Here is a 57,671-nt window from a genome sequence, read left to right as displayed (position 1 = left end):
CGTGCTGGACGTGGGCAGCGTCAAGGTGAAGCCCGTGCACGCCATGGCCGAGGTGCTCGGCGCCCGGGTGCCCTGGGTGGGGACGCATCCACTCTTCGGCCCCCTCAGCCTCGCCATGGCCGAGCGGCCCCTGCGCGTGGTGGTGTGCCCCAACCCGCTCCACCCCGCCGCCGCGCCCGAGGCCGTGCGCTTCTTCGCGCGCCTGGGCTGCGAGATCATCGAGCAGAGCCCCGAGGGGCATGATCGGGTGATGGCGCACACCCACGCGCTCACCTTCTTCGTGGCCAAGGGCATGGTGGACGCGGGCTCGGGGCTGGACGTGCCCTTCGCGCCCGCCAGCTTCCAGGCGCTCTCGCGCACCATCCAGCTCGTGCGCTCGGACGCCGGACACCTCTTCAGCGCCATCCAGCACGACAACCCCTTCGCGCGCGAGGCCCGGGGACACCTGCTCGAGGCGCTCGGCAACGTCCACCGGGAGCTGGACGCGCTGCCCGCCGAGGCGCCCCCCTCGGACGCGCCGCCGCTCACCCTGCCCACGCTCGACTCGGGCCTGCCGGAGCTGCGCGAGACGCGGGAGCTGATCGATCAAATCGATCAGGAGCTGGTGGAGCTGCTCGCGCGGCGGGCGGAGCTGTCCCGGCGGGCGCTGCGCACCAAGGCCGAGGCGGGGCAGCCCGTGCCCGACCCGGCCCGCGAGGACGCGATGATCGCCTCGCGCCGCGCGTGGGCCTCCGAGCGGGGCCTGGAGCCGGATGGGGTGGAGGCCATCTTCCGCGCCATCCTGCGCTTCTCACGGCGGGACCAACATCGCGGCGGGTGAGCTAGGGTGGCTCCCATGCGTTCCTGGTTGCTGCTCGCCGCGCTCCTGCCCCACGCCGCCCTGGCGTCCGAGCACGGGCTGTCCCTCGGTGCCACGGCCGTGATTCTCACCAATGGAGCCAACAACAAGCTCAGCCCCCGGCTCGGTCTGGAGGCCGCCTATACCTATGGACGCGAGGCATGGCGCCTGGGAGGCGGTGTGCGCTGGGTTCCCGGGGGAGGCGGCTCGCTGCCCGCCGAGGTCTACGCCCGCGTGCTGCTCACCCCCCCGTCGGGCACCTGGCGGCCCGCGGTGGGTCCCGAAGTGGGGCTCAGCGGGCTGCCCATCAACCTCCCATCCCGAGGGGGCCTGCCCAATGAACTCAAGGACGAAGAGGCCCGCCGGAGCAGGCCCTTCTACGTCGCCGTGCACGCCCAGCCCCTGCGCTTCGTCTTCCGCTCCTTCACCGTGAGCGCGCTGGAGGTGCAGTGGGGCACGCCCATCCACCAGCCGGGCTCGGCCCTGCGCCTGCAACTCGGCCTGCTGCACCTCGGAGTGGTTCTATGAAGTCCTGGTCCACCGCCCTCCTGGCCCTCGCCCTGGGCTCCTGTGTCTCGCGTCCCGCGCTGGACGAAGCCGCGCTCGCGCGCGTGCGCGGCTTCGGCGAGGGGGTGGAGCAGGCGCGCCTCATGGCCGACGTGAACGCCCTCGCCGCCGCGCACCTGGAGGACACGCCGCTGTCGTGCGACCTCTTCGAGCCCGGGACGGACTCCAAATACATGCCCGTGTGCCACCTCACCCGGGAGCGCAGCTTCCAGTGGATGCGCGAGCGCCTGGAGTCGCTCGGCCTGCGCGTCACCACGCAGACCACGGACGACCCCCGCTTTCCCACCACCAACCTCATCGCCGAGCTGCCGGGCACCGAGCACCCCGAGGAGATCATCCTGGTGGGTGCCCACTACGACGCGTACTACCAGGGAGCGGATGACAACAGCTCGGGTGTGGCCGCCCTGTTGGAGATCGCGCGGCTGGCCTCGGGTCAGCGCTTCAAGCGCACCGTGCGCTTCATCGGCTTCGATCTGGAGGAGCTCGGCCTGGTGGGCAGCACGCGCTATGTCCAGTCGTCCCCGGGCGAGCGCATCGTCGCGTCGATCGTCTTCGACTGCATTGGCTACCGGAGCACGGAGCCGGGCTCGCAGCACGGGCTGCCGGGCTTTCCCCTGCCCCCCAAGGGAGACTTCATCGCCGTCATCGCCAACGAGGCCTCGCGCTCGCGGATGGAGGAGATGCACGCGCTGAGTGGCCGGCTCGGGCTCGTGCCAGTGATTGGCATCTCCACCCCCGGCAATGGCTCCGGTGCGGCCTCGGGCAACCTCATGCGCAGCGATCACGCCCCCTTCTGGCTCGCCGGACAGAACGCCCTGTTCCTCACCGACACCGCCAACTTCCGCAACCCGAACTACCACCAGGACACCGACGTGCCCGCCACCCTCGACGCGGACTTCCTCACCGGCGTCACCCGGCTGTCCGCCGCCGGGCTCGCCTACTGGGCCGAGGGCCCCCTGCCATGACGCCCACCACCCTCCTCGTCCTCGCCGCGCTCGCCGAAGCCCCGGGCGGCCCCCTCCCCGCGCACCAGCTCTCCTTCTACGCCCGCTCGGGCCTCACGGCGTACCTCTCCTCCGCGCGCACCCAGGGAGGCCTGGGCGGCGGCGTGGGCGTGCGCGACACGCTGCGGGGGCTGTGGTTGCTCCAGGCGGACGTGAACGGACTCACCGGCCTGGGCTCGGTGCTCGAGGTGCGTCTGGGCGCGGGGCTCCAACGCCCGAGCGGCGGGTGGCGGCCCGCGGCCCTGGTGTCCCTCACCGGGCTCTTCGGCGATCAGCTCGGCTTCGTCATGCCCGGCGAGTCCGTGTACGCGCGAGGCCCCGCGCTGGGCGTGGGCCTGACGCTGGCGCCCGCGCGCTTCTCGCTCGGGAGCGCCCAGGTGTCCCTGGTGGAGCTGGGGGTGGGCCTGGGCGGCGATGGCGTCGGCCGAGGCCCCGTCTACAGCCTCACGCTGCTCGAGGTGGGCGTGGCGCTGTAGGAAGCGCCCCACCCGGCATCCCGAGCCTCAGGCGCCCGCGAAGCGGACCTGGGCCTTGCTCATGACGTACTCGACCGCCATCAGGTGCCAGGCCGCCTGCTCGATGCGGGCGAACTGGTGCGGCTCCTCGCGCAGGGAGGCGGCGGCCTGCTCCAGCGGAATCCCGAGGGCGGCGGCCTCGGCCTTGAGGACCTCCTGCACCTTGGCCTGGGTGAGGGTGAGGCCGTCGCGCGCGCAGATGGCGCTCAGCGCCAGGCCGATGCGCAGTCGGTGACGGACCGCGGCCCGGGTGGGCTCGTCCTTCAGCCACGTCTGCAGCGACTCCTCCTGCTGCTTCTCGGTGAACTTGAGCTCGGTCACGGCCCGGCCCTCGCTCGAGCCCCAGCGGCGGCGGATCTCCTCGTCCACGAGCGCCTCGGGGATGTCCACCTGCGTGCGGGCAGCCACCTCGTTGAGCACCATCTCCTGGGCCTGGAGCCGCAGCAACGCCACCGTCTCCCGCTCCAGCTCCTTCAACACGCTGTTCGTGGCCGCCTCCACCGTGTCCCCCCGGCCAAAGGCCTTGAGGAACTCCGGGCTCGCCGGATCCGGAAACTTCACCTCGCGCGCGGCCTGGATCTGCACGGCGAAGCGCGCGGGCTGACCGCGCAGCGCCTCGACGGGGTAGTCCTGGCTCAGCAGGATGTCCGCCAGCACGGTCTCTCCCGGCAGGTGGCCCACCAGCTGCTCGTACAAACCGGGCAGCAGGGGCGCGGGCGCCAGGGGAACCCAGACATCGGCGCGCACGCTGAAGGGGATGAGCTTGCCGTTGGAGTAGCCCACGAGGTTGAGCAGCACCTCGTCGCCCCAGGCGATGCGCTCGGTGCGCAGACGCATGCGCTCGGTGGCGTGTGCGCGCGCCAGATCCTGGAAGCGCTCCTGGATCTGCTGGGCGGTGATGCGCTCGGGGGCGGGCACGGTGATGGACAGACCCTCCAGTGACGGCGCGGTCACTGGAGGCAGTTGCACCGGACTGCCCTGTGCGGCCTTGCGGGCCAGCGGGAGGGAGAGCGGAACCTCGAAAGGCTTCTTGGCGGGAGGAGAAGGTTTCTGGGTGGAGTCCATGAAGGATCCTTTCGAGGCCGCAGACTAGCTCAACCGCCGAGGAGCTGCTTGAAGCCCTGGGTCGCGTTCTTGAGCGGGCCCGCGAGGCCCTCGATGGCGGGACCCGCCAGGCTGGCGACCGTGGAGACGGCCGCGCCCGCCTGCGACAGGACGGGGATGTTGGTGGCGGCGAGCACGGAGCCCCCGGCGGTGATGCCCGCGGTGACCTTCTGGCCCATGGTCGCCTTGGGATCACTGAAGGTCTTCGCGGCATTGGCGACGTCCATGCCCGCCACGGCGATGTTGAGGCCCGGAGCGAAACGCCCGGCCGCCTTCGCCAGGGCACCGGTGCCGCCCTTGAGCATGTCCGCCATACCGGCCGCGCCGGAGAGGACGCCCTGACCCGCCGACATGGCGGAGGACGCCGAGCCGGCCATGGCCGACGGGCTGGACTGGCCCGCGGCCTGGGTCGACGCGTGACCCACCGGGCTGCCTTGTCCGAACCCCGGCGCCTGGTGCGCGCCACCCAGCCCGCCCATGAGCTTCTGCGCGCCGCCCATCAGGGTCGAGGCAATCTGGCCCACGCCCCCCATCAGGGCCGAGGCCATCTGGGTCGCGCCGCCCCCGCTGATCCCACCCGAGGCGGCCGCCTGATTGATGCCGCCCAGCATGCTGGTGGCCATCTGGTTCAGGCTCGCCAGCGCGCCCGTGGCGGCCTGATGCGCGCCAGCCGCTCCACCCTGGCCTCCCGTCAGGCCCCCCAGGAGCTGCTGGAACGCGGCCATGGGCTGCTGGGCCATCGCGAGGGCCTGCTGGAAGCCGCCCGGAACGGTCCCGGGCTGCGCCGCCCCGCCCGCGCCACCAGCCCCGCCCGCGCCGCCGGCCCCGCCCGCGCCGCCACTGGGCGACAAGCTCTGGGCCAGACCCACGCCACCCTGGGCCAGACCGACCGTGTTGTTGGCCAGACCCATGGCGTTGTTGGCCTTATCCATCCGACTCGTCTTGTTGCCGGCCGTGAAACCATCGGCGGGCTTGGTGCCGGCCGGGGTGGTGGTGCCTGCCGTCGGGTTCGCCGCGGCCGGGGTGGTGGGGCTTGTCGTCGGCTTCGACGCGGAAGCGGGGGCGGGAGCGGGAGGCGGAGAGCGAACGCGCATGGGATCACCTGAGAGCAGAAGCGATTTCGATAGAATAACCAGAAAAGGACTGCTTCCTGGTAGTGGGCACAAGGGATTATCGCGCCGCGCCCCGGGAAGTTGCGCCTTCTTATCTGCAAGGCGTTTGCCAATTCTTGAGAAAGGGAGACACCGCCTCGCCTGGCCGCCTTGCTAGCGGCCCGGAGACGAGGGGGGCGGAGGATCATCCAGGGTGAGCTCGAACAGGGGCGCGACGACGGAGGAGTCATCCGCGTCCGAGACGAGCCACAGGTGCAGACGGCCCTGCTCCACCCGCGCCGTCACGCCCTCCAGCTTCACCTTGCCCTCCACGTGCTCGAGCCACAGGGGCGTGCCGTCCGGGGCCAGCATGCCCACGGCCGAGCCCACCACGGCGCCATCGGCATAGGGACCATGGGTGTCCTCGGCGGCGGCGGTGAAGACGACGCGACCGTCCGGCAGCGGCGCCGCGTCCGAGAAGGACAGCCGCACCGAGCGGGTCCGGCCCAGCTTCCAGCGCTTCACGTCGCGCACCAGCTCCGGGCCGGGAGGCACACCGGCCTCGAGGGCGCGCGCGAGGCCCTCGCCCGCGATCATCACCACGGCGTCCGAGCCCTCGTCGCTGTTGCCCCGGTTGAGCAACCACAGGTGTTTGCCCGTCCAGGCGGCCCCCTCCACGTTGAGGGGGCCCAGCTCCCGGGCGAGCCGGGCGTACAGGCCCGAGAAGTCCACCTCGCGCACGGCGCCGCCCAGCCGCCCATCCGCCTGGAGGGGGATCAGCGCCCCACGCCTCCGCGCCGGGGCGCTCCCGGAGGGAACCGCCAGCAGGGCTCCCTGGGGCGCCGAGGCGAGGCCCTCCACGAGACAGAGCGCCTCCAGGTCCGGCTTCACGGCCTTGCGGTCCGCCGCGTCCCGGGGCAGCTCGCCCGGAAAGAGTCTCACCCAGAGTCCAGGCCCCTCGCCCTGGAGTGGAAAGGAGGCGAGTGACAGGGAGTCGTCCGCGACGACATGCAGCCAGTCACCCACCCGCACGAGGCCGCTCGCGGCGGAGACATAGGCCGCGCCCCCGGCCACCTCGGGCGCCGGGAGGGTCAACATCCGCGAGCGCGTGAGTTGCAGCGGCGGCGCACGCCGGGGCCTTGGCGCCTTCGTGGCGCGCGCTCTCTCCTGGCAGCCCGAGGACAGGCACAGCAGGAAGGCGGCGAGGAGACGGAAACGGGGAGCGGAGATGGGCATGGGGACGGAGAACCTGGGGGCTTTCTATACCGGTGCGCGCCCACCCGGCTGCCCGGCGTGGCTCCGCGAGCGCCCGAGGCCCTCGGTCCCCCGGGCTCAGGACTCCTGGCCGAGGATGACGCGCAGCTCCTCGATCAGCTCCTTCTCCTCGGCCCGAAGCTCGCCGTCGCTCGCGATGAGGGCGCGCACCGCCTCGAAGACCTCGTCCGGACGGTCGCGCAGCAGCGCCAGATCGGGCGCGGGGGGCGTGCCCCCGTGCGCCAGGAGCTTCTTGAGGGCGGCGAACTCCGACTCCGGAACGTTCCAGCTGCGCGCCACGCCCTGGATGAGGCCCGACTCCCGCGCGTCGAGCCGCCCATCACTCCAGGCCAGTTGGATCATCAACTTGAGCACTTCGATGTTGAAGCGATCGTCCGCCGTGGTTTGGCTCATGGGGTTCTCCTGGGCCCCGAGCCTCGCCCGTCCCGCCGCGGACCGCCATGACGTTCTTCCCGGTCGCGCCGCCGACAGTCCTTCCGTCGTCTGGTCCACATCCGCCGTCCGGCGGTGTCCACCTTCCGCCGGTCCCCTCGGGCGCCGCCTCTCCCCGGGTCCACGTAAACCCTCCATTCCCAGCAATCCCTCTCAGCAGGGGGACGCTCGTGCACATCTCCGGCCCATAACTGCGGCGACGCTGCAGATCCGTCAGTCCGGCAAACTCCTGACAACCTTCGCCGCGCGCCCCTCAAGTCTTCGTTTACCCGTCTCCAGGCAGGGTCCGTTCTCTCGGAGAGACAGCGGGCTTCTGGAGTCCTGGCCGGGCGGGGCGGACTTTTCCATTGGCATCGCGATACCCGCGCGCGGTGAGCAATGAATGGCGAGACCCGGCTTGACGAACGGGGGCGGGGAGCGCTCTCTTTTCGTGCAAGGGATTGAGAGCCGCCCGGGACCCCCCTCCCGCTGGCGGCCAGGCGCGAGCAACCCGCGCCATCCCCATGCGGGAGAAAGCGCCATGCGTGAACATCTGGAGACTTCGACGGGACTGGCCCTCACCGCCGGCACCTACTCGGGCTATTCGCTGCACGCGCACGAGCCCGATCAAGGCATCAACCTCATCCTCTCGCAGCCCGGCATCAGCAGCAGCCGGGTGACGCGGCTGAGCCCCACGGCGGTGTGGGCCCTGGCGGAGCCGGGCACGGAGCTGCCCCCCCGCGAGCGCCCCGTGCAACTGCTCCTGGACGACAATGGCCGCACCATCGGGCCGTTGCGCGGGGAGATCTTCTGGAGTGATCCGCGCCGCGCCGACGCGCCCTTCGGCATCCAGTTCGTCGACGTGACGCTGGAGCAGGGCCGGCAGATCCTCTCCGCGCTGGACTCGGCGGCGCGCGAGGGACGCGCCCTGCCCGCCGTGTCGCCGCGGCCCATCGAGGAGGCGCTCGTCGATACCGAGCGCATCCGCTCCATCCTCAAGTCCGTGTGTGTCATGCAGCACCAGGGGCTCTTGCGCCAGCCGGGCCGGACGCTGCGCGTGTCGCTCGAGTACTTCGACGTCGAGACCTCGCGGCTGCACTGGCGCCTGGAGGAGCCGTCGGCCCGGTGGGGGCAGGCGCCCCATGACATCGAGGTGGTGGGCTACAACTCCGCCTTCCGCATGCGCGTGCCGGAGCTCGAGGTGCGCGGCGACCGGTTGGTGACGCCCATTCCCCGGCGGCTGTGGCGGGTGCGCCACCGCGCGCGCCGGCGCGTGCCCGCTCCCGCCGGCCTGCTGGCCCGCTTCCACCACCCCCTGTGGAACGAGCTGGGCGCGCGCGAGCGTGAAATCCAGGACGTGTCCTCCACCGGCCTGTCCCTGTTGGGCTCCGCGGACGATCTCGCCTTCCCGGGCCTGCTCCTGCAGCCGCTCGAGGTCCTCTCCGAGAACGGCGAGCCCTTCCTGTTGCGCGGAGAAGTGCGCTACGTGGGCAAGCCGCGTCCGGACGGCCAGCGGGTGCTGGGCCTCCAGGTGACGCCCCAGACGCCCGAGGACGAGGCGCGCTGGATGCAGCTCGTCTCCCAGGCGCTCTGCCCCGACACGCGCGAGGGCGAGGAGTGGCTCGAGCCGCTGTGGCAACTGCTCGCCGACACGGACTACCACCAGCTCGCGGGCGACACGCCCGAGGACTTCGAGCAGCAGCGCGCCAGCTTCGTCGACACGAGCCTGCGCGCGGCGCGCGAGCCCCAGCTCTTCTGCCAGGCGGTGTGGCCATCGGAGCGGGGCGTGGAGGGCACGCTGTCCTCGGTGCGCGCCTGGCATCATGGCTGGCTCGTGCACCAGCTCGCCAAGCGCCCGGGTGCCCCCGTCCCGGAGGTGGCCCCGGGGCGGATCCTCCGCGAGCTGCACCTGCGCGCGCTGGAGCACGCGCAGAGCGCTCCCGACTTCCGCTGGCTGCTCGGCTACGTCGACGCGAGCGTGCCCTTCTTCGAGCGCGTCTACCTGTCCTACGCGCGCCAGCACGCCGACACGGGCGAGGCCCTGGTGCTGCCCGTGCACCTGTGGCGCGCGCGGTGCGACGAGCCGAGTGGACTGCCCGCGGACGGCTTCGACATCGGCCCGGCCACCGCCGAGGAGACGGCGTTCCTGGCGAGCGAGATCGCCCGCACCCGGCCCGCCTGCTACGTGGAGGCGATGGACCTCTCGCGCGAGCATCTGGCGCTGACGGAGGCCACGGAGGCCTGGCACGCGGCGGGGTTGGAGCGCGAGCGGCAGGTGCTGGTGGCGCGCCGCGAGGGCATGGCGGTGGCCGCCATCGTGCTCGAGCGGGGACCGGAGGGAATGAACCTGCTGCGCATGCTGGACACGGCGCGGCTGTTCCCGCTCGCGCCCGGAGGACAGGAGACCTACGTCGCGCTGCTGGACGCGGCGCGCGTCTGGTACGCCGCGCGCAACCTGCCCTCCTTCGTCCTCGTGTCCGAGGAGGACGACGACGGCCCGCTCGCGGCCGCCCGGTTGCGCGAGGGGCCCGGCACCAGCCCCTGTCTGTGGCTGATCTCCGCCCACCTGCTGCCCGAGTTCCTGGAACACGTGAGCGAGGCGACGGTGGGCCGACTCCCCTCTCCGGCTCCCATGGCCTGAACCCACACCCCGATTGCACACAGCGAAGGAGCCGACATGAGTCTGGTCAAAGAGCTGTACGAGCCCTACGTCCTGGCCGCGCGCGCCCGCGTCGCCACGGAGCCGGTGATGCGCAGGGTGGTGGATCCCGCCATCTCCCCGGAGCTGCTCGAGCGCTTCCTCCTGCAGTACCACGCCCTCGGCGTCTACATCGCCGAGCCCCTGGAGGGATGGAACCGCCGCGCCGGCCACCGCAGCCTCCTGCTGAGCCTGGACACACTGGGCAAGAGCCTGCTCGCGCATGCCAAACAGGCCTCGGGCCTCGCCCAGACGATGACCGAGGACGTGCAGGTGCTCGTGCGCCGGTGGAACCAGCGCTTCCAGCCGGTGCTCCACACCGAGCGGTTGCTCTCGCAATACCCCACCGACGCGATGCGCTCCTACCGCCGGCTCGTCGAGGAGACGCTCACCGGGGAGTTCCCCTCGGCGCAGATCGCCATCGAGTTCGAGAGCACCCTGCTCACGCAGATGATGGGGCCCCACCTGCTGGCCAACGTGACGCGGGTGCTCGGCCGCGAGGCGCTCGAGGGGCTGTGCGCGCTCAAGGCCCAGTCCCAGCCGGATGCGCCGCGCGCGGTGAACCAGACGCGGCTGATGGAGGAACTGGTGCGCGCGATGCCGGAGAACGCCCGGACGTTCGCGGAGCTGAGCGCCGAGGCGCTCGAGCTCCAGCTGCGCTTCATCGAGGACTGCCTGGAGTCCGCCGAGGCCTCGCTGGGCACGCCCGTGTCGGCCTCCGTGGCCTGACGCCGCGCGCCGCTAGCGCCCGAGCAGGGCCTCGGGGTGCTCGAGCCCCCGGGCCTTGGCGATCGTCTGGAGGATGTCCTGGGGGGGCTCGTCCGCGGTGAGCAGCAGCGCCCGCACCGCCGTCTCCACCACGTCCTCGGAGCTGGGACGCACCAGGCCCCGGCGCGCGTCCTCCACGCGGCGCTGGCGGTAGGCGTCGAAGCGCTCCTTCACCCGCGCGGCGATGGCGGCGATGGCCTTGTCCCCCGCCTCCACGCGCAGCTCCGCCTCGCTGCGCAGTTGCACGGGGTCCGCCAGCACGCCCACCTTGTCATAGGCCTTGTTCGACGAGTCCTCGTGCAGCGCCGCGTAGTCCTCGGTGTGGGGCGAGGCGCCCGCGGAGTCCTTGGCCAGGTCCACCAGGCGCTCGGTGACGGTCGCCGTGAGGGTCAGCTTGTGCAGCTCCACGTCATAGGGGTAGTCCGCGTAGACGGGCTCCTCCACCGTGAGCGGCTCGCGGTACCAGGCGTCCCGGCCGCGCTGCACCTCGCGCCGCTGGGCCTCGGCGCTCTCCTGCGCGCCCTCCAGCCGCTGCTCCAGCTCCCCGGCCGTCGCGGCGCGTTGGGCGTAGGCGCGCTCCTCCTGCTCACACTGCGGATTGCACAGCGAGGGGTCGCACTCGCGGGGCACATGCCCGGGCTTCACGCGGGTGATGGCCTCGGTGCACTCGGCCAGGGCCTTGCTGCACGCCTTGCGCTCGCGGTCGCGGCAGCGCCCGGCCACCTCGCGCGCCTGCACCAGCTCGTCCTGCCGGCGCAGGTACTCGCGCAGCACGCCTCCCATCTTGCGCTCCACCTCCTCCAGCTTGCGCTCCTCGGTGAGCAGGGCCGTCTCCAGCTCGAAGCGGCGCGGATTGGGCACGGCCTTGTTCGTGAGCAGGTAGCGCGTCGAGCGCTGGCCCTGCTCCACCGACTTCACCGGCAACACCCGCTCCAGCGCCATGCCCAGGCGCACGCCCTCGTGATTCTTGGGCGCCTCGGTGGTGATGACGCGGATGGGCACCTCCTGCGGCAGCATCGCCGCGAGCCGTCCGGGCGACAGCCGCTGCGCCACGTCCGGCGCGCTGGCCTTGTCATCCGCCGGCGCGGTCACCACCATGAAGGCCACCTCGTCCTGGAGCAGACGGCGCACCGCCTCGGCGCGCTCGCGCGCCTGCGTGGCCCCCGCGAGCTCCTGGTCCGCGCGCACGTACGCCAGGAGCGCGTTGCCCAGCTTGCCCTCGTCCTCCAGCCGCTTCGCCGTGGAGAACCACCGGCGCGCCCATGCCGTGCGCACCGCCGTCACGCCCTTGCGCGCCGCCGCGTGCTCGGCGTCCACCGCCAGCACCGCGTCGAACTCCGCCCGGGCCTCCTGCAGCTTCTCGGCCTGGAGCGCCTTCTGGGCGCCCTCCACCCGCGTATCCAGCGTCTGGGCGAGCAGCGCGCCCACCTCGGCGTTGCCCTCGTCCAGCTCGAGCGCGCGCACCAGCAGCGGCGTGGCCGCGGCCAGGTCTCCCTCGGCGTGTCTGGCCTTGGCGGCCTGGAACACCTCGGCGCTCCACAGCCGGCGCATGTCGCGCAGCTTCACCTTCGCCTCCGAGTTGCCGGGCTCCGCGGCGAGCGCCCGCTGGTAGGCGGCCTCCGCCTGGCTCCACTGGCGCTGGGTGGTGAGCGTGTCGCCCTCCTTCACGGCGCGGGCGAAAGTCGAACATCCCACCGCGGCGAGCAGGGCGAACAGCGACAGGGCGAGCAGCCCCAGCCGACGGGTGGGGGGACACGGCGAGCGGGTAGACAGGGAACGCACGGGCGCATCTTCGGGGAAAGCCCACGCGGGATGAAGCACGGAGTCTCGGCCCGCCTGCTCCTCGGGCGGCCCCTCGGGCCTTGATTCCCGTGTCGAGAGCGGCCCCGCCCCGGGCCCCGCGTCGGGAATGAGGAGATGTACCGGAGGGTAGGACCTTTTGCAGAGGGGGGACTCATCCCAACATCAGGAGTTTTCGCCATATGGCCTGCTTGCCACCCAAGCCCAATCCCACCGAGCTCCGCTTGCCTATCTGGGCGGAGCAGTACCGCATCGAGGACTACCGCAACGTGCACTGCCGCCTCTACGCCCGGTGCATCGACGCCGCCGTGCGCGAGGACTGGGAGGGCTTCACCTGCCGGAAGTGCGCCCTCTTCCGCCGGGACGAGGCGCCCCACGCGGCGAGCCACGCCTTCGACCAACCGGCCGACAATGGCCGGCCGTAGTTCCGTTTCCTCCGGGGCCCGGCCCCGGGATGTGCTCCAGCACACGGGCCCGCGCCCGCCTCCGTGTACTGGCGCACGTACCGTCTTCTCCGGCCCCTCCGCTTTTCCGGTCTCGTACTGAAGGCCCTGGTTTTTTCCGGGAGCACGACTGCAACTTTCCAGACCTTCAAGGGGGGAGCCAGACAGGCTCGAGGGAGGGCGGCGGTGAGGGTGCGACGACCAAGCGGAAGGAGGCCCCGCCATGTGGCCTCCCGATGAATCCCAGCAACAGGAGCCGCGGGAGGGCGAGGACGGCGTGGCCGGAGTGCTCGGAGCGCTGCTGCCGGCCCAGGCCCTGCGGGGCTCCACGCTCTTCGTGACGGCTCATCCGGACGACACGGTGCGAGGGGCGTCCTGGCTGTTGCGCCGCAGCCCCCACGCGCACGTCGTCCACATCACCCCCAGCACACCCGAGTCCCACGCCCCTCTCCCCGAGCAAGCCTCCTTCGAGGCCCTGTCGCTCGCCGGACTGGGCCCGGAACGGCTGTTGTTCCTGGGAACGATGGATCGCACGGCGAGCCAGGAGCTCGTCACCCTCACCGAATGCCTGGTGGCCCTGCTCAAGGCCCTGCGCCCGACCCTCCTCGTCGTCCACCCCTACGAGGGAGGACACCCCGACCATGACGCCGCCGCCTTCATCTCACATGCGGCCGTGGCCCTGCTCGTGCGGGGCGGGCGCACGCCGCCCTCGCTCCTGGAGATGGCCGTCCCCACCTGCGGACACCTGGGGCCCCACCCCATCGGCTTCCAGTCCACGCGGGACGACCGGCCCGTGGCCACCGTGGCCCTGTCCGCGGGGGATCGCGCCCTCAAGCAGCGGATGCTCGCCTGCCATGCCTCGCCCGGGTGGGATTCGGGCTCCGCGTCGAGCGCGCCGGAGCACTACCGGCTCGCGCCCCGCTACGACTTCACCCGGCCTCCGCACGCGGGGAGGCTGCTGTATGAAGTGCCCACACCGGGGATGACGGCGGTGCGCTGGCGACAGTTGGCGCGCCGGGCGCTGGAGCAGCTCAAGCTCACGGAAGCTTCTGCTCACTGAGGAGCGTGGTAGGACAAAGACCAACCGGCGGGGACTCGCGTGCTCGAACATCGGGTGAAGAGCTGGATGGAGTTGCAGGAGCTACTCTTCGAGGGCTCGTGGAACGAAGCACTTCATCGCTTCCGCCCCACGCTGGCCTTTCGGGGCATGCCGGATGCCAGCATGGACCTGGCCACGGGACTCAACCGGCGGGGCGGGGACTACTCGCGCCAGGAGCACGTCATGCTGCGCGCCTTCCGCAAGTACGCGCGCGGCACCGCCTACCCCTGCGGCAGTGTCTGGGATTGGTTGGCGCTCGCCCAGCACCATGGCCTGCCCACGCGGCTGCTGGACTGGACGTTCAGCCCCTACGTGGCGCTGCACTTCCTGTCGGAGAACCTGGAGCTGTACGGCACGGACGGCGTGGTGTGGAGCGTGGACTACCGTGAGACGAACCGGCTGCTGCCGCGGCCTCTCAAGGAACAACTGCGGCAGGAAGGCGCGGATGTCTTCAGCGCGGAGATGCTCGAGGAGGTGGCCCCGAGACTCAAGGCGTTCGATCAACTCACCCGCCGCTCCTTCGTGCTCTTCTTCGAGCCGCCCTCGCTCGACGAGCGCATCGTCAACCAGTTCGCCCTCTTCTCGGTGATGAACGCGCCCTCGAGCCGGCTGGACACGTTCCTCGAGAATCAGGAGCGGGGCGTGCGCCGCATCATCGTCCCCGCGCAACTCAAGCGCGAGGTGCGCGACAAGCTCGACCAAGCCAACATCACCGAGCGGGTGTTGTTTCCGGGCCTGGACGGGCTGTCGCGCTGGCTGCGGCGCTACTACAACCCCAAGCCCCCCGGTCCTCCCGAGGGGCTCTAGGCGCGTGGACTAACACTACCCAGGGGCGCTGCGGCTCTCCGAAGGGAAATCTTCCTCGGAGGGGGGTTCGAAGTGACCGAGTCGTATTAGGGCACCGAATGCGGCGGTTTCCTAACTCATCCAGCACGCGAGGTCATTGCGGTGCATCCGGTGAAGCGGGAGTTGCCGCAAGTGAAGCATCAGCAGTGGACGCTGTCCCTTCTGCACCAGGGGTGTTGGATACTAGTGCTGTCTGCTGTTCAGTCGCGCTCTGCAGAGCACTCCTGTTAGCCGATTCAACCTTGGTCACGCCGCGCGTAACAAAGGTAGCGTGAACGGCATCATTGAAGTTGGAGATGCTCTGAACGTTTTTCATCGGCAGGAGAAGCCGAATGTCCGGAAGACGGTCAGCCTGGAAATAGTCTGTGTTGAAGGTGACAAGCTGATTATCGTCACTGCGGAAGCCGCTCATGACCGGTTGAATGATGATTGACCGCTCCGACTCGTTGGGATCGCCGCTTGCCTGTAGGAAGATGCCCATATACACCTTCCCGGAAGTCAGAGAGACGATGACCTTCTTCCCCAAGAGTTCGTTTCCCATCTTGTAGAAAACGTCTGTGAACTCAAGATCGCGTTCTGTACCCGAGAGCCAGCGCAGTAGCCCAAAAGCCTGCCTCTTGAAAACGCGGGACACCATGAGGCCGCTCAAAGGGGACAGCACTAAGCCCAGGATCAGTACCCCAGATCCTGGGCTCGGAAACAGCGCCGCACGCCAGCTCGCAAGCTGTGATGCCAAGGGCAGGTACGCCCAGCGCAGACCTCCTAGGATCAGACTCGCAGCGAAGAAGTTACCGAGGGCACAGATAGCCGTCAGTGCCACGAAGTCCCAGCCGCTCCGGTTTTTGCTGGGGCGAGCAGTCTGAATGATGAAGAGGGTTATGTACCCAGCAACACCCCAGAGAATGAACTCTGGAGTCATTTCCTGGTTTTAGCCTCTTGAGGCGAACTGGTTTGGGGCGAACTGGACCTCGGAGGTGGCACGTTTCCGGGCCGGATCATCGTCCTCAAGGATTCCATGTTTTGCTGAACGGCCTTGTCGCGGTCGATGTAAAGCAGGCCGTCTTGCCTCACTTCGCCAGTCTGCTTGCTCATCGCTCTTCTCCCTAGGCTCGGGTGATAAGACGCAATCTGCGCATCCCCTCTGCCTGCTGCCCAAGCTCCTCGCTAGGTAGCTGGGGTATCGATCTTTTTAAGCCGAAAATGCCCTCATTACAATGACCCACCCCAACATATTTGTGACGGGTACGGGTGGTCAAATAATCCCGTCATTTCAATAAGTTAGCTGCCGCCTGGACTGCTCTCTTCCAAGGGATGTTTCTCGTCCCTTCGCATCTTTCGTAATTCCGGGTACTTACGAGTATCGGCTAGCAGCCAAGCGGGCTTGTAAACCCTTGATTTTACTGTAGCTGCCCAGTGCGAGAGCCCTCGATCAAGCGGCGGCAGAGGGGGCGAGCTTGCCGGCTGCGGCATCGGCGGGAGAGAAATCGGTCGGTGAAGGAGCGGACGCCGCAGCTTGACTGGGCCAGGCTTCTGCCCCATGGCAGGCCCGTTAAGAGCCGCGTGCTCCCCGGCATAAGGACCTTGGCGGTCATCCCCGCTGACGTCCTGGCTGGTCGGCCAGTGCGTCCTCATCCAATCAACCCGAGGAGGAACGCAGATGGAACACATCAGCCTCTCTGCTGAACTGGGGGGGGAATCCATTATGCCATCGAGGTCGCCTACTGGATCGCGGACAGCGTCGCCATGGGGGCGGTGCCCGACCCGGAGCGGACGCACAGCGCGCCCGTCATCATCAGCGCCATCCTGCTGCTGGTGGAGACCAAGCTGCATCAGCTCGGCTGTATGCTCCGGGGCGAGGAGAACCCGGCGCACCTGTTGACGCCGCACAACGTCACCGCTGGGCAGTACGCGGTCGGCTGCACAAGAGACGCTTGCCTGCCCGCCGCTGGTGAAGCGTATAAAGTGCGGGAGAGCCACTAAACTGGGGCAGGCTCACCAGCCCGGCTACCGCCCATTCGGACTGGAGCCATCTGCGCGCCACCGCATCCTCCTCCGGAGTTCCTCCGTCGTAACCGTTCACCGACTCAGGCCGCGTTGGAGAGCTGAACCGACGCCGGAGTGGGCAGCAGCGAGGGTGTTGAAAAGCCACGTCGATGTGCATGGAGGGTGTCGGTCAGGAAGTCCAACACGCCACGCCGTTGCAGCTTGAGCGTGGTGACGGTGGTGAGGATTCGCTCCACGAAGCGGCTGCCCTCGGGGCCTTGCGTTCCGAAGGATGTCTTCCTGTACATGATGGCGTGCCGCAAGCACCGCTCGCCGAAGTTGTTCGTCGGCGCCAGGTCCGGTACGTCGACAAACGTCCACAGACACTTCTCCCAGCGCAACATTTCCCGCGCCATGCCGGCCGTCTTCTTCTCCGCGCACACCGCGGCCTGGCGCAGCAATCGGCCCACTTCGCGCTCCACCTCGGGCATCCTCTTCTCGAAGTCCTCGCGTGTCAGGCTGCCCTCGTGCACCTGGTGGTACCACGTGAAGAAGCGATTGCGCTGGTGCATCAACTCCTCGCCGAGCTGCCCTCCCTCGCCGCCCCGGTCGATGAAGCCCTGGAAGTCTCGGGTGAGGTGAGCCCAGCACACCTGGCGCAGGCCCGCGTCGTACCACTCGTACCCGCTCCACCTGTCACTGACGAGAATGCCCGCGAAGTCCTCTCCCAGCAGGGCTCGTGCCACCTTGCCTCCGCGACTTCGAGCGATGTGGAAGACAGCCACCAGCGCCGTGGCCACCAGCCACAGCCAGGCTCGTTGGCCCCGGCCCTCTTCGCGCCCCTCCACCCACCCCGTCTCATCCGCGTGGGCCCTGTCGGCTGCCCTCACGTACTCGCCGGCCTCGAGCACCGCGGGCGCGAGCGCCTCGGCCATTTCCCCTTCCAGGTTCACCACGCTGCCCACCGATAATTGGACGCCCAGCATGTCCGACAGCGCGTCCTTCACCAGTCGCTTGGACAGCCGGTACTTGCCCACCATCAGGCTCGCCAGCGCACCCAGCCTGTCACCAAAGGCGCTGCTGGCATACGCGGGCACTTGCTCTCGGGTCACCGTGCCGCAGGCGCCACACTCCAGCGCGTGGCTGCGATACTCGGTGACAATCGCCGATAGCGGCGGCACCTCCACCACCTGATGCCGTCTGGGCTCCCTGTCCCTTCCCGCCAGCCGTCGGCCACAGTCCTTGCACTCCTTGGGCACCAGTTCCACCACGTGCTGCACCTGCTCGGGCGGTAACAGCACTCGCTCATGCTTCTTGTGCCCGGGCTGGCCTCCAGCACGACGGCCCGTGGGCTTCTTCGCTGGACGCGGGGTACCGGGAGCATCCGAGGACGGCGGCCTGGAGGAATTGCTCGAGTTCTGGCGCAGGCGCGCCTCCAACTCCGCCACCCGCGCGGTGAGGGCCTCCACCTTCGCCATCAATTCCGCAATCCGCGCATCTCGTTGCGCCAGCTGCTCTCTCAACTCCACGATGAGCGCGTCTCGAGGGTCTACCTCCACCATCCCTCTTCTACACCACGTCCGCCGTCACCTCGTCCAGCACCACTTCTTTGGTCACGCCCTTCCTGCCTCCTCCTCAACCAAGCCTGGGCGGTGAACGGTTACCCTCCGTCTTCCACTTCTCGTGAGGCGGGGGCACCCCCGACGGATGGGTGTGTAGACGATGCACGGAGTGGTGGGAGTTGCACCCGTACCGGCATCCGACAGAGCAGGAACTCGACACGCCCTGCGTTGAATGCCGCAAGTCGATGGATCCCGAGGAGCGTGCGGTGGAGGTGAACCGGCACTTGCTGGCGCGACTTAGCTCGGGCGAGGCCCTCCCGGTCTTGCCGGTCCCCACCGTGTCTCCAGTCCCAGGCCGCCAGCAGCGCAAGGCCAGCTCCGAGCTGTTGTCGAAGAAGGAGGCCGCCCGTCGCCTTGGGGTGGACCGGGCCACCACCCTGGCGCAGTTCATCGCCTTGGGTCGCATCAAAACGGTGGACGTCAACGGACACCAGCGCATCCCCGTGTCCGAGATCGAGCGCATCTTGAGCGAAGGCCTCCCCGCTACCGAGTCGCAGCGTCCCAATGTCCACCGGGCTCCGAAGGCGGCCATATCTAGTACGACTCGGTCACTTCGAACCCCCTCCGAGGAAGACTTCCCCTCGGAGAGCCGCAGCGCCCCTGGAGAAGTGACCGGGTAGTATTAGGGCACCATCGAGGCGCCCTGCTGCGTGGGCAGGCGCTGGTCCTTCGTGGCACGCCCCTCCAACGCCACGCGCCGGTCCCCCAACTTGCTCACGCCTCCGAAGATGATGGTGAACAGGATGGCGAGGAAGAACAAACCGAATCCAATGAGGAATCCCATGGAGCGACCTCCTTTTGGAACAAGGTAGGTCCCCCGACGAACCGGGGCAGCCCCACGGCCTCCGCGCATTCCATCGACTCAGACGCCCGCCAGCCCCCCGGGCGAGGAGCCGAGCGGGGCCGGGGCGGAGGGCGCCTGACGCGGCAGGTTCATCCAGAAACATGTGCCCTCGGCCTCCGTGGAGCGCACCTGGAGGGTGCCCCCGTGTGCCTTCACGATTTCATGGGTGATGTAGAGCCCGAGCCCCAACCCCGTGCGGGCCCGGGACACCTCGGCGCCGCGCACGAAGGGATCGAAGATGTGCGGCATCCGCTCGGCGGGGATGGGCGGGCCGCCATTGCGCACCTCCACCCGCACGCCCGGGCCCTCGTCGCACGCGCTCACCCGCACCACGCTGTCCTCGGGGGAGTACTGCACCGCGTTGCCCACCAGGTTGGAGGCCGCCTGGGCGATGCGGCCCATGTCCCACGCGCCCCAGCCGGTGCCGGACACGTTCAGCTCGAACTTGCGCCCCGGGTGCGCCACCTCCAGCTCCTCCACCACCTGCCGCAGCACGTCGTGCACGTTCATCTCCGTGCGCTGCAGCGTGTAGCCCCCGCCCAGGCGCGTGCGCGTGAAGTCGAGCAGGTCGCCAATCATCCGCGCCATGCGATCCGCGGAGTTGGAGATGCGGTGGACGGCCTTGCGCTGGGGCTCGGACAAGCCGCCGTAGCGCAGCAGCAGCGCGGCGTTGCCGGTGATGGCCTGCAGGGGGTTGCGCAGGTCGTGCCCGAGGATGCCGAGGAACTGCTCGCGAAAGAGCGCCGTCTGGCGCGCGGCCTCCTCGCGCTTGAGCCCCTCCTCCACGCGCTTGCGCTCGATGGCGTAGCGCAGCGCGCGCACGAGCAGCGGCCCCGTCACCTGCCCCTTCACGAGATAGTCCTGCGCGCCCGCGTGCACCGCGCGCATGGCGAGCTCGTCGTCGTCCGTGCCGGTGAGCACCACCAGGGGCAGCGTGGGCGCCGCCTGCACCATGCGCTGGATGTTGGCCAGCCCCTGTCCATCCGGCAGCGACAGGTCCAACAGCACCGCGTCCAGACCGGGCTCGCCCACCTGCGCCTCGGCCTCCGCCAGGCGCATGACGTGGCGCACGTCGACACTCACGGACGTCACCCGCTTGAGCTCCTCCTCGAACAACCGGGCATCTCCCGGGTTGTCCTCCACCAGGAGCAGCCGCAGCACGCGCCCTTCGTCCTTGCTCATGACGGCCTCAATCTCCTCCGGGCAAGCGCACCACGGAGAGCCAGAAGTCATCGATGGAGCGCACCACGGAGATGAACTGGTCCAGGTCCACCGGCTTGTTGATGTAGCAGTTGGCGTGCAAGTCGTAGGTGCGCAGGATGTCCTCCTCCGCCTTGCTCGTGGTGAGCACCACCACGGGGATGCGGCGCAGCCGGGCATCCGCCTTGATCTCCGCCAGCACCTCGCGCCCGTCCCGGCGCGGCAGGTTCAGGTCCAACAGGATGAGGTCCGGTCGCGGGGCATTGGCGTGTGCCCCCTCGCGGCGCAGGAAGGCGAGCGCCTCCACCCCATCGCGCGCGACGGAGAGGCGGTTGCTCACCTTGCCTTCCTTGAGGGCCTCGATCGTCAGGCGCACGTCGCCGGGGTTGTCCTCCACGAGGAGGATTTCGATGGGACGTCCAAGACGCTCGCCGTTCATGAGCTCGACCCCTTGTTCACGGGGAGGGAGGGAAGCACGGGCAGGGTGAACCAGAATACCGAGCCCTGGCCCGGGTAGGACTCCAGCCCGATGCGGCCACCGTGGCGCTCGACGATCTTCTTGCAAATGGCGAGTCCGATGCCCGTGCCGGGGTAGTCCTCCTTGTTGTGCAGGCGCTGGAAGATGATGAAGATGCGCTCGAAGTACTGCGGCTCGATGCCGATGCCGTTGTCCGACACGGTGAAGCGCCACGAGTCACCCTGGCGCTCGGCGTCCACCCGGATGCGCGTGGGCTTCGGGCCCCGGAACTTCAGCGCGTTGCCCACCAGGTTCTGGAAGAGCTGGGTGAGCTGGCTCTCGTCCGCCATCACCCGCGGCAGCGGGCCCTGGGTGATGCTGGCGCCCGTCTCGTCCACCAGCGTCTTGAGGTTGGCGAGCGCCTTGTCCAGCGCGGGGCCCGCCTCCACGGGCTTGAACTCGTGGCCCTTGGTGCCCACGCGCGAGTAGGCGAGCAAGTCCTGGATGAGCCGCTGCATGCGGGTGACGCCATCCACCGCGAAGGCGATGAACTCGTCCGCGTCCGAGTCCAGCCGCCCCTTGTAGCGCCGCGCCAGCAGCTGCGTGAAGCTGGCCACCATGCGCAAGGGCTCCTGCAGGTCGTGCGAGGCCACGTAGGCGAACTGCTGCAACTCCTCGTTGGAGCGCGCCAGCTCCGTGGCGTGGGCCTGCAGGGCCAGCTCGGCGCGGCGGCGCTCGAGCCCCTGGGACAGCGCCTCCGCCACCGTGGACAGGGTGATGAGCGTCTCCTCCTCCAGCGGCTGCATCCCGAAGAGGGTGAACACGCCCACGAGCTGCCCGCGCACCTGCAGGGGGATGCCCACGAAGGACGTCAGCCCCTGCGCCTCCAACCAGTCGCGTGCGCGCGCCACGCCCGGGTGGCGCAACGCATCGTTGGAGTGCAACAACTGACGGCTCTGGCCCACCCGGCCCGCGACGCCCTGGCCCGGCTCCAGCCGATCCATCTGGATGGACGGCGGGATGGACGGTCCCGCGTGCCCCTTGAGCCGCAGCACCTTCGCCTCCCGATCCCACGCCCAGAGCTGCGAGAGCGGAAACATGGGCAGACAGCGCGTCATCACCTCGGCGCACTCCTGCATCATCCGCTCGGGTGACACCTCCTGGGAGAGCACCTCGCTCACCCGGGCGTGCAGCGCCTCGAGCTGACGGGTGCGCTGCTCGCTCTCCAGCCGGCGCGAGGACTCCTCCGCGGAGCGCTGGGCGGTGACGTCCAGGCTCGTGCCCACCCACTCGCGCACCTCGCCCGGGGCCGAGTACAGGGGCACGGCACGCGACAAGATGGTCGCATGGCTGCCGTCCTTGCGGCGCACGCGCATCTCCACCTCGTAGGGCCGCTTGAGCGCCCGCCCCGCCTCCCAGCCCCGCCGCACCCGCTCCTGGTCATCGGGGTGCACCGCGCCCAGCCAGCCAAAGCCCCGGTACTCCTCGTACGTCTGCCCGGTGAACTCGCGCCACGAGGGCGAGTCCTCGAGGGCCAGCCCATCCGGACGCGTCACCCACACGGCCTGGGCGGTGGCGTTGATGAGCGAGCGGAAGCGCTCCTCCGCCTGGCGAGCGCTGGCGTACAGGCGCGCGTTGTCCAGCGCCACGGCGGCCTGCGCCGCGATGCCCTCGGCGAGCTGGGCATGCACCCGGGTGAATCGCGCCGGCTCGGGATGGACGAAGAACAACCCGCCCAGCACCTCCCCCGAGCGGCCCTTCACGGGCACCCCGAGGAAGCTGCGCACCGGCAGGTGCTTGGCGGACAGGCTCTGGAAGGGGCTGCTCTTGCCATACTCCGGATGCCGCGTCACGTCGTCGAGCAGCAGCGGGGGATCGCCGCGGAAGGTGGGTGCGAAGAGCGGGGTGCCCCGCGGCAGGGGCAGCGTGGACAGCCGCGAGGGCTCACCGTGCTCCTCCACGCGCTTCTCGAGGAAGGCGCCGAAGGACGCGCCCGTGAGGGACACCCCCGCCTCGGTGACGCTCTTGATGAGCCGCACGGGCTCCAGCTCCGAGGCGAGCAACAGGCCCATGCGGTGGAGCGTCTCGGCGACGCGCTGCTCCTCCTCCTTGCGCCGCAGGGCGACCTGGGCCTCGCGGTAGAGGCGCGCGTTGTCCACGGCCAGGGCGGCGCGCTCGGCGATCTGCTCGAAGAGCGCGACGTCCGCGGCGGAGAAGATCCGGTTGGACTCGGCGGAGATGAGCTGGAGGGCGCCCAGGACGCGGCCGCGGGCCTTGAGGGGTACCGTCACGGACGAGCGCAGACCCAGCTCGCGCACGATGCGCAGGTGCTCCGCGTCGCGGGTGAGCTTCGCCAGCGCCTCCTCGGAGAAGGTGGGGAGCCAGTCCGAGCGCCCGGTACGGATGACCTCGTAGACGCCCGAGGAGGCCTTGGGATCCGGGGGGTAGCGCCGGCTGAGCTCCCAGGCGAGCGCCACCTTCTCCGGGGCCACGTGCGCGACCCCGAACAACTGAACCATGCCGTGCTCGCCCACCATGCGCAGGGTGCACCAGTCCGCCAGCCGGGGCACCGCGAGCTTGGTGAGCGCGTCGAGCGTGGCCTCGTAATCCAACGGGGACGACGCCAGCAGGGAACTCGCCTCGGCGAGGACCTGCAGCGCGTCCACGGCCCGTTTCTGGTCCTCGATGTCGGTGCAGGTGCCAAACCACTTGACGACACGGCCCTCGGCGTCGCGCACCGGCTGGGCCCGTCCGATGAACCAGCGGTACACGCCATCGTGGCGCCGGCAGCGGTACTCCACGTCATAGGGCTCGCCGGTGCGCAGCGAGTGTTGCCAGCGCCGCTGCGCCTCCGGCACGTCCTCGGGATGGAAGGGCAGCTGCCACCCCTCGCCGTCCGTGTCGCCCGGCTTCCTCCCGGTGTAGTCGTACCAACGCTGGTTGAAGTAGTCGTGGTAGCCGTCGGGCCGGGTCGTCCACACGAGCTGGGGAATGGTCTCGGCGATCTGCCGGAAGAGGGACTCGCCCTCGGGACCGCTCGGTATCAGGCTCGACGGCGAAGAGACTTCCGGGGCGTGTTGCTCGGGGGCGTTCATGACAGGGGGGCGCGAGGACGTTAGCAGCGACGCGGCGCCCCCTCACGAGGGCCGTCCATACACCTTCGTCCGATTTCTATCACCCGGAGAGAAAGATGCGGTGGCGGAGCGCCCCGAAGCCGGGCAGACAGGCGCGGCTCCCCCTGCTTCCGAGCAAAGGTGTTCCCGGATGTCCTGGCTCCTCCCTGGCACGCTCCTGTCCCTCGCCCTCGCCCAAGCCCCTTCCCCGGCGCCCGAAACGCTCCCCTCCCCCGGAGAGGCTCCCGGAGAGGCTCCCAGAGAGACTCCCGGAGAGACGATGGTGGTGGCGCCCCGGGTGCCCACGCCCCTGAACCGCACCCCCGCGGCGGTGAGCGTCGTGGAGGGGGAGGACATCCAGACGGGCCGCCCCACCCTGGGCATGTACGAGGCCCTGGTGGGAGTGCCGGGGCTCGTGGTCCAGAGCCGCAACAACGCCTCGCAGGACCTGCGGCTGTCCCTGCGGGGCTTCGGGGCGCGCTCGGCGTTCGGCATCCGCGGCGTCACCGTGGTGGTGGATGGCTTCCCGGAGACCCTGCCGGATGGGCAGTCGAACGTGGACCTGCTGGACATGGCGATGGTGTCGCGCATCGAGGTGCTGCGGGGACTGGCCTCGTCGCTGTACGGCAACGCGGCGGGCGGCGTGGTGAGCCTCACCACCGAGGACGGCCCCGAGCGCCCCTCCGTGGAGGCGCGCACGGTGAACGGGGAGTACGGCCTGTGGAAGTTGAACGTGAAGGGCGGAGGGACGAGCGGGCCGGTGCGCTGGCTGGTGGGCGCGTCGCGGCTCGCGCAGACGGGCTGGCGGCGGCAATCGGCCACGGAGCAGGTGCTCTTCAACGGCAAGGTGGGCTGGACGCCTGGCGCGAACTCGGAGCTGACGGCGGTGCTGTCGCTGGTGGACGCGCCCGAGGCCCAGGATCCGGGCGCGCTGACGCAGGAGGAGCTGGAGGCCGAGCCCCGACAGGCCGCGCCGCTCAACCTGGCGGCCCGGGCGGGCGAGGCGGTGCGCCAGGGGCGGCTGGGGCTGACGTACCGGCTGCGCCTGGGCGAGGCGCACGCGCTGGAGGCCCGGGGCTTCCTGTCGCTGCGGCGCTTCCAGAACGCGCTGCCGGGAGTGGTGGTGGCGTTCGACCGGACGTTCGATGGAGTCTCGGCGCGCTATGACAACCGGGCGCCGCTGGGGGGCCTGCGCAGCCGCTTCGCCCTGGGGGCGGAGGTGCAATCACAGGCGGACCGGCGCAAGAACCTCGACAACGTGGAGGGCCGGCCCGGCGGCGCGGTGCAGCTCGACCAGCAGGAGAACGTGCTGGCGCTGGGGGTGTTCGCCCAGGAGGAGTTGGAACTCGTCGAGCACCTGACGGCCGTGGCGGGAGTGCGCTACGACGTGTCGCGCTACGCGGTGGAGGACTTCCTGAAGGAGGACGGGGACGCGACGGGGGCGAGGCTCTTCCAGCAGCCCACGGGGCGGCTGGGGCTCATCTGGGCGCCTCGGCAGGAGGTGTCTGTCTTCACGAGCTTCACCCAGGCCTTCGAGGCGCCGACGACGACGGAGCTGGCGCTGCCGCCGGGAGCGGGGGGCGGGCTGTCACGGGAGCTGAGGCCCCAGCGCTCCAACGGGGTGGAGGTGGGGGCGCGGGGAGTGCTCTGGAGCCGGCTGCGCTACGACGTGGCGCTGTACTCGGTGTGGCTGCGCGATGGGCTGGTGCGCTACGAGGACGAGTCGACGCGGGCGTACTACCGCAACACGGCGCGCTCGCGGCACGTGGGGGCGGAGGTGGCGCTGGAGGCGCGGGTGACGGAGTGGCTGCGGCTGCGGGCGGCCTACAACGCCCTGCGGGCCACGGTGGAGGGAGGCAAGCGCGTGCCGGGCATTCCCACGCACCAGGTGAGCGCCGAGGCGATGTACCAGCATGCGAGCGGCGCGCTGGCGGCGGTGGAGGTGTTCAGCACCGGGGGGATGTACGCGGACGACGCGAACACGGTGCGGGTGCCCATGGCCTGGGTGGTGAACGCGCGGCTGGCGCACCGCATCCCCATGGGGGGGTTCGAGCTGAGTCCCTTCCTGGGCCTGCAGAACCTGCTGTCGGCGCGGGCCAGCGACAACGTGCGGGTGAACGCGAGCCGGGGGCGCTACTTCGAGCCGACGCCTCCCCGGTCGCTCTACGGGGGACTGGGCGTGGCGCATCGCTGGTGAGACCACAGGTTTGCAGTGGGTCCCAACAACGTACGACGATCTCGACGTACGTCGAGACCGTCGTACGTCATTCTCATCGTACATCACGTGTGTTGGGAGGTACTCTGCCTCCTCCTAATTCAATGCAGCGAAGCACGGGGGACAACACAACCCCAGCGAGCGGGACTGGCGCGTATTTTCAGCATCATGGGATGCTGCTGGGCTCGCTCGTGAAGAGCGCATGGAAAAGAGTTGTCTCCGGGGGCGCTTTGAACTCAATGAAGAGAGGGACAGGAGTTTCAGCAATCTCACGAGGAACCACACTGCAACCGAACGTCGCCTCGATTTTCCTGGCCACCACACTGGCCGGGAAAGCCATATCAGGTGGAGGTTGCTCAAGACTGGCCTTATGGTTACGCAACCTTCCCCCCTCATATTCGCACTCCACGCCATACAAAATGTAGACGGGAGCCACTATACTTACGCAGCCAACGACAATCCAGCAGGATGATGGCGGCCGGGAATCCTTGTCCGGGTAGACGACACAACGAAAACTGGCATCAATCGGTGTGACCATGCTCCCAACCGCATAGCCAGGAAGCTCGTTCCTCAGCACACGCAAAAATGCATTCCACGGGTCCAGGCTCTCGAGCTTCTCATCCCACAACGCATCAAGCTTCCTCCTCTTAGGACTTGCCTCTTGCCTGACAAGGAACTCATTGCTCGAATCCCAGTATTCGTGGGCAACTGACAACAATTGCTCTTTCGAGAGGGTCATTGCCCTGAAACCTGGGAGGTGGGAACACCAAAAACAACCGGCTCTGCCTTCGAACTACAAATCGTCCTTACTCGCGAGCCCACGATCGCGGTGCTCATCCGCAAACGGTATGCCGCGATGAAGCTCTGACACAATGTATAGAGAGGTGGAGGGGACGGCTTGGTTTTCGTTGTAAGTACGGCGTATGCAGCGTCATTGGCAAGCTCAGCCGAAAGGCGTTGAGCAAGGGGAGTAGAGATGGGCCCATCTTTATTTTCTATCGGCATTTCGACGCCGAATATGCAGGTGTAAACCTCGCCTGTTGTTCCGTTCTTGACCTGCGCGTGAACGCAAGCGGCGCGCCACCCACCCTGCCCCAGTCTCCGTCTATGGAACAATCGTGACGAACTGAAAATGACTTGGTCGAATTCGGCCCGTCACGGCTGCCGCGCACCCCGACGACAGAACGGCGGACAACAGAAGCGCGGTCAACCGCGCAGACCCACCAGGAGTGGCTGCTCCACTCAACCGCGAACGCCCGGCGAAACCGACAGGCCTGATACTGGGTGTGAATGCGCCTGTGGCCGACTCTGGTGTCAGGATCATCTATTCTTCATTCTTCTCGGTGTTTTCACCGGAGTGACTGCGCCGGGCTTGTCTACCACGACCGCGCGGGGCGGAAGAAGACGCGGGAAGGAGTCAGCGAAACGCACGGTGAACGCGAGCCGGTGACGCGTCTTCGAGCCGACGCTTCCCCAGCCGCTCCACGGGGGTGTGGGCGCCTCCTACCGTCGGTGAGCAGAAGGTCTCAACGGACTGCTGGCAACGGCCCGGCCATGGGATAACGAGAGGAGCCATGACCGCTCCCGCCTCCAATCCCCTGCTCTCCGACCGCGACGTGGACTTCCAGCTCTATGAGGTGCTGGACGCGGAGTCGCTCTGCAAGCTGCCCGCCTTCGCGGACCACTCGCGCGAGACCTTCACCCTCTTCCTGGACAGCACGCGGCGCCTGGCGCGGGACGTGCTCGCCCCCACCTACCGGCTCATGGACTCGGAGCCGCCCACCTTCCGGGATGGCCGCGTCCACGTGCACCCGCTGATGCGCACGCTCTACCCCCAGCTCGTCGACCTGGGCCTGCTCGCGGCCACTCGGCCCGTGGAGACGGGCGGCCAGCAGCTGCCGCTCACGGTGTACTCGCTGGCCTCGGCCTACCTGATGGCGGCCAACCTCAGCGCCTACGCCTTCATCGGGCTCACCACCGGCGCGGCGCACCTCATCGAGGCGTTCGGCAGCGAGTGGCTCAAGGACACGTTCATGGCCAAGATGTACTCGGGCCAGTGGACGGGCACCATGGCGCTCACCGAGCCCCACGCCGGCAGCAGCCTCGCGGACGTGCGCACCCGGGCCACTCCCGCCGAGGACGGCACCTGGCGCGTCTCCGGCTCGAAGATCTTCATCAGCGGCGGAGACCACGACTTCGCGGAGAACGTGGTGCACCTGACGCTGGGGCGCATCGATGGCGCGCCCGCGGGTGTGCGCGGCCTGTCGCTCTTCGCCATCCCCGCGCGCCGGCCCGAGGGCGGACGGCTCGTGGACAACGACGTGCGCGTGACGGGCGCCATCCACAAGATTGGTTGGAGGGGCATTCCCAGCCTGGCGCTCAACTACGGCGAGGGCGGGGACTGCCGCGGATGGCTCGTGGGACAGGCGGGCAAGGGCCTGGCCCACATGTTCCAGATGATGAACGAGGCGCGCATCATGGTGGGCTTCAATGGAGTGGCCACCGCCTCGGTCGCCTACCAGGAGGCCCTGGCCTATGCGCGCAACCGGCCCCAGGGCCGCCTCTCCTGGGAGAAGGACGCCGCGCGGCCCCAGCGCCCCATCATCGAGCACGCGGACGTGCGGCGCATGCTCCTGCGCCAGAAGGCCATCGTGGAGGGAGGCCTGTCCCTGCTGTCCATGGCCTCGTGGCAGTCGGACGTGGCGGAGCACGGCGAGACGCCGGAAGCACGCGAGCGCGCGGGCCTGCTCGCGGACCTGCTCACGCCGCTGGCCAAGACGTTCCCCGCCGAGAAGGGCTTCGAGGCCAACACCCTCGCCATCCAGGTGCATGGCGGCTACGGCTACTCGACCGAGTACCTGCCCGAGGCGTGGCTGCGCGACCAGAAGCTCAACAGCATCCACGAGGGCACCACCGGCATCCAGGGGTTGGATCTGCTCGGGCGCAAGGTGGTGGCGGCGGGAGGCGGCGGCCTGCGCGCCTTCGTCGAGGAGGTGGAGGCCACGGTGGAGCGGGCGCGCCGGGCGGGCGTGGACGCTTCCTGGGGCGAGTCGCTCAACGAGGCGCTCCAGCGGGTGGTGGCGCTGACGATGGAGCTGGGACAGGCGGGCATGGAGGGCGACGTGGAGCGGATGCTGCGCCACAGCGCCGACTACATGGAGCTGTTCTCGGTGCTGGCGGTGGCGTGGCGGTGGCTCGCGCAGGCGGCCGCGGCGCGCGAGGGGCTCGCCCGGGGCACGGACGGCCGGGACTTCTACGAGGGCAAGCTCGCCGCGGCGCAGTACTGGCTGCACACGGAGCTGCCGCGCGTGGCCCCACTGGTGGAGCTGTGCCGCTCGGGAGAGGACTCGTACACGCGGATGCAGCCCGACTGGTTCTGAGATGTCCGTCTCCTTCCACCTGTGCCAGCCCGGCCGGGGCGCCTCGTGCGGGGCCTGCTGCGGCCTCTACAACTTCCGCGACCACTCGCGCGCGAGCCTCACCGCGCGCCTGAACGAGCAGACGGAGTCCTTCGCCTCGCTCCCCCCGAAGCACGGCGCGTGGCGCACCCGGGCCCTCGCCCTGCTCGAGTCGCGCCGTGCCTCGCCCCTGTTTCCGGCGGTGCGCGTGTGTCCGCTGCTGGGCTTCGTCGACGAGGGGCGCACCCGGGTGGGCTGCCTGGGCCACCCGAAGGTGACGGGGGGCGTGGACTTGCGCGACTGCGGCGTCTACCACGCCGAGCTGTGCGAGACCTTCACCTGCCCCTCGTTCACCTGGCTCACCGACGCCCAGGCCCGGCTCATCCAGGTGGCGTGCGCGGACTGGTACCTCTACGGCCTGGTGCTCACCGACGTGGAGTTCGTGCGCGGCTGTCTGCGGCTGCTCGAGTGGGAGCTGGCGGGGCCGGTGGACCCCGAGCGGCTCACCACCCATCCCGAGGCGCTCGACGCCGTGCGCCGGCTCTTCGCGCTCAAGGAGTCCGCGCCGGACCGGGGCACCCACGCCGCCGTGTTCGGCCGCTTCATTCCCGATACCGAGGGCGAGCCCCTCTCGCGCACGCTCGACTACGCGGCCCTGGGCGCACGCACCGCGCCCGAGGACGAGGTGGTGCTGTGCCTGGGGTACGTCCCCACCACGGAGGAGGAGCTCACCCGGGCGCGGGAGCTCGTCCGCGCGCACGTCCGGGCCGTGGCCGACGCCCTGTCCCACTGAAGGCCCGCGGGGGCCAGCAACGGCCCCCCGTGCCCCACCGCCCCGCTCACTCCTCCTCGGCGGGGGCCTCCATGTACTCGGGGGCGTTGATGCCCAGCAGCGCGAAGGCACTGCGCAGGGTCTGCTTGAGCGCCGCCACCAGCGCCAGCCGGCCCTGTGTCTTCTCCGCGTCCGCGCTGATGATCGGGTCCGTCTTGTACTTCGTGTAGTAGCTGTGGAAGTCGGTGATCAGCTCCTGGCAGAAGTAGAGCACGTGGTGCGGCTCGAGCCGCTCCGCCGCGCTCGCCACCACGTCGGGCAGCTGGCTCATCTTCTTGAGCATCACCAGCTCCTCGGGCAGGGTCAGCCGCGCGAGCTGCGCCGGCGTGAGCTGCTCCGCCCCGACGAACGGCGTGCCCTTCTCCGCCGCCTTCTTCAGGATGCTCGCGCACCGCGCGTGGCCGTACTGGAAGTAGAAGACCGGGTTGTCCTTGGACTGCTTCTGCACCAGGTCCAGATCGAAGTCGAAGCGCGCGTTCGCCGTCTTCATCAGGAAGAGGAACCGGCACACGTCCGGGCCCACCTCGTCGATGAGGTCCTCGAGCTCGAACACCGTGCCCTTGCGCTTGCTGACCTTGACCTCCTCACCCCCGCGCGTGATGCGCACGAGCTGCACCAGCAGGAAGTCGAGCCGCTTCACGTCCAGCCCCAGCAACACCATCCCCGCCTTGATGCGCGGCGTGTGCCCCGCGTGGTCCGCCCCGAGCACGTCGATGAGGCGGTCGAAGCCCCGGTCGTACTTCTCCTTGTGGTAGGCGAGGTCCGCCGTCAGGTACACGGGCGTTCCGTCGCGCCGGAGGATGACGCGGTCCTCGTCATCTCCGTGCTGGCTCGTCATCAGGAACGTGCCGCCCTTCTGGCGATCCGTGTACTGAGCGGCCTTGCTGTCCTCGCTGCGCACCTTCTCCGTGTCGCGCCGGGCCTCCGCGGCCTCGTACGTCGCGCCACGCCGCGCGTACTCCTCGGCCACCGCCTTCACCTTGCCCGCCGCGTGCAGCGACGCCTCGCTGAAGAACACGTCGTGCCGGATGTTCGCCTTCTCCAGCGAGGCCCGGATGGCCTCCATGTTCTCGCGGATGGCCACCGCGGTCGCCAGCGGCAACCACTCGGACTCCGGCGCGCGCAGGTACCTGTCGCCCACCTCCTCCTTCCACGTCCTCGCGATGTCGATGACGTACTCGGCCGGATACTCGCCCTCGACGAGCTCCACCTGCTCGCCGAAGAGCTGCCGGTAGCGCTTGTGCACCGTGCGGCCCAGCGTCTCCACCTGCTTGCCGTAGTCGTTGATGTAGAACTCGCGCGTCACGTCGTGCCCGGCCGCGTCCAGCAACCGGGACACCGCGTCGCCCATGAACGCCCCGCGCGCGTGGCCGATGTGCACCGGGCCCGTGGGGTTGGCCGACACGAACTCCACCATGATGCGCTTGCCCGTCGACTTCGGCGCCCGCCGCCCGAACGTCTCCCCGGCGCTCAGCACCTCACGCGCCACCTGCTGGATGACCTGCTCCTTGAGCGTGAAGTTCAGGAAGCCCGGACCCGCCACCTCCACCTTGGCGACCATCCCCTCCTTGTCCACCAGGCCCTTCACGATGGCGTTGGCGATGTCGCGCGGCGGCTTGCCCTCGGGCTTCGTGAGCAGCATCGCCACGTTGACCGCCCAGTCGCCGTGGGCAGGGTTCTTCGGGGGCTCCACGGTGTAGCCGGGCACCTGCTCCAACTTGAGCGTGCCGGCCGACTTCAGCGCCGCGAGCGTGTCAGCAATGAGAGCGAAAACCTTCTGCCGCATGGGGACGTCTTCTCCGATGACGAAACCTGAGGGGCGCGCACTCTAGGGCCGAACCGGTGCGGGCTTCACGGCTTCCGTGCACCCCCGGGCCCCGGGAATCCGCGCAATGAAGCCCTGTCCCGACCCCACGGGCCTCCCCGTGGGGCCCGTGCGCTGTCGCGCCGGTGACATTCGGCGCACTCCCCTGTCATCTGGGCAGCCGGACGAGCAGGCACTCGAGCGAGGGACCTGTGCCAGATCGCCCTGGCGTCCCCACCCTGTCTCCACCAACGAATGACGGGGGAGGGGTCGGATGGTCGGACGGGTCATGGGGTTGATGATGTTGGGGTGTGTGCTGGGGAGCACCGGTTGCCGCAAGGCCGAGCGAAAGCCAGCCCCGGAGACGGCCGAGACGGTGGCCACCCGGACGGAAACCACGGCGCCGGCCGCGCCGGTGAAGGCCGTCGAGTCGAAACCCGAGGCCGCTCCGGTCCAGGCGGCGCCCCGGGAACAAGGGGACGCGATCGCCCTCCAGGAGAGCGCGACGACGGGGGAGCGGGAGAAGCAGGCACCCGCGCGCTCGGGGACGGGTGGGCAGATGGATGACGAGGACCGCATCTGGCTGAGCGAGAGCGCCGAGGCAGCTCGGGCCGCCAACAAGAATATCTCTCCGGACACGGCCACCGAGGACATCACCATCGCCAGCGGCACGGTGGATGGCCGGGTCAAGCGCGTGGGCGCCCGCACCATCGAGGTAAGCGATGGCGAGGGCAACATCTACGAGCTGCGCATCGATCGCCGCAGCCGGGGTCTGCATCAGGGCCGTCGGGTTCCGCTGCGGGAGATCTCCGAGGGGACTCCGGTGCGCGCGTCGTTCGATCTCGTGGGAGGAGGCGACAGCCTCGCGCGCGACATCGTGCTGCGCCGCTGAAACAACGGGGCCCGCCATCGCCGCGTGGCGAGGACGGGCCCCGGAGTGCTTCCGCGCCTTGCTCACATCCCGGAGGGCGCGCACGCCTCCTGGCCGCCGTTCTCGTGGTCGTGCCGGCAGGCATGCAGGGTGCGGGGCACGGGCAGCTCGTAGATGTACTGCAGCACGTCCGTGTCGGTGGAGACCTGCGCCTCGGTGGCCTGGGGCTTGCCGGGCTCGACGAACAGGGTGCTGTATCTCACCTGCCCCGTCTTCGACACCTGGATGGCCGTGGTGGGCTCGGGCGGAGGCGCCAGCACGGAGCGCGTCTGGTAGCGCACGTAGCCGTCCTTGCCCAGCAGGCCCGCGGCGCAGTTGGGGGCTCCGGTGAGGAAGTCCGCCTGATGCAGGCGGGCCAGGTTGTTGGTGGAGCCCGAGCAGGCACTGGTGGTGGTGGTCACCTGCGGGTACATGGAGTTCCACATCGTGCAGCTCGCCAGCACCGCCGCGCCGCCGGCCGTTTTGTGCTCGAGCCCCTCGTACTCGTAGAACCAGCCGGGGTCCTCCGGGCCCGCCAGCAGCTTGCTGGGGCACACCTTTCCGGCCGCGCACGCGCACGTGCCGGAGGCGTCGCACTGGAGGTTCGTCACGTCGACGAGGCCGCCCGTCCCGTTGACGCCACCGGTATCGCTCAGCCGCCGCCCATCGTAGTCCTTGGCCAGGTTGTTCATGGAGGGCGCCGCCGACAGGCTCTCGTCGAACATGCGCGCCGGGACGCCGCCATAGACCCAGAGGCCGTAGAAGCGGTTCTCGCCGAGCGTGCTCGGCGTGGTGGAGGCGCTCAGGTCCAGGTCGTTCATGTTCAGCGTGTTGCCCGGGTCACGCACGCGGCAGTCGTAGACCCCATCCGCGTTCTGGCCGCACTCCACCCTCGTCCGGGCGAAATCGTAGCTGTTCGTCCCTCCGCCGGCGGGCCTGGGGCACGAGTTGGCGTTACGGGACTCGAACTCGGCCGTGAGCAGGTTCGTGCTGCCCGCCGTGCCACAGACGTTGGAGGCGGCCTCCTGGGAGAAGGGCGTATAGGTGCCCTGCGTGTAGAGCCGATCCGTCCACGCGTTGCTCAGCCGCTGGAAGTCCGTGCCATTGCGCGTCAGCTTGTAGCTGGACTGTGTCTGGCCGCATCCCAGCTTGGAGCACGCCTGCGGGTTGTCGAAGCGGCAGGTGCCCACGCCCGTCTCCAGAAGCGAGTAGCGATTGCCCGAGCCCACGAAGGCGCGCAGGGCCTGGTTCTCCGGCTGCACCGCCACGGAGGCCAGGTAGTAGATGGGCGAGCGGTTGCGGATGCTCTGCGCGTTGGAGGCGGACACCCCATCCCGGTCCATGGAGAAGGAGCGCGCGCCACTCCAGTTGCCGACGAGCCGGGTGGAGGCATCGATCACGCCGGGTTGGAAGAAGCGCAGCGTCCAGACCTGGCCGCCCAGGTCGCCCACCACGGCGGTGTCGAAGAAGCCATCGAAGCGCGGCTTGTCGTTGGCGCCGTAGTCCACCAGGGCCGCGGGCGCCACGAAGCCGTACGTCATGGCCCTGCGGGGCTCATCCATGCCACCGGAAGCGGACCCGGAGTATTCCCACTTCCACAGCAGGTTGTCGTCGCGGCCGTTCACGGTGCCGTTCCACACGTCCACCATGTACAGGCCACGCCCCTTCTCTCCTCCGGGAGACCAGCCACCCGACAGCATCGCCACCCAGCGCTCGGCGCTCGCCGGCCCCTTGTCGCCATGGCGCTTCTGGCCGGTGGTGGAGCTCATCAACACGGGCCCGATGGGGGGCGCCTTGGGGCTGAGACTGAAGAGCGTCTTGCCGAAGCGCAGCGACTCGTCCGTGCACGGCTGCGGGAACATCCAGCGGAAGCCGGGCCGCGACTTCGCGGTGGCCGTCGCGCTGCCCGCCATGTCCCACAACACCTCCAGGGCGAAGTAGTGCGTGCCCCCGCGGCCCTCGGCCACCACGGCCACCGTGTGGTACTCGTTCCACGACTTGCGGCCATCCCCGTTGTCGTCCGCCCAGATGTCGCGAATCATGACGTCGCCGTCGACGAAGTAGGCATGGCCCTGGAGCATCTCCTGCAGCCGCGGCAGCATGTCCGCCGGGATGAAGGCCCACCGCTCCACGCCGCCCCCGGCCGCGTTGCTCAGGTACTTCACGTCACACGTCGACGTGTCCTCCTGGCCCAGCCCATCGCTGAAGGCGTGCAGCATGCCGTCGTTGGCACCCACCAGGATGAGCCGCTCGCGCTTGCGGTTGACGAACGCGTAGGCGTCGTAGGCATCACGCCGCAGGGGCGTGGCGACGTTGCAGGAGGTGGGCAGGTCCTCCCGCGCATCCATCGGCGTGGACTCCACGCCGGTCTTCTGCTGGGTGGCGTAGAGGGTGCGCACGCACTGGGTGGACACGCCCAGGTCACACAGGAACTTGTCCGCCGGGGGATCCACCACCAGGGGCGAGGAGTGGAAGATGTCGCCCAGCACGGACGGCCGGGTGTCGTCCCGCTTGCCGTTGCCGTTCTCGTCGAACAGATCCTGGCCGCGCACGTACTGGATGATCAGCGCCGTGCAGAGCAGATCATACCCGTCCTGGGTGGACAGGCTGGTGGGCAGTCCCTTGAGGCCCGCGGCGACCATGAGCGGCGCGGCCTTCAGGGCGAGGTCCGCGTACGCGGGCATCTGCATCCGGGTGAGGAGGGTACCCGCCTTGTAGGTGGTGCCCAGACCGCTGGGGCACAGCGGCGCGCCATTCACGGCCAGGTACTGACGCAGGTGGGAGATGTTATCGAGGTTGAAGGCGATGAGCCCGTCCTGCTGCGTCAGCAGCCCGTCCTTCGTTCCGCCACCAAACGCCTGGCCGTTGTCCGTCACCGTCCAGATGTTGCGCTGGACATGCCCGAGCTTCTCGAGCTCGTCGCTCGCCTCCCAGTAGGGCTCGGCGGAACCACCGAAGAGCGGCGTGCCGTTGGGCCCGCCGTTGGTGGACAGCAGCTTGCGGTACTCGCTCGAGGAGTCCTCCGCGACCATGCTCCCCGCCTTGTCGACGAGGAAGAGGTCGGTGCGGTCACCGTCGCCGTTCTTGTCCTGGTCTTCGACGAACTCGTTGAACTGCTCGTAGCGGTACAGCTTGCCGGCCCAGGTGTTGTCCTTGGCGGGCATCATGCGCGGGACGATGGCCGTGAGCGCCGCGTCCTGCGTCTGCAGGGTGCTGACGGCCGCCGTGGAGAACGAGGTGTTGCGCGCGTTGATGTCATCCAGGATGGTGAGCATCGCGCGCTTGAGTTCGCTGGTGCTGCGGGCCGAGAAGAACCTGCCGCCCCCCAGCCGCGCCGTCTCCTGCAAGAGCTTGCTGTCCTTCACGTCCTCGGAGAAGCCGATGGTGTACGTGGCCACGCGCTGCTCGCCCGTCATGTCGAAGCGCAGATCCTTCCCCCACAGGAAGCGGGCCACGTTGTGCAACTGGCTGGGCGAGCACCCCTCACACGGCGCCGGATTGGAGGTGATGGCGGAGGGGAGCTTGACCACCGTCTGCTCGTCGAAGGGCTCGCCGTCCGTCAGGAGGATGACGGCGTTGAAGCCACACTCGAAGCAGACGCCATCCGTCGCGCTGAAGTTGGAGCTCGTCGGGTGGCTGCCCAGGTAGGAGGAGAAGGGCGTGGGGGAGGTCTTGGACTCGAAGAGATAGCCCGCCGCGTAGAGCGCATCCGCGAGCGGCGTGTTGCAGGCATCCCAGCCGAGGCCGTTGCTGTTGTTGGCGTTGACGTTGGTGAGGCTGTTGAGCACCGAGTTGCGGTTGTTCTCCACCGAGCTGCTGTCCAGCGGGTAGGACTTGGCGCACGTGGGGCCCATGGGCTGCTGGATGCAGAGACACTGGTTGCGGGTGCCGGCCTTCTGGCCCCAGCACGTCCTCTCCGCGCGCGTCTGGAAGCCCATCACGCCAAAGCGCACCTCACGCAAATCCCGGACGACGTCGGTCAGCACCTTCACCGCGCCCGAGTCTCGTGGAGCGTAGAAGTTGAGGAAGTTGCCCTTCACCCGCCGCGTGCTGCTGTCGTGGAGATAGTAGCCCCGCGTCTCGAGGCAGCTCTGGCAGGTGTTCAGGTCCGTGGTGCCGATGTAGCGGATGGACTGGCACGCGGCGGCCGCGCTCGTCCAGGTGGAGGTGTCCTGCGGGGCATCCCCGAAGAGGACGCCGTACCCATTCTTGGGCGCCTCGTAGTACGAGGAGTTGGCGAACCAGTCGTCGGACTGGCTGTTGATGCCCGTCCACATCCGGTCGTACGTCTCGTCCTTGTTGTAGCCCAGGTCATTGAGGAACGGGTCCGAGCAGCCCCGGGGGCCGGTGGGCCAATCCTTCGGCCAGTCATGCATCGACGCGGAGGTGTCGATGATGAAGAGGATGTTGGGAGGCCCGCCCTGACGCGAGAAGAACTTCTCGTCACCGCCCCGGACCGGATTCATCAACGCATCCAGACGGGAGGTGGTCGGCATGCAGCAGGCCGCCTGATCGATGGCGGCCGCCGTGTCCGCCCTGAGCAACACCACCAGGAGCACGAAGAGGCTGAGCGACAGCTTGCGGAACATGGAGACCGTCCTCACAGACCGTACCGGAAGAGGAACTCGACCTCGGACTCACGGCCCGAGGTCTCCTTGCACTTGACGACCACGCGGTAGTACTGGCCGCCCATGAATCCGCCCGAGGCGGGAACGGTGTTGGCGATCTCCCGCGCCTGGCGGCCGGAGGCGCCCATGAACACCGGATCCACCCCCACCACCGTGGCCTGGGCGATGTCCTGCGCGGTGTCGTTGTAGTGACCGGTCATGATGCGCGTGCGCGCGCTCGGATCCGGATCATCGATGAGCCGGGTGTCGAGGATCTGCAGCTCGGTGGTCGCGCGGAACAGCTTCAGGCGCGAGAGCAGGTGACGGCGCGCCGCGTCCGCGCAGGCCCCGATGCGGTCGCCCCGCAGCTTCTCCGACGAGGCCTCGCGGTTGTAGTTGGAGAACTGGATGGCGCCCACCACCAGCAACAGCAGCACCGCCATGGCGATGACGGTCAGCATGAGGGCGTTGCCGCGCGGAGCCCTCTTCTTGAAACACATGGTGGATCAGCCTCCCCACACGTTGAGACCGGAGGATTCGTCACCCACCGGAGGATTGAAGGTCGAGCGCGACAACATGTTGGGCACGCGCACGGTGGTGGTCATGTTGGTGCGGTAGTAACCATCCGCCGGCCCCACCTCGCCCGAGTCCTCCAGTTCCACGCGCTCGAAGGCGCGGCGCCCATTGGACTCGGGGGTGGTCGAGCGGATGCCGATGCTCAGGCGCACGGCGCGGATGTTGGCCGGGTGCCGGTTGTAGCGGGCCGGATCCTCGTAGGGCAGCTTGAAGACGGGCGCTGGCAGGGCGGTGGGGTCCGGGGTGCGGTCCGCGAGCGCGCTGCCCGTGTCCCCCAACACCCAGTTGGACACCGGGGAGTTGAAGTCCACCGCCTGCACCCCCGCGTTGGGGCTGCCCGGCACCGGCCGGTTCATCACGTAGGCCACCTGGAAGGACTCCACGTCCGCGGCCAGCGGCACGGCGCTCGACAAGTCCAGTTCGTCCAGTCCCTGGAAGGCCATCAGGAACGGGCGGCCATCCATGGCCACGATGCGCAGGCGCATCACGTGGATCATCATCAGGTAGGGCGCGCTGCTGCCCGCCCTGGACAGGCACGGCGTGTGGATGGGGACGGAGGAGAGGGCCGGATCCAGGACGAAGCCGCCGGACGCGTTCGCCTCCGCCGACACCCCCGCCGCGCCGGCCTTCATCACCACGTAGTCGCGGCTGCCCACGCACGACACGAGCAGCAGCTGGCCCTTGTTGAAGCTCACGCCGAACGTGCTCCCGGGGTCCTCCAGCACGACGGTGGAGCCCGCGAGGTGCCCCCGGCGCATCCACGCCGCGTCCCGGTAGCGGAAGGCCAGGTCATCCGTGATGGAGTTGGGCTGGGAGCCACCGAGCACCACGGCGTAGTTGGACTTGGCGCCATCCGGAATCGCCGCCCCGCTGAAGTCGAAGGCGAAGCGAGGATCCACGCCGTAGCCCGCCATGCGCAGCCGCTGCTCGATGAAGCCCGTCGTCGTGCGCAATCCCTCCACCGCCACCTTCACGCGCGACTCGCGCTGGAAGGCCCCCTGCACGCCCATGAGGGCGGTGGCCACGGCCGCGAGAATGATCGTCGTCATCACCGAGCCCACCATGAGCTCGACGAGCGTGAAGCCGCGCGATGCGGAGGTCGGGAGGCGATTCGAATGAGGCATGGGGGAGCGGTCAGATCTCGACGTTGATTTCGTTCGCGAAGGGACCGGAGTCGTAGAAGCTCACGTACTGGCGGACGTACCGGCGCTCGGTGACCTCCATCCACGAGACCACGATGATGACCTGGTGGATGGGCACGCCCGTGGCCTCGTCTGGCTTGTCGATCATCACCAGCACGCGCCGGAAGCGGCCGAAGTCCGCCTCCGAGTAGCCAGGCAGCAGCCGGTGGGCACCCGCCGCGCGCTCGTAGGCGTCCAGGTCGAAGATGCAGCGGACGGCCCAGGCCTCGCCGCTACCGGGCTGCAGCTTCTCCAGGCCGCCGGTGAGCGCGGCGACCTCCGCGCCGGGGTTGCAGTCCGCGCCGGTCAGCAGGCCTTTGTAACCCGGCACGCCCACCACCCGATTGCCACCCAGCGTGTCCAGCGCCCCGCGCACCTGCGAGGCGATGCCCGAGGCGCGCGTCGCCTGGTTGGCGTTCGCGTTCTGCCGGCTGGCCAGCAGCAACCCCTGGAAGACGCCCATCAGCCCGATGAGCAGCACCACCGCGGCGATCATCGCCTCGATGAGAGACACACCCCGTGGGGCGGAGCGACGGCTGCGGACACGACGGCGGGAGGTGAAGTCCACGGTGGTTCCTCCTAGGTTTTGTCCGATGAGAAGGTGGCCATGAACCCAGAGGGTCCCGAGATGGCGAACAGGTACTGGCCCACGCCCTGCGTGCTGCTGAAGGCCAGCGACTGGTTGGTGGTGGTGATCCACCGGCCCGTGCCGTCCACGAAGCGCGCGCTCCCATCCGGGTAGAACCCCATGGCGCCGCTCGGACTGTCGGTGCCCGAGCAGAAGCTGCACGTCTGCACCGCGAGTCCCAGGAAGGGCGCGCCGAACGCGTCCGTGCGCCCGGGCGTCAGCGCCCCGAAGCGCACCTTCTTGCTGTAGTCGTCCAGGTAGTAGATGGCGGACACGCCGCCCGTGCTCCCCTTCGCGTCCACCGTGAACGGCAGCTCGAAGAGCCCACGCGGGTTGCGCGCGAAGACGCTCTGGCGATCCTCCACCACCAGGAACGCGCCCGTGCCGGTGCTCAGCGTGCCGCGCCCCCCCGCCGGATAGAAGACGACCCACACCGGATGGCTCGCCGACGAGGCCCGCGTGCGCGCCGTGCTCATCACTCCCTGCAACTCGAACGCGGCGCTCTGCAGCGCCCCGCGCCGGCCCACCGCCTCATAGGCCACCAGCGCCAGCCCGGTCGTCACCCCGAGGATGGCCGTCACCATCAGCACTTCGACGAGGGTGAAGCCTCCCGGGCGCTGATCCCTCTTCGCTGGCCTCGCAAGGTAGGGCATTTGACTACCTCTCCACGGGAGAATTCCGCCGCCGACTTACACTGGGGGCGAATAATTCTTAATTTATCAAAAAATGTATTCTCGACACAATCCCCCCCCCGGAGCGCTCGGGAATGCCTGAAAACACCACGGGCGGCCCTCCTCGTGGGAGAGCCGCCCGCGGTCCGTCCACCCGGCGTGTCGACTACGGCCGGGTGTAGTTGATGGCCAGGTTGTAGGTGGCCGCCGTGAAGCCATCCACCATGATGTACGCGCGGGTCTCACCCGCGGGCACGGCCAGCTCGCACCGCTCGATGGCGTTGGAGTAGTACGGGCGGCAGTTGTAGGAGGTGGTGGTGGGCTCGGAGCCGAAGCGGACGTACAGGTCGGGGTCACCCGTGCCCGACATCACCACCTTGAAGGTCGTCCCCGCCACCACGCTGTATGGGCCATGGAGGATCTGCTGGCCCTGGGCCGGCGAGCCGCTGACGCTCACGGACACGGGGCCCCCCGCCTCATGCGTGGCCTTGAGGCTCGCGCCCGAGTACGAGGTGTAGGCGTAGATCAGGACATACCAGGTGCCCGCCGCCGGGCTGGAGAAGGTGCATTTCTCCGTGTTGCCAATCTTGAACGAGCGGCAGTCATACGAGCCCGTCGTCGGCACCGAGCCCTGTTTCACATACAGGTCCGCGTCGCCCGAGCCGCCGCTCAGGTCGAACACCACGTTGGGCAGACCGGCGGGCACCTCCAGCGTGTAGTACTTCTTGTTGCCCGAGCTTCCCGCCAGACCGCTCACGGGCACGCCATTGGTCAGCGCGGTGGTGACGGGTGGCGGAGGGGGCACACCCACGGCCAGCCACGCGGCGTTCACCGCGGCGGCCTCGGCCGAGCCCACGCCGAAGAGCGCCTCGGCGGCCTGGACGGTGTACGTCTTGGCCTGCTCGAAGGTGGTGCTGGAGGTGAAGAGATCCGTATTGGCCTTGTAGAAGATGCGTCCGGCCTTCTCCGGACCAATCGCCGTCACGTTCTGGGTCGTCTTGGCGCGCGGGTGGGTGCCGCCCTTGGACAGCAGCGCGAACACCAGGTTGCTGATGCCCGAGCTGTAGTGCACGTCCACGCCCGGGGAGTAGTCCCCGTAGAAGTCGAGCGAGTCCCCATCCAGGGCCGGATCGTCCATGTAGCGCAGGGCGTCATCCGCCGTGCCCGGCGTCCAGATGTCCTCGCCCACCTTGAAGACGTCCGCGTCCACGGCCCAGCCACGCGACCAGCTCTCGCACACGCCGGCGAAGATGTCGGACATGGACTCGTTGAGGCCGCCCGACTCCCCCGAGTAGACGAGGTCCGACTCGGAGTCCGTCACGGCGTGGGTGAGCTCGTGCACCGTCACGTCCAGATCCAGGCCGAGCTCGGTGGAGTTCACGCCATCGCCATCCCCGTACACCATCTGGGTCCCATCCCAGTAGGCGTTGACGTACTCACTGTCATAGTGGACGGTGCTGATCAGCGCGGCGCCCGCGTTGTCGTACGAGTCGCGATTGAAGAGTGTCTTGTAACAATCGTAGGTGGTGCCCAGCATGTCGTAGTTCGTGTCGACATGGGCGTCACCCACGGCGGCCTGCCCCTCGGAGCGCTTGAGCGTGCCCGGCGTGGAGGTGCCATTGTCGGCCGAGTACACCTTGCGGTCGAGGGCCGAATGGATGCGGGGATTGACGAGCAGGATGCCGCCGCGCCGCGCGTCCACGTAGACGAGATCATCGGCGGGCATGCCCGCGCGCGCGCCCGTCACGCGGACCTCATAGGCCAGCAGCGGCTCCACGGCGTGCTCGGGCAGCACGTAGAGCAGTCGCGCCGGGCCCCGGGCCACGGCACCGAGCGCGGACGAGCCCGTCACGGCCGCCTCGAGCGCGGCCTCGGGTGCCACGCTCGCCTTGGACGCCGCGGCCTCGCCCGGGCGGACGGTGCCGTTGAGGGCATAGAGGTTGCCCGTCTCATCCACATGCAGCACGAGCTCACCGCCCACCACGCGCAGCCCCCTCAGGGTCTGCTGGAAGCGCAGGTGCTGGTGACCCCGCTCGTCCACCCGGGAGCGCTGAAGCACCAGATCCCCTCCGTCCACGCGAAAGATGGGGGCGAGGTGAGCCATCACCTCCCGCAGCTCATCCTTCATGCCCGCCGCGTCCAGACGTCCCGCGGACGACAGTTTCCCCAGACGTCCGGTCACGGCATAGGGAACCCCCGCCTCGCTGCCCACCACGCGCACATCCTTGAAGCGCGACAGCGCCATCTGGATGTCCACATCCTTGTCGCCCGCGCGCACCGCCTCCTCGTTCACGGTCTCCGTCGAACCACAGGCAGCCAGGCTCACGCCCAGCCATGTCATACAAAAACTTCTCAGAATCCGAGTCGTCATGGCCCCCCCTTCCTTCAATGAAGTGGCCATCTAGTTCTCATAGCAATTCTTCGCGAATCAAGGGGACGTCATGGTTTTGAAGTCTTTCGTCACATACGCGTCTGGATGTGTCCGCTGGCATGCGGCGGCTCTGTTTGTCTGTGTATTGAGCGCCCTGAGCGGGTGCGCCCATCGCCAGGCCGCGCGGACCGAGCCCCTTCCCCCCCGCGTCAGCACCGAGGAGGCGGTGCGGCTGGTGCCCGCGAACGTGAAGGAGCGGGAGGGTTGGGCGGAGGACGTCCTGGCGGCCCTGGAGGCCCACCGCATCCACCCCTCGCTCGAGGCGGTGTGCTCGGTGCTCGCCGTCATCGAGCAGGAGTCGGGCTTCCAGCCCAACCCGGCGGTGCCGGGCCTGGCACGCATCGTCCAGCAGAAATTGGATACCTATGCGGACAAGCTGGGGCCCTTCGGCCCTCCGGCGCTCGCGGCCCTCCTCGGGGGCAAGGCACCTGGAGAAAAGCGGACGTTCGCGCAGCGCCTGGAGCAGGTGCGCACGGAGAGGGATCTGGACCGCGTCTTCCGGGAGCTGATGGAGTATTACGAGACGGAGTTTCCCAGCACCTACACTGCGGCGAAGCTGGCCAGCGCCCTCTTCCAATCCGGGCGGCTGGAGGACCTCAACCCCATCACCACCGCGGGCTCCATGCAGGTGAGTGTGCGCTTCTCCGAGGAGCTGGCGGGAGGAGAGGACGATGAGCGCGCACAGCGGCGGGTGCGCGAGGAGCTCTACACGCGCGGCGGCGGGGTGTACTACGGCACCGCCCGGCTGCTTGGTTACGAAGCCCACTACGCCGAGCCCGTGTACCGCTTCGCGGACTACAACGCGGGCTTCTACGCCTCGCGCAACGCGGCGCTCCAGAGCCAGGTGAGCCGGCTCACCGGCATCGAGCTGGTGGCGGATGGAGATCTGCTCGCCTACGACAAACAGGGCGAGCCCCTGGACACGGACAGCCACACCCTGGAGGCCATCCTCACCTTCCGGCGGCGCTACGCCCCGGACCTGAGCGAGCGGCGGGTGCGCAAGGACGTGCGCGAGGAGAAGACGCTCGCCTTCGAGGAGACGGACACCTGGAGCGCCATCAAGCGCACGTACCAGGAGGTGACGGGCCAGCCCCCGGAGTACGCGCGGCTGCCGTCGGTGGTCATCCGCAGCCCCAAGCTCAGCGGAGACCGCTCCACGGCGTGGTTCGCCCAGTCGGTGAACAAGCGTTTCCAGCGGTGCCTGGGGCGCGCCACGCCCGCGACGAAGTAGCGCGCCCCACCCGCCTCAGCGGCCCGCCGCCTGGCGAGGAGCGAAGAAGGGATCGCTCAGGCGCATCTCGGTGACGGGGCCGTACTTGCGCGCCGTCTCGCGGATGTCCGCGGCCTTGCCGATGAGCACCAGGGTGAGATCCTCCGAGGCGGGTACCACCCGCTGGAGCGCGGCGAGCACGCGCGTCGGCTCCGCGCTGGACACCCGGGTGGCGAAGTCGTCCACGTCCCGCGCGTCCAGGCCGTAGAAGGCGAGCTCGGAGAACTTCGTGGCCAGTTGCAGGCTCGTCTCCAGGGTGGGCGGGAACTGGCCCAGCATGTACTCCTGGGTGGAGGCGAGCGTGGCCGCGTCCATGCCCCGCTGGCGGTAGCCGGTGAGCACCTCCAGGAGGAGATCCAGGGCCTGGGCGGTGGACTCCGTCTTCGTGTACGAGGACACGGCGAAGACGCCCGGCTGCGTGGCGGTGACCACCGCGGAGCCCGCGCCGTAGGTGAGGCCGGATTTGATTCGCAGCGCGGTGTTGAGCAGCGAGGTGAAACGGCCCCCGAGCGCCGTGTTGGCCAGGGTCACGTCCACGAGCGAGGGATCCGTGCGCGAGATGCCGGTGTTGCCCACCCAGAAGTACGTCTGCGTGGCGTCGGGCTTGTCCACCAGCAGCACGCGCCGCCCCTTCAGGGGCTGGGTGGGAGGCGCCACGGGAGCCGGAGAGGCCGCGCGGGCCCAGCCCCCCAACGCCTTCTCGAGCCGCGACGCGAGCTGCTTCGCGTCGAAGTCCCCCACCACGGAGAGGATGAGCCGATCGCCGCCCAGGTGCGCCCGGGCATAGGCCAGCACGTCCTCGCGCTGGAGCGGAGCCAGGGACGACTCACTGCCCCCCAGGGGCCGCCCATACGGGTGCGCGCCGAAGTGGAAGGCCTGGAAGTAGGTGCCGATGAGGCCCCGCAGATCTCCATCCTTCTCCGCGGCGAGCTCCGACACCATGCGCGCACGCGTCTTCTCCAGCTCGACCGGATCGAACCGGGGCCGCTGGAGCAGGTCCGCGAGCAGCTCCACCATGAGCGCGGTGTCGCGCGACATGAACTGCCCCATCACGTCGAGCGACTCGCGGCCCGGGAACACCGAGAGCGAGCCCCCCACGCTGTCCACCGCCTCGGCGAACTGGCGGGCATCACGCGCGCCGGCGCCCTTCTGGAGCAGCTCGGCGGTGAGCGCGGCCAAGCCCTCCTTGCCCTCGGGATCTCCCAGGGCGCCGCCGCGCAGCCGCGCGGTGAAGGACACGAGCGGCACGTCGTGGGTCTCCACCAACTGCACCAGGGCGCCGTTCTTCAGCGTCAGCACCCGGGCCTTCGGCAGCTTCACCGAGTCTCGCGCCGCGTCGCGCTGGACCGTCTGGGGCTTGGGTGCGGCCACCGGGGGCTGCTGGGCTCCCGCCATGGACGCCGTGAGTCCCCACACGAGCGCCGTCTTCGTCCACGCCTTCATCGCGCCGCCTCCTGCTTCTGCTCCGCCTCGCTCGAGGCCGTCTCGGGCACCAGCACGCCCACCGTGCGGTTGTCCCGGCCGAACACCTTGGCGGCCACCTGCCGCACCTGCTCGCGCGTCACCGCCTCGTAGCGCTCGGGCGCGCGGAACAGCTCCTTCCAATCGCCGTGGAACACCTCGTAGGTGCCCAGCGCCTGGGCCCGGCCGCTGTTGGTCTCCAGGTAGCGCCAGAAGTCCGCCACGGCGATGTTCTTGGCCTTGCGCAGCTCCGCGTCGGTGACCTGCGTGGTGCCCACCCGGGCGAGCTCCTCGTCGAGCAGCGCCTCCACCCGGGCCGGATCTCCACCCGGGGGCAAGTCCACGAACACCCAGGTCAACGACGGGTCGAACCCCGCGCCCCGGGAGCCCTGCACGCGGATGGCCACCCGCTCCTCCTCCACCAGCCGCCGGTGCAACCGCGAGGAATCCCCCTCGGTGAGGATGCGCACCAGGAGATCCAACGCGGGGGCATCCGCGTCACGGCCGCGCAGACCGTGGAAGGCCATGTGCACGAGGGGCGCTTGCGCGAGCTTGCGCACCACCACCCGGCGCTCGCCCTGCTGCACGGGCTCCACGGTGTGCACGGGCTCGGGCGCGGGCTGGGCGGGGATGGGCTCGAGGTACTTCTCCGCCAGGGCGAAGATGTCCGCGGGCGTCACCGCGCCCACGACGAGCAGGGTGGCGTTGTTGGGCGCGTAGTAGGTGCGGAAGTAGCGCTCCAGGTCGCCCTGCGTCCACCCCTCGATGTCCGAGGGCCAGCCGATGACGGGAATCTGGTAGGGGTGCGCCACGAAGGCGGTGGCCTGCACCTGCTCCATGAGCAGACCAGAGTTGTCGTTGTCCACGCTGGAGCGCCGCTCGGAGTAGACGACGCCCCGCTCGCTCTCCACCACCTTGGGATCGATCGACAGACTCGAGAGCCGGTCCGCCTCCAGATCGAAGATGGTCTCCAGCGCCGAGCGCGGAAACCAGTCCTGGTACACGGTGACGTCCTCGGAGGTGTAGGCGTTGTTGCGGCCGCCATGCGCCTCCATGACCCGATCGAACTCACCGGGCCCGTACTTCTTCGCGCCGTTGAACATCATGTGCTCGAAGAAATGGGACAGGCCGGTGATGCCGGGCCGCTCGTTGCGGCTGCCCACACGGAACCAGTTGTAGAGCGAGACACTGGGATTGGCGGGCACGGGCCAGACGATGACCTTCAGGCCATTCTTCAGCGTCCGCTCCTGGATTCGCGCCCCCACCTTCGCCGCGGGGGTGGTGGCCGCCGTCCCTGCCGCCGCGGCCCGCCCCTGCGCACACGCCGACGTCCCGGCGAGCAGGACCAACCCCGTGATGTACAACTTCTGTCTGAGCATCCGCTCTCCCTTGAGTCAGTCGAACTTCCCGCGCCCCACGCCCTCACACCGCCGAGGAGCTGGCTCCCGACAGGGGCGCGGGCAGGGGCTCCACGAAACGCAACGGCCCATGCACCCGTCGGCGCAGGGCCGAGGCCAACCAGGCCAGGTGCGTGCCCCGGACCGCGCCGAAGAGGTAGCGGTCGGGGCGCAGCACGGCGATCTCCACCTGGTGCTGCTGGAACCACGCCTCGAGCGCGCCGTCGCTGTCCACCACCTCGCCCGGCCGGGCCTTGCTGGAGCGCGGCGCGCGGAAGCGCAGACACCGGGCGCCCAGGCTGTCGGCGAGCACCTGCGCGGCTCGCACCGAGGCCTCCTGGGTGTCCGGGTGGACGAGCACCGCGAAGCCCGGGCCGAGCAGCTCATCGAGCAGCACCCGGCCACCGGGGCCCTCCACCCAGGGCTGGGGAAAGTACGTCCCCTCGGGCGCGTTCCGATGGCCCCGGGACTCGCCCAGGATGAAGCCCCGGGGGATGAGGGGCCGGGGCTTGAACTCGAGGTTGCGGATGAAGCGTTGGACGCGCGGGATGCGGTCGATCGCCTGGAAGACCCGATCGCGCAGGAAGGCGAGCGGACGGCTGCCGGTGAGCACGAGCCGGCCCATGTTCACGCTGGCCTGGAGCATGGCCTCGGCGTGGGGGCGGCGCTCCAGCTCATAGGTGTCCAGGAGCGACTCGTCGGCCTGGCCGTGGAGGACGGCGGCGAGCTTCCAGGAGAGGTTGGCGGCATCGCGCAGGCCGGAGCACAACCCCTGGCCGAGCACGGGCGGCATGAGGTGGGCGGCATCGCCGAGCAGGAACATCCGGCCGTCACGCCAGCGCGAGGCCACGCGGCGGTTGAAGATGTAGGGGGCGGCGCGCAGGACGGTGACGCGATCCGGATCCACGTACGGGGAGATGAACTCGCGGATGCGCTCGGGCCGGATCATGTCCTCGGCCTTCTCGTCCTCGCGGATCATGTACTCCACGCGCAGCTCGTTGCCGGCGCACCGGGTGACGAAGACATGGCGGTGGGGGTCGCACACCATGCGGCACACGGCCGGGGGCTCCTCGGGCAGCAGGAGGGAGACGGCCACCATGCCCTCGTCATAGGTGGAACCCACCATGTCGATGCCGGCCAGACGTCGCAGGGTGCTGCGCCCCCCGTCACACGCGAGGAGGTAGCGGGCACGCACGGTGTGCTCGGTGCCGTGGCGCACATCCCGGACGGTGACCGTGAGACCTTGAGCGTCCTGGGTGTAGGCTTCCACCTGCTGGCCGAGCCGCAGCTCCACGTGGGGGAAGCGCGCCACGCCCTGACGCAGCACGCGCTCGACATAGGGCTGGCTGAAGAAGCGCAGGGCCGGGTAGCCGTTGCCGAAGTCCGTCTCCTGGATGCCGAGCCGGGCGAAGAGCTCGCCCGAGGCCCCCACGAGTTCCACCTCGGGGCAGGTGTACATGTGGGCATCCATGACCTCGGCGAAGCCGGCGGACTGGTAGATGCGCAGGGCCTCGTCGTCACAGGTGATGGCGCGGGGCTGGCCATGGTGGGCGAGCTCGCGATCGAGCACGAGCGTGCGGATCCCATGCAGTCCCAGGAGGTTGGCCGTCAGGGCGCCCACCGGACCGCAGCCGGAGATGAGCACGTCTGTTTCTTGTACCGATGGCATCATGGAAGTCTCGACATTGCTGCCCCGGCAGCCCGGGAGTGCGGCGCCGGCAATGTAGCGGATGCGAGGCGTCCCACCACGTTCGATGTGCGGGGCCTACCTCCCTGACACACCGGCGGCGGGTGGGCCGGTGACCCGGAGTGGACAGAAGGGGAGGCACGCCTCCCATCATTCCTCACCGGTCACGGGGTCCGGACGTCGGATGAGACCGGCGCGGTCGAGCAGTTCGCGAACACGAGAGGTGAAGGCGACGTGCTCGGGGTTGCTCGCGCTCATGGGCTCGGGGGACAGGACGAGGAGCCAGCCGAGAGTCCCCACCGGCTCGATGCGCACGGGGGCGGGCAGTGGCGGCACCGTGCCCAGCCGGCGCGACAGATACGTCAACCAGCCCAACCGCACTTCACCTCTGCGCTTCTGGACAAGGTCCACCATCTCCGAAGAGCTGACCATGGCGAAGTCAGGGTCCCACGCGGTGGCCACGCTGGTGAGCACCTCGGCCAGCAGTGGGGCACACAGGATCCGCTCGCGCAGTGGGCTCACCTCTGGCGGTCTGAACAAGCACGAATTCACCGCTCCTGAGGAGTAAGCACCACAACGCATTTCAATGCGGGTTCGCTCCTTGTTCTTCGCGTTCCAGACGTACTCCCTGAAGCCAAACTCCTTGATGACCTCCTTGCCAACGTCCGTGCGGAGCATTCCGCGCAGGAATAGTTGCTCCCACTCCTGCACATCCATTCGGACAGGGTGGCCAGGAAGCGTGCGAGGGGCGCCCCCTCCCCCTCTGTACCACTGGGTGAACGTCGGATCACACCGCGCCAGCATGTGAAAGAAGAGGTCCGCACGCCGGGCACACTCCAGCGCCGTCTCCTTCCGAGGTCCCCAATACGCCCCTGCGTAGAACCGCTCGTACATGCAACCCCTCACTGCGTCGGTGGTGTATGGCGGACTTCGATGTTTTCCAGACCATTGTCTATGAAGACCCTTCGGAGAAACTTCGCGAATTCCGCCTCGGCCACGTGCCACACCAGCGGCAGCTTCAGCGTCTTGGCGAGCTGAGACTGCTTTTCAGCCTGTTCCATCAGCCCCTTGAACCCCTTTCCGCCTTCGAACCAAGGCTGGGCTGTACCATCCTTCATGAGGAAATTCTTGTAGCTTGCCCCCTTGGCCTCGAGCAGTTCCTTGCCGTTGAAGCCGTCGAACTCCATCTTCCCCACCATGTACACGTACCAGGCGGGCCGTCCCGTCACCTGCTCTTGGTAATCCAGGGCCTGCTTGGACTCGATGGTGGGTTTCTTGTACGTCCACTTGCCGGGCCCCTTCGCCGCAACCGTCTGGGCGGGCTTCCCCACCTTGGCGCTCGCGCCACCGGTGCGTCCCGGGCGTTTTGCCGCCATGTGGAGGATGGAGAGGGCGCCCAGGTCCATTCCCGCAGTGGAGGTCACCATTCCTCCCGCCACCACGGCGCCGCTCAGCACCAGCTCGCCCCGGGCCGAGAGCGACAGCACCGGCAGTTCCGCCCCCAGTCCGCCCATGCGCCCCAGGGAGGCCTCCGCGCCCCCGAGCATCATGATGACGTGCGTGGACAGGCGCGCCGCCTCACGGATCTGATCCTCCCAGGACATGGCGCCGTAGTGCGCGAAGTATTCCGGCGACGCGGCGATGAGGCTCGCCACCGTGCCAGGCAGTTGCGTCAGGTCCTCCAAGGTGCGGATGGGGTGCAGGATGGACTGGGCGAGCGCCACCGCCATCTCCCCCACGGCATCCTGGGCCCCGTCGAGCGCGGCACTGAGCGGGTCTCTCCCCAGGCCCAACTCGCTCAGGGGCAGGCCATCCCCACGCCGCAGTGCGTCGTTCACCGCATAGAAGACTCCCCCGCGCGAGAAGTAGAAGTCGCCCACCGCGAGCGCACCCACCCTCCACTCGCCCCCTACGAGTCGGAGTGGGCCCATGCGCTGAAGGGGCTCTCCGGTGAGCGCGGCCACCAGGTAGCCGTCCGGACGAACCATCACCAGGAGCCAGAAGCGCTCGGTCCGCCACTTCAGGTCGGCGTACTCCACGCGCTCGCCGCCCTCGAGCACCTCGCGCAGCAACCAGAACAGCACTCGACGTGGGGCGAAGCTCCGGTGCGTCACCGGCGTCCTGGCCAGTCCGCGCAGGAGCTGGCGGGCCTGCTCCAGGTAGAGCGCCGCGCCCGCTGGGTGCCGGAACTCTTCCCCGAGGCCACTGGCCTCCTGTACCGCCTGGAATGCGTCCACCACCTCCTCGGGGAAACCGCCCGCGCCTCCTCGATCCTCCACGGGCGCGGAAGGAGACGAATGGCGGCCGACACCACGTCCCAGGCTCCCGCGCGGATGACCCGTGGCACACCCTTCGAGAAGCACCCCCACGACCAGGGCCAGGAGCACTGCACCGACCTGACGGCGAATGGACAAGTCGCACCTCCTCCGTTGCCTGGATTGGAAACAGACACCGAGAGTGTGGCCTGGGGACTGGAGCACGAGGAAGTCCTCCTGCGTTCAAAACAGCACGGCCTCCACTTTCCGTGGAGAATCCGAATAACGGGTTGACCCGAAAAAATGAGTCCCACGCTCTTCCTGGTACTCGCTCCGGTCCGCTGCGTCCGGAGCCCCCATTCCAAAGGAGAGCCGAAGATGTCCGTCCACCCGTGGAAGGCCCCGCGATGGCTGCGAGTGCTACCTTGTCTCGCCCTGGCGACCTCCGCCTGCCAACCGGATGGGAGCGCCGAAGCGGAGGGCACCAGCACGGCCCTCGCGGCCCTGGAGAGCTGCACTGGCGTGTCCGAGTGGAATGCCAGCACCATCTATCCGCCGGGCAGCCGGGTCGTTTACAAGGCCAACCTGTACGAGGCCCTCGTCTCCATCTGGTCCGCGGACCCCGTCCTCGGCACCGCGAGCGGTTGGTACAAGCTCATCGGCCCGTGCACCACCAGCGGCGGTGACACCCTTCCGCCCACCCAGGTGACGGGCTTGAAGGCCACGAGCACGACCAGCACCCAGATCTCCCTCGCCTGGAACGCGGCGTCCGACAACGTCGGGGTCACCGGCTACCTCGTGTTCCGCAATGGCACCCAGGTCGGTACGGCGACCAGCACCTCCTATACGGACGGCGGCCTCTCCCCGTCGACGCAGTACAGCTACACCGTCAAGGCCAAGGACAACGCGGGCAACCTGTCCACGGTGAGCAGCACGCTCGTGGCCAGCACCGCGCCCGGGACGACGGAGCCCCCGCCTCCCACTGGCTCATGGCACCCGAGCTATCTGGCGCTCGGCACCGTCTACGAGCCCTTCACGGGCACCGACCGGTTCTTCACCAAGGTCAATCCGCTCTTCCCCGCCGGCAAGCGCCTCGACTACGGCTACCTGTACCTCAACGGTGGCTCGCAGATCTCCGAGTGGCATGACCGCGCCGTGCGCCTTGCGAACAAGAGCAAGGAACAGGGCATGACGCCCATCTACGTGGTGTATGGGATTGGTGGAAACACCGACAGCCCCGCGGCCGTCTGGGGCAACCTGCAGAGCGCCGCCTTCCTCACGACGTACTTCAAGGGTCTGCGTGACGTGGGCCAGACCGCGACGGGCATCATCGGAACGGGCCGCATCGGCTACGTCATCGAGCCCGATACCCTCGGCTACATCCAGCAGCAGTACGGGCCGCAATATGGCAATGACCCCGCGCAGATGCCCGCGGCGACCTACGCCGTGTACGACTCGGGCGTGCTCCAGCGGGGCGTGGATCCCACCTTCCCCAACACCCTGACCGGCCTCGTCCAGAGCATCAACTACACCCTGCGCAAGTACACCCCCAAGGCCTTCCTCGGCTGGCAGCTCAACCTCTGGGCCGCTCCCGGCGCTCCGAGCACCGGCATCGTTCACGCGACCGAGGTGTATGGGCTCGAGGCGGGCAAGACGCGCATCCAGGAGAACGCGCGCGCCAACGCGGGCTTCGCCCTGAAGGCGGGCGTGAAGTACGGAAACGCCGAGTTCATCTCCATCGACAAGTATGGCCTGGATGGGGCCGGGGCGGCGGGCGCCAATCCCAATGATCCGGCGACCTCACTGTGGTTCTGGAACGCGGACCTCTGGAACAACTACCTCCTGTTCGTGCGGACCCTGAAGGAGACCCTGTCCCTGCCCGTGGTGCTCTGGCAGGTGCCCGCCGGACACATCAACGGCACCCTGCAGAGCAGCCCCACCGCGTACAACGCCTCGGGCACGTTCCCGCTCCTGTCCAACGCCGTGCAGCAGTATGAGGAGTCCGCCGCTCCCTATTTCTTCGGAGATCGGATCACGCTCTCGGGCAACCGGCTGGCCTGGTTCTCCAAGAACCTGTGGGGCGATCCCAAGGTCTCGGTGAGCGGCAGCACGGTGACGTGGGGCTCGCACATTCCCGAGGCGGCCAACGCGGGAGTCGTCGCCATCCTCATGGGCGCCGGAGTCGGAGTGAGCACGCGCGCCATTCCCCAGCCGGGGAGCTACCCGGAGGATCAGCCCACCGAGGGCTACTACTGGATCAGCCGCGTCCAGGACTACTACCGCGCTCCGGTCACCCTGCCCTAGCGCCTCTCCTTCCCTTCACCCTCCACCCCTCACCTCTCATCTACCCAGAAGGAATCATCCATGTATTCGTCGAGTCGAATCCGCGGGTCCGGACCGGGAAGCTTCATCCTGGCCGCCGCCATGGCGCTGCTGGTTGGCCTGTCCCCCACCCTCGCCGCCGCCGCGGCACGCGGTGAGTGGGCCCCCAACGTCGGCTACGCGCAGGGCGACAGCGTCACCTACAGCGGCAAGGGTTATGACTGCCGCCAGGCCCACACGTCGCTGGTCGGCTGGGAGCCGCCCAACGTCCCCGCGCTGTGGTTGGAGGGGAGCAGCGTCCCCACCGATACCCAGGCGCCGACGGCGCCCTCGAGCCTGCGCTCCACCGCCACGAGCAGCACCAGCGTGTCCCTGGCGTGGAATGGCTCGACGGACAACGTGGCCGTCACCGGCTACGAGGTGTCCTTCAGCGGCGGCGGCGTGTCCGGGCTCGCCAACAGCACCACGACGAGCGCCACCGTGTCCGGCCTCCAGGCCAACACCACGTATACCTTCACCGTGAAGGCCCGGGACGCGGCCGGCAACCGCTCGGCGGCGAGCGCGGCGTTCAGCGTGACCACGCCCCCCAACGTCGCCGACAACCAGGCGCCGACGGCCCCTTCGAGCCTGCGCTCCACCTCCACGGGCAGCGACAGCGTGTCCCTGGCGTGGAATGGCTCGACGGACAACGTGGCCGTCACCGGCTACGAGGTGTTCACCGGCTCCTCCACGACCGCGTCCGCCACCAGCACCACGACGAGCGCCACCGTGTCCGGCCTCAAGGCCAACACCACGTATACCTTCAGCGTGAAGGCCCGCGACGCGGCCGGCAACCGCTCGACGGCGAGCAACAGCATCTCGGTGACGACGACCAACACGCCCCCCGTGAGCAGCGGCAAGGTCATCGTCGGCTACTGGCACAACTTCGACAACGGCTCGACCAACATCCGCCTGCGTGACATCTCGCCCAAGTTCAACGTCATCCAGGTCGCCTTCGCCGAGCCGGTGGGCGGCCCCTCCACGGGCAACATGGCGTTCTCGCCCTACAACGCGACGGTCGCGGACTTCAAGGCGGACATCGCCTACCTGAAGAGCCAGGGCAAGAAGGTCCTCATCTCCCTGGGCGGGGCCAACGGCACGGTGGATCTGGCCACCTCCACCGCGCAGCAGAACTTCGTCACCACCATGCAGTCCATCATCGACACGTATGGCTTCGATGGCATGGACATCGACCTGGAGGGCAGCTCGCTGTCCCTCAACGGCGGGGACACCGACTTCCGCAACCCGACCACGCCGAAGATCACCCACCTCATCGCCGGCGTCCGGCAGCTCCTCAGCCGCTACGGCTCCAGCTTCCTGCTCACGATGGCGCCCGAGACGGCCTACGTGCAGGGCGGCTACTCCGCCTACGGCGGCCCGTGGGGCGCCTACCTGCCGGTCATCTACGCGTTCCGTGACCGGCTGACGTACCTGCACGTGCAGCATTACAACACCGGCACCGTGACGGCGCTGGATGGCCGCGCGTATGCCCAGGGCACCGCGGACTTCCACGTGGCCATGGCCGAGATGCTCCTGCAGGGCTTCCCGGTCGGCGGCAACGCGAGCAACATCTTCCCGGCGCTCCGCCCGGATCAGGTGGTGATTGGCCTGCCCTCCTCGCCCCAGGCCGCTGGTGGCGGTTACACCACACCCGCCAACGTGCAGAAGGCGCTCGGCTACCTCATCAAGGGCCAGTCGTTCGGCGGCAGCTACGTGCTGCGCAAGTCCTCGGGCTACCCCGACTTCAAGGGCCTGATGACCTGGTCCATCAACTGGGACAAGTTCACCAACTACGAGTTCTCCAACAGCCACCGCGCCTACCTGGACAGCTTGTAATCGGCGTTCCGCCAGGGATCTCTGGCGGCCCGGAACATGGAGACGGATTGACCCGAAAGGGCGGGTTTCAACCTCTCTAGAGATTGTCTGTCTTCATGTTCCCGTGGTCCCGGAGGTCTCATGCGTCGGTCGTCGAAATTCGTCGTTCCTGGCCTGTTGAGTCTGTTCACCGCATGTCAGGGGGTTGAGCCGGAGCTGCCCGCGTCGGCTCATTCCCAGGTGTCCGAGCTGGCGGCCACCGCCACGGGGTTGACCGCCACGGTGTCCACCACCGCGAGCTGGGACGGTGGATTCAGCGGCGTGGCCACCATCAAGAACACCACGAGCAGCCCCATCACCGAGTGGGCACTCACCGTGAAGTTCAACGGCGCCGCCGGCGTCAGCGGCTCGCCCTGGGGCGCGGGCGGCTCGGCCACCAAGAACAGCGATGGCTCGTGGACCCTGCTGCCCAACAGCTGGGGCGGCAACGTCGTGCCCGCCAATGGCAGCGTGACCGTGTCCTTCGATGGCACCGGGAGCTACAGCGGCGTGGCCAGCTGCTCCATCAATGGCTATGCGTGCTCGGGCAGCACCACGCCCTCGGACAAGACGCCCCCCACGGTGAGCCTGACGGCCACCCCCACCCAGATCATGAGCCCGGGCGACGTGAGCCTCACCGCGTCCGCCAGTGACAACGTGGGCGTGAGCCGGGTCGAGTTCTACAAGAACGGCACCCTCTTCAGCACCGACAGCAGCAGCCCCTTCACCGCGTCGGATGCCTTCAGCTCCAGCGCCCAGAATGGCACCTACAGCTACACCGCCAAGGCCTATGACGCGGCGGGCAACACCGCCACCTCGAGCGGCGTGACTGTCCAGGCCAACCTGCCGAACATCTACCCTCCTCCGCCTCCTCCCGGCGGGCGCATGTACATCGGGTACGCCAGCTCGTGGAACACGAGCATCAATGACCTGACGACGGCGAACATCCCCAGCTACTACACCCACCTGAACCTCTCCTTCGTCCGGCCCGACATGGCGTACACCAAGGGCTCGTACGAGTTCGATCAGGCGGTGGCGGGCTTCGAGTTCGCCGAGGGCGCCACGACGAACAGCGGGCAGAAGAAGTTCACGCGCGAGCAGGCCCAGACGCTCATCAACAACATCCAGGCGCTGCGCACCCGCGGCACCCAGGTGTGGATCTCCGTCGGCGGCTGGAGCTACAGCCAGGGGGACCAGTGGTCGCGCTTCAACGCGGGGCACGTGGTGGACCTGGCGCAAGACCTGGGCGCCAGCGGCATCGACATCGACTGGGAGTCGAGCGGCAGCAGCTGCAACAAGCTGACGGCGGACCAGTTCAGCTGCAGCAAGGACGGGGAGATCGCCAACATCATCACCACCCTGCACAACACCATCCGCGGCCGCGGGCTGAACCTGGGCATCTCCATCGCGGGCTGGTCCACGGGCGCCTACTACGTGAAGGGCACCCCCTTCGAGGAGGGCAAGGTGCAGTGGGGTTCGCCCTTCGGCGGAACGATGTACAGCGTGGTGAAGAACCACGGCTCCAAGCTGAGCCACATCAACCTCATGTCCTACGACGGGGGCGACTACTACGACCCCCGCGAGGGCTATGAGTCGTACCGGGCCATCTACGGCGGCCCCATCGCCATGGGCCTGGAGATCGCTCCCGAGGGCGCGGGCGGCGCGACGTTGAAGCTCAACGCCGAGCCCGGCACGGTGTACGACGCCGAGATGCTCACCGGACAGAACAACATGGCGACGAAGTATTACAACGTCGAGACGCTCGCCACGTACATGAAGAACAAGGGCAAGGCGACGGACGGAATGATGGTGTGGCAGATCTGGAAGGAGCGGGTCCACATGCCTGCTCCCGCCGGTGCGGCGTCGGTGAACGCCACGGGCCAGAAGGTCTGCCAGATCCTCGGCATCACCAGCAACTGCAACCAGAGCATCCCCAGCCTGCCGAAGTACTAGGAAGCGGGCTCCCCGGGTACGTGGGTGGTTGACGCGTACCCGCTGGGACGTCTACCGGTGGAGCCCGTCAGGGAAGAACCTGTTCGTGGCCCACCTGGCGGAACAGCAGCTCCCGAAGGTGCGCCTTGCCCAGGCGGAGACGACTGCGGACGGTTTCGAAGGGAACCTCCAGCTCCTCCGCCATCTCCGGCACGCTCATCCCCATCACGTGGTGCAGCACCAGGGCCCGCCGCTGCTCCTCGGAGAGCTTGTCCAGCAGCTTCTCCATCCGGCGCCGCAGGATGCAGTCCTCGGGCGGCGCGTCGTCGGCCAGCAGCGGAGCCGAGTCGTCCTCCTCGTCCTGCTTCAGCCGCGTGCGCTCGACACGCGCGCGCTTCGAGGCGGCGAAGGTCACCCGCCCCACCACGCGGTCCGCCCAGGACGCGAAGGCGCCCTCGCCCCGGTAGGACGGCAGCCCCCGCAGGATGGCGATCAACGCGTCCTGGGTGATGTCATCCACGTC

General features: G+C 68.9%; 44 protein-coding genes (2 of these 44 only partly in view). 19 read left to right on the top strand and 25 right to left on the bottom strand.

The window, feature by feature from the left end; all coding sequences use genetic code 11:
- The 4 genes in view from D187_RS25240 to D187_RS25225 are tightly spaced (at most 15 nt apart) and all read left to right on the top strand, a layout consistent with a single transcriptional unit that may run on beyond the window.
- Window positions 1–820 carry the 3' portion of a prephenate dehydrogenase/arogenate dehydrogenase family protein gene (locus D187_RS25240; RefSeq protein ID WP_245591814.1) on the top strand. 221 nt of this gene lie to the left of the window's left edge, so the window shows 820 of its 1,041 coding nt (coding positions 222–1,041); its start codon lies beyond the left edge, outside the window; its stop codon occupies window positions 818–820.
- A 15-nt stretch (window positions 821–835) separates the two neighbouring features.
- Window positions 836–1,366 carry a hypothetical protein gene (locus tag D187_RS25235; protein ID WP_020918262.1) on the top strand — a complete coding sequence of 177 codons (531 nt, stop codon included), beginning with the start codon at window positions 836–838 and terminating at the stop codon, window positions 1,364–1,366.
- The gene (locus D187_RS50305; protein WP_002621814.1) at window positions 1,363–2,370 is read left to right on the top strand and encodes a M28 family peptidase; all 1,008 of its coding nucleotides are present in this window, start codon (window positions 1,363–1,365) and stop codon (window positions 2,368–2,370) included. Before D187_RS25235 ends, D187_RS50305 begins: the two co-directional genes overlap by 4 nt.
- Complete coding sequence (locus tag D187_RS25225; protein ID WP_002621812.1) at window positions 2,367–2,885, top strand: hypothetical protein; 519 nt, start codon at window positions 2,367–2,369, stop codon at window positions 2,883–2,885. The genes D187_RS50305 and D187_RS25225 overlap by 4 nt, the downstream gene beginning before the upstream one ends.
- 27 nt (window positions 2,886–2,912) lie before the next feature.
- Here D187_RS25225 and D187_RS58865 read toward each other — a convergent pair whose 3' ends face one another.
- The 4 genes from D187_RS58865 to D187_RS25205 all read right to left on the bottom strand — a co-directional run bounded on the left by D187_RS58865 (window position 2,913) and on the right by D187_RS25205 (window position 6,787).
- Complete coding sequence (locus D187_RS58865) at window positions 2,913–3,989, bottom strand: trigger factor (protein WP_002621810.1); 1,077 nt, start codon at window positions 3,987–3,989, stop codon at window positions 2,913–2,915.
- Window positions 3,990–4,018: 29 nt separating this feature from the next.
- Window positions 4,019–5,122, bottom strand: coding sequence for a hypothetical protein (locus D187_RS57160; protein WP_002621808.1), 1,104 nt, complete (start codon window positions 5,120–5,122; stop codon window positions 4,019–4,021).
- 171 nt (window positions 5,123–5,293) lie between these two features.
- Complete coding sequence (locus D187_RS25210; protein WP_002621807.1) at window positions 5,294–6,355, bottom strand: DUF6929 family protein; 1,062 nt, start codon at window positions 6,353–6,355, stop codon at window positions 5,294–5,296.
- Between the two features lie 96 nt (window positions 6,356–6,451).
- Window positions 6,452–6,787, bottom strand: a complete 336-nt coding sequence (locus tag D187_RS25205) for a tellurite resistance TerB family protein (protein ID WP_002621805.1) — start codon at window positions 6,785–6,787, stop codon at window positions 6,452–6,454.
- Between the two features lie 559 nt (window positions 6,788–7,346).
- Between D187_RS25205 and D187_RS25200 the strand changes: the two genes are divergently transcribed.
- Window positions 7,347–9,446: a hypothetical protein gene (locus D187_RS25200; protein WP_002621801.1), complete on the top strand. Its 2,100-nt coding sequence runs from the start codon at window positions 7,347–7,349 to the stop codon at window positions 9,444–9,446.
- Window positions 9,447–9,482: 36 nt separating this feature from the next.
- Window positions 9,483–10,232 (top strand): hypothetical protein, encoded by a 750-nt coding sequence (locus D187_RS25195; RefSeq protein ID WP_002621799.1) that lies wholly within the window; start codon window positions 9,483–9,485, stop codon window positions 10,230–10,232.
- 12 nt (window positions 10,233–10,244) lie between these two features.
- Here D187_RS25195 and traC read toward each other — a convergent pair whose 3' ends face one another.
- Window positions 10,245–12,053, bottom strand: coding sequence for an outer membrane exchange accessory lipoprotein TraC (traC, locus tag D187_RS25190; protein ID WP_002621797.1), 1,809 nt, complete (start codon window positions 12,051–12,053; stop codon window positions 10,245–10,247).
- Between the two features lie 200 nt (window positions 12,054–12,253).
- Here traC and D187_RS25185 point away from each other — a divergent pair, with 200 nt between their 5' ends.
- From D187_RS25185 to D187_RS25175, 3 genes are all read left to right on the top strand, one after another.
- Complete coding sequence (locus D187_RS25185; protein WP_002621795.1) at window positions 12,254–12,496, top strand: hypothetical protein; 243 nt, start codon at window positions 12,254–12,256, stop codon at window positions 12,494–12,496.
- Window positions 12,497–12,737: 241 nt separating this feature from the next.
- Window positions 12,738–13,574, top strand: coding sequence for a PIG-L deacetylase family protein (locus D187_RS25180; protein ID WP_002621794.1), 837 nt, complete (start codon window positions 12,738–12,740; stop codon window positions 13,572–13,574).
- Between the two features lie 39 nt (window positions 13,575–13,613).
- Window positions 13,614–14,420 carry an FRG domain-containing protein gene (locus D187_RS25175; RefSeq protein WP_002621792.1) on the top strand — a complete coding sequence of 269 codons (807 nt, stop codon included), beginning with the start codon at window positions 13,614–13,616 and terminating at the stop codon, window positions 14,418–14,420.
- 133 nt (window positions 14,421–14,553) lie between these two features.
- Here D187_RS25175 and D187_RS55450 read toward each other — a convergent pair whose 3' ends face one another.
- Entirely contained in the window at window positions 14,554–15,378 is an 825-nt protein-coding gene (locus tag D187_RS55450; RefSeq protein ID WP_155893562.1) for a hypothetical protein, read from the bottom strand.
- Window positions 15,379–16,202: 824 nt separating this feature from the next.
- Here D187_RS55450 and D187_RS50295 point away from each other — a divergent pair.
- A complete protein-coding gene (locus D187_RS50295; protein ID WP_002621790.1) occupies window positions 16,203–16,439 on the top strand; it encodes a hypothetical protein in 237 nt (78 codons plus the stop codon).
- A gap of 104 nt (window positions 16,440–16,543) precedes the next feature.
- On the opposite strand, the gene tnpC is transcribed toward D187_RS50295, so the two are convergent.
- Entirely contained in the window at window positions 16,544–18,004 is a 1,461-nt protein-coding gene (tnpC, locus tag D187_RS25165) for an IS66 family transposase (protein WP_002621787.1), read from the bottom strand.
- Window positions 18,005–18,249: 245 nt separating this feature from the next.
- On the opposite strand from tnpC, the gene D187_RS25160 reads away from it, so the two are divergent.
- On the top strand, window positions 18,250–18,684 hold the full coding sequence (locus tag D187_RS25160) for a MerR family transcriptional regulator (RefSeq protein WP_002621785.1): 435 nt from the start codon (window positions 18,250–18,252) through the stop codon (window positions 18,682–18,684).
- A gap of 2 nt (window positions 18,685–18,686) precedes the next feature.
- On the opposite strand, the gene D187_RS55445 is transcribed toward D187_RS25160, so the two are convergent.
- The 4 genes from D187_RS55445 to D187_RS25145 all read right to left on the bottom strand — a co-directional run bounded on the left by D187_RS55445 (window position 18,687) and on the right by D187_RS25145 (window position 23,660).
- Window positions 18,687–18,848 carry a hypothetical protein gene (locus D187_RS55445; protein WP_002621783.1) on the bottom strand — a complete coding sequence of 54 codons (162 nt, stop codon included), beginning with the start codon at window positions 18,846–18,848 and terminating at the stop codon, window positions 18,687–18,689.
- A 78-nt stretch (window positions 18,849–18,926) separates the two neighbouring features.
- On the bottom strand, window positions 18,927–20,090 hold the full coding sequence (locus tag D187_RS25155; protein WP_002621782.1) for an ATP-binding response regulator: 1,164 nt from the start codon (window positions 20,088–20,090) through the stop codon (window positions 18,927–18,929).
- A gap of 7 nt (window positions 20,091–20,097) precedes the next feature.
- Window positions 20,098–20,547 carry a response regulator gene (locus tag D187_RS25150; protein ID WP_002621780.1) on the bottom strand — a complete coding sequence of 150 codons (450 nt, stop codon included), beginning with the start codon at window positions 20,545–20,547 and terminating at the stop codon, window positions 20,098–20,100.
- A complete protein-coding gene (locus D187_RS25145) occupies window positions 20,544–23,660 on the bottom strand; it encodes a GAF domain-containing protein (RefSeq protein ID WP_002621778.1) in 3,117 nt (1,038 codons plus the stop codon). Before D187_RS25145 ends, D187_RS25150 begins: the two co-directional genes overlap by 4 nt.
- A 298-nt stretch (window positions 23,661–23,958) precedes the next feature.
- Here D187_RS25145 and D187_RS58860 point away from each other — a divergent pair, with 298 nt between their 5' ends.
- On the top strand, window positions 23,959–25,875 hold the full coding sequence (locus D187_RS58860) for a TonB-dependent receptor family protein (RefSeq protein WP_002621776.1): 1,917 nt from the start codon (window positions 23,959–23,961) through the stop codon (window positions 25,873–25,875).
- A 184-nt stretch (window positions 25,876–26,059) separates the two neighbouring features.
- On the opposite strand, the gene D187_RS55440 is transcribed toward D187_RS58860, so the two are convergent.
- Entirely contained in the window at window positions 26,060–26,632 is a 573-nt protein-coding gene (locus D187_RS55440; RefSeq protein WP_155893561.1) for a hypothetical protein, read from the bottom strand.
- Between the two features lie 835 nt (window positions 26,633–27,467).
- On the opposite strand from D187_RS55440, the gene D187_RS25135 reads away from it, so the two are divergent.
- Together D187_RS25135 and D187_RS25130 are read left to right on the top strand one after the other, a co-directional pair.
- Window positions 27,468–29,273, top strand: coding sequence for an acyl-CoA dehydrogenase (locus tag D187_RS25135; protein WP_002621773.1), 1,806 nt, complete (start codon window positions 27,468–27,470; stop codon window positions 29,271–29,273).
- 1 nt (window position 29,274) lies between these two features.
- Complete coding sequence (locus D187_RS25130) at window positions 29,275–30,084, top strand: hypothetical protein (protein WP_002621772.1); 810 nt, start codon at window positions 29,275–29,277, stop codon at window positions 30,082–30,084.
- Window positions 30,085–30,130: 46 nt separating this feature from the next.
- Here D187_RS25130 and D187_RS25125 read toward each other — a convergent pair whose 3' ends face one another.
- Window positions 30,131–31,909 (bottom strand): arginine--tRNA ligase, encoded by a 1,779-nt coding sequence (locus D187_RS25125; protein WP_002621770.1) that lies wholly within the window; start codon window positions 31,907–31,909, stop codon window positions 30,131–30,133.
- A 292-nt stretch (window positions 31,910–32,201) separates the two neighbouring features.
- Between D187_RS25125 and D187_RS25120 the strand changes: the two genes are divergently transcribed.
- On the top strand, window positions 32,202–32,819 hold the full coding sequence (locus tag D187_RS25120; RefSeq protein ID WP_002621768.1) for a hypothetical protein: 618 nt from the start codon (window positions 32,202–32,204) through the stop codon (window positions 32,817–32,819).
- A 62-nt stretch (window positions 32,820–32,881) separates the two neighbouring features.
- Here D187_RS25120 and D187_RS25115 read toward each other — a convergent pair whose 3' ends face one another.
- The 6 genes from D187_RS25115 to D187_RS25090 all read right to left on the bottom strand — a co-directional run bounded on the left by D187_RS25115 (window position 32,882) and on the right by D187_RS25090 (window position 42,841).
- A complete protein-coding gene (locus D187_RS25115; RefSeq protein ID WP_002621766.1) occupies window positions 32,882–37,426 on the bottom strand; it encodes a pilus assembly protein in 4,545 nt (1,514 codons plus the stop codon).
- Window positions 37,427–37,437: 11 nt separating this feature from the next.
- On the bottom strand, window positions 37,438–37,944 hold the full coding sequence (locus tag D187_RS25110) for a hypothetical protein (protein ID WP_002621764.1): 507 nt from the start codon (window positions 37,942–37,944) through the stop codon (window positions 37,438–37,440).
- Window positions 37,945–37,950: 6 nt separating this feature from the next.
- Complete coding sequence (locus D187_RS25105) at window positions 37,951–39,144, bottom strand: prepilin-type N-terminal cleavage/methylation domain-containing protein (protein WP_002621762.1); 1,194 nt, start codon at window positions 39,142–39,144, stop codon at window positions 37,951–37,953.
- 10 nt (window positions 39,145–39,154) lie between these two features.
- On the bottom strand, window positions 39,155–39,769 hold the full coding sequence (locus D187_RS25100) for a type IV pilus modification PilV family protein (RefSeq protein ID WP_002621760.1): 615 nt from the start codon (window positions 39,767–39,769) through the stop codon (window positions 39,155–39,157).
- A gap of 11 nt (window positions 39,770–39,780) precedes the next feature.
- Entirely contained in the window at window positions 39,781–40,482 is a 702-nt protein-coding gene (locus tag D187_RS25095) for a pilus assembly FimT family protein (RefSeq protein ID WP_002621758.1), read from the bottom strand.
- A 184-nt stretch (window positions 40,483–40,666) separates the two neighbouring features.
- Window positions 40,667–42,841 (bottom strand): M4 family metallopeptidase, encoded by a 2,175-nt coding sequence (locus D187_RS25090; protein WP_155893560.1) that lies wholly within the window; start codon window positions 42,839–42,841, stop codon window positions 40,667–40,669.
- 175 nt (window positions 42,842–43,016) lie between these two features.
- Between D187_RS25090 and D187_RS25085 the strand changes: the two genes are divergently transcribed.
- Window positions 43,017–44,162 carry a DUF1615 family protein gene (locus D187_RS25085; protein WP_245591813.1) on the top strand — a complete coding sequence of 382 codons (1,146 nt, stop codon included), beginning with the start codon at window positions 43,017–43,019 and terminating at the stop codon, window positions 44,160–44,162.
- Between the two features lie 15 nt (window positions 44,163–44,177).
- On the opposite strand, the gene D187_RS25080 is transcribed toward D187_RS25085, so the two are convergent.
- From D187_RS25080 to D187_RS50290, 5 genes are all read right to left on the bottom strand, one after another.
- Window positions 44,178–45,644 carry a M16 family metallopeptidase gene (locus D187_RS25080; protein WP_002621753.1) on the bottom strand — a complete coding sequence of 489 codons (1,467 nt, stop codon included), beginning with the start codon at window positions 45,642–45,644 and terminating at the stop codon, window positions 44,178–44,180.
- On the bottom strand, window positions 45,641–47,041 hold the full coding sequence (locus tag D187_RS25075) for a M16 family metallopeptidase (protein WP_002621751.1): 1,401 nt from the start codon (window positions 47,039–47,041) through the stop codon (window positions 45,641–45,643). The genes D187_RS25080 and D187_RS25075 overlap by 4 nt, the downstream gene beginning before the upstream one ends.
- Window positions 47,042–47,084: 43 nt before the next feature.
- Complete coding sequence (gene mhpA, locus D187_RS25070; RefSeq protein ID WP_020918257.1) at window positions 47,085–48,731, bottom strand: bifunctional 3-(3-hydroxy-phenyl)propionate/3-hydroxycinnamic acid hydroxylase MhpA; 1,647 nt, start codon at window positions 48,729–48,731, stop codon at window positions 47,085–47,087.
- A gap of 165 nt (window positions 48,732–48,896) precedes the next feature.
- Window positions 48,897–49,640 carry an Imm52 family immunity protein gene (locus D187_RS59270; protein WP_043431502.1) on the bottom strand — a complete coding sequence of 248 codons (744 nt, stop codon included), beginning with the start codon at window positions 49,638–49,640 and terminating at the stop codon, window positions 48,897–48,899.
- An 8-nt stretch (window positions 49,641–49,648) separates the two neighbouring features.
- On the bottom strand, window positions 49,649–51,160 hold the full coding sequence (locus tag D187_RS50290; protein WP_155893559.1) for a Tox-REase-5 domain-containing protein: 1,512 nt from the start codon (window positions 51,158–51,160) through the stop codon (window positions 49,649–49,651).
- Window positions 51,161–51,379: 219 nt separating this feature from the next.
- On the opposite strand from D187_RS50290, the gene D187_RS25055 reads away from it, so the two are divergent.
- The 3 genes from D187_RS25055 to D187_RS25045 all read left to right on the top strand — a co-directional run bounded on the left by D187_RS25055 (window position 51,380) and on the right by D187_RS25045 (window position 57,169).
- The gene (locus D187_RS25055; RefSeq protein WP_002621740.1) at window positions 51,380–53,305 is read left to right on the top strand and encodes a fibronectin type III domain-containing protein; all 1,926 of its coding nucleotides are present in this window, start codon (window positions 51,380–51,382) and stop codon (window positions 53,303–53,305) included.
- A 60-nt stretch (window positions 53,306–53,365) separates the two neighbouring features.
- Complete coding sequence (locus D187_RS25050) at window positions 53,366–55,198, top strand: fibronectin type III domain-containing protein (RefSeq protein WP_002621739.1); 1,833 nt, start codon at window positions 53,366–53,368, stop codon at window positions 55,196–55,198.
- A gap of 120 nt (window positions 55,199–55,318) precedes the next feature.
- A complete protein-coding gene (locus tag D187_RS25045; protein WP_020918256.1) occupies window positions 55,319–57,169 on the top strand; it encodes an Ig-like domain-containing protein in 1,851 nt (616 codons plus the stop codon).
- Window positions 57,170–57,236: 67 nt separating this feature from the next.
- Here the strand turns inward: D187_RS25045 and D187_RS25040 are convergent, their stop codons facing one another.
- On the bottom strand, window positions 57,237–57,671 hold the 3' portion of the coding sequence (locus tag D187_RS25040; protein WP_002621733.1) for an RNA polymerase sigma factor. Its footprint extends 129 nt past the window's final position; the window shows 435 of its 564 coding nt (coding positions 130–564); its start codon lies off the right edge, out of view — the gene reads right to left on this strand; the stop codon is at window positions 57,237–57,239.

The sequence above is a fragment of the Cystobacter fuscus DSM 2262 genome, from assembly GCF_000335475.2.
Lineage (GTDB): Bacteria > Myxococcota > Myxococcia > Myxococcales > Myxococcaceae > Cystobacter > Cystobacter fuscus.
Note: the sequence above shows the minus strand (reverse complement) of the source record. Positions and strands in the feature narration are given on the sequence as shown.

Excerpts from the sequence above, each read along its gene's own strand:
- D187_RS55440 (WP_155893561.1), bottom strand. The coding sequence starts at position 26,632 with ATGACCCTCTCGAAAGAGCAATTGTTGTCAGTTGCCCACGAATACTGG.
- D187_RS25235 (WP_020918262.1), top strand. The coding sequence starts at position 836 with ATGCGTTCCTGGTTGCTGCTCGCCGCGCTCCTGCCCCACGCCGCCCTG.
- D187_RS25185 (WP_002621795.1), top strand. The coding sequence starts at position 12,254 with ATGGCCTGCTTGCCACCCAAGCCCAATCCCACCGAGCTCCGCTTGCCT.
- D187_RS58860 (WP_002621776.1), top strand. The coding sequence starts at position 23,959 with ATGGTGGTGGCGCCCCGGGTGCCCACGCCCCTGAACCGCACCCCCGCG.
- D187_RS25095 (WP_002621758.1), bottom strand. The coding sequence starts at position 40,482 with ATGCCCTACCTTGCGAGGCCAGCGAAGAGGGATCAGCGCCCGGGAGGC.
- D187_RS50295 (WP_002621790.1), top strand. The coding sequence starts at position 16,203 with ATGGGGGCGGTGCCCGACCCGGAGCGGACGCACAGCGCGCCCGTCATC.
- D187_RS59270 (WP_043431502.1), bottom strand. The coding sequence starts at position 49,640 with ATGTACGAGCGGTTCTACGCAGGGGCGTATTGGGGACCTCGGAAGGAG.
- D187_RS25160 (WP_002621785.1), top strand. The coding sequence starts at position 18,250 with ATGGATCCCGAGGAGCGTGCGGTGGAGGTGAACCGGCACTTGCTGGCG.
- D187_RS25055 (WP_002621740.1), top strand. The coding sequence starts at position 51,380 with ATGTCCGTCCACCCGTGGAAGGCCCCGCGATGGCTGCGAGTGCTACCT.
- D187_RS25155 (WP_002621782.1), bottom strand. The coding sequence starts at position 20,090 with ATGAGCAAGGACGAAGGGCGCGTGCTGCGGCTGCTCCTGGTGGAGGAC.
- tnpC (WP_002621787.1), bottom strand. The coding sequence starts at position 18,004 with ATGGTGGAGGTAGACCCTCGAGACGCGCTCATCGTGGAGTTGAGAGAG.
- D187_RS25200 (WP_002621801.1), top strand. The coding sequence starts at position 7,347 with ATGCGTGAACATCTGGAGACTTCGACGGGACTGGCCCTCACCGCCGGC.
- D187_RS25125 (WP_002621770.1), bottom strand. The coding sequence starts at position 31,909 with ATGCGGCAGAAGGTTTTCGCTCTCATTGCTGACACGCTCGCGGCGCTG.
- D187_RS25105 (WP_002621762.1), bottom strand. The coding sequence starts at position 39,144 with ATGCCTCATTCGAATCGCCTCCCGACCTCCGCATCGCGCGGCTTCACG.
- D187_RS57160 (WP_002621808.1), bottom strand. The coding sequence starts at position 5,122 with ATGCGCGTTCGCTCTCCGCCTCCCGCTCCCGCCCCCGCTTCCGCGTCG.
- D187_RS25045 (WP_020918256.1), top strand. The coding sequence starts at position 55,319 with ATGCGTCGGTCGTCGAAATTCGTCGTTCCTGGCCTGTTGAGTCTGTTC.
- D187_RS55445 (WP_002621783.1), bottom strand. The coding sequence starts at position 18,848 with ATGGGATTCCTCATTGGATTCGGTTTGTTCTTCCTCGCCATCCTGTTC.
- D187_RS25090 (WP_155893560.1), bottom strand. The coding sequence starts at position 42,841 with ATGACATGGCTGGGCGTGAGCCTGGCTGCCTGTGGTTCGACGGAGACC.
- D187_RS25050 (WP_002621739.1), top strand. The coding sequence starts at position 53,366 with ATGTATTCGTCGAGTCGAATCCGCGGGTCCGGACCGGGAAGCTTCATC.
- D187_RS50305 (WP_002621814.1), top strand. The coding sequence starts at position 1,363 with ATGAAGTCCTGGTCCACCGCCCTCCTGGCCCTCGCCCTGGGCTCCTGT.
- D187_RS25080 (WP_002621753.1), bottom strand. The coding sequence starts at position 45,644 with ATGAAGGCGTGGACGAAGACGGCGCTCGTGTGGGGACTCACGGCGTCC.
- D187_RS25075 (WP_002621751.1), bottom strand. The coding sequence starts at position 47,041 with ATGCTCAGACAGAAGTTGTACATCACGGGGTTGGTCCTGCTCGCCGGG.
- D187_RS25115 (WP_002621766.1), bottom strand. The coding sequence starts at position 37,426 with ATGTTCCGCAAGCTGTCGCTCAGCCTCTTCGTGCTCCTGGTGGTGTTG.
- D187_RS25205 (WP_002621805.1), bottom strand. The coding sequence starts at position 6,787 with ATGAGCCAAACCACGGCGGACGATCGCTTCAACATCGAAGTGCTCAAG.
- D187_RS25150 (WP_002621780.1), bottom strand. The coding sequence starts at position 20,547 with ATGAACGGCGAGCGTCTTGGACGTCCCATCGAAATCCTCCTCGTGGAG.
- mhpA (WP_020918257.1), bottom strand. The coding sequence starts at position 48,731 with ATGATGCCATCGGTACAAGAAACAGACGTGCTCATCTCCGGCTGCGGT.
- D187_RS25210 (WP_002621807.1), bottom strand. The coding sequence starts at position 6,355 with ATGCCCATCTCCGCTCCCCGTTTCCGTCTCCTCGCCGCCTTCCTGCTG.
- D187_RS25110 (WP_002621764.1), bottom strand. The coding sequence starts at position 37,944 with ATGTGTTTCAAGAAGAGGGCTCCGCGCGGCAACGCCCTCATGCTGACC.
- D187_RS25180 (WP_002621794.1), top strand. The coding sequence starts at position 12,738 with ATGTGGCCTCCCGATGAATCCCAGCAACAGGAGCCGCGGGAGGGCGAG.
- D187_RS25135 (WP_002621773.1), top strand. The coding sequence starts at position 27,468 with ATGACCGCTCCCGCCTCCAATCCCCTGCTCTCCGACCGCGACGTGGAC.
- D187_RS25120 (WP_002621768.1), top strand. The coding sequence starts at position 32,202 with ATGGTCGGACGGGTCATGGGGTTGATGATGTTGGGGTGTGTGCTGGGG.
- D187_RS25195 (WP_002621799.1), top strand. The coding sequence starts at position 9,483 with ATGAGTCTGGTCAAAGAGCTGTACGAGCCCTACGTCCTGGCCGCGCGC.
- D187_RS25225 (WP_002621812.1), top strand. The coding sequence starts at position 2,367 with ATGACGCCCACCACCCTCCTCGTCCTCGCCGCGCTCGCCGAAGCCCCG.
- D187_RS25130 (WP_002621772.1), top strand. The coding sequence starts at position 29,275 with ATGTCCGTCTCCTTCCACCTGTGCCAGCCCGGCCGGGGCGCCTCGTGC.
- D187_RS25145 (WP_002621778.1), bottom strand. The coding sequence starts at position 23,660 with ATGAACGCCCCCGAGCAACACGCCCCGGAAGTCTCTTCGCCGTCGAGC.
- D187_RS58865 (WP_002621810.1), bottom strand. The coding sequence starts at position 3,989 with ATGGACTCCACCCAGAAACCTTCTCCTCCCGCCAAGAAGCCTTTCGAG.
- D187_RS55450 (WP_155893562.1), bottom strand. The coding sequence starts at position 15,378 with ATGACTCCAGAGTTCATTCTCTGGGGTGTTGCTGGGTACATAACCCTC.